The sequence below is a fragment of the Micromonospora sp. MP36 genome (assembly GCF_008119785.1).
Classification (GTDB): domain Bacteria; phylum Actinomycetota; class Actinomycetes; order Mycobacteriales; family Micromonosporaceae; genus Micromonospora.
Window position 1 is genome coordinate 1 of the sequence record NZ_VSFA01000017.1, and the last position, 57,671, is coordinate 57,671.

Genomic DNA, 57,671 nt, shown 5'->3' on the forward strand with positions numbered 1-57,671 from the left:
TCTTTCCCTCCACGCCCCTCTTCCGACCGGGGGCGGGGCCGGGTTTGGAGGGAGGGGGTCGTCGTCGGTCAGGTGGGCCTCGGGTGGCGAGTGGGGGGGACGGTGGGGACGCGGCGTCCGCGCGCCGCGCGACTGCTGACGGCGGACGCGGCGAGCCGGGTGATCAGACCACGAGTTGGTATCCGGCCCGCTCCACGGCTTGCCGGATGTCGACGGTATGCAGCGGTGCGTCGCTGACGACGGTCACCTCAAGGCTCCTCGGATAGCTCCCACGGCCGGCTCGCCGACAACGCGTCCCCGTCGGCGATGAACGGGCCAGCATCCTGTCGGCTGGCGATCTTACGATACCCGGGCCGGGTATCCCGTTCAAGACGTCACCGAACTTCCGCCTGAAGGCGGGCAAACGCCTGCGGACACTTGACGCCGGATACCGGTAGGGGGTAGACAATCGGCGTTACCGATACCCCCTAGGGGTAACTGAAGGAGTGGTCGCAGTGTCATCCGGTTCCAAGCGGTGGTGGGCTCTCGGGCTCATCGCCCTCGCCCAGTTCGTGGTCATCATGGACACCTCGATCATCGGCGTCGCGCTACGTCGCATGCAGGCCGACCTCGGCTTCTCACCACAGAACCTGTCCTGGGTCTTCAACGCCTACGTGGTGGCCTTCGGCGGCCTGCTGCTGCTCGGCGGCCGGCTGTCCGACCTCTTCGGCGCCCGGCGCATGTTCGCCGCCGGCTGGCTCGTCCTGCTCATCGGTTCGGCGGCAGCCGGCCTCGCCGACAGCGTCGCGGTCGAGCTGGCTGCCCGCGCCGTGCAGGGCACCGGGGCCGCGCTGATCGCCCCGTCGGCCCTGACGCTGCTGATGATGCTCTTCGGCGCCCAGCCCCGAGAACTCACGAAGGCGCTGGCCCTCTACGGCGCCGCCGCGCCCGCCGGCGGCACCGCCGGGGTCTTCCTCGGCGGCGTCATCACCGAATACATCAGCTGGCCGTGGGTGTTCTACATCAACATCCCGGTCGCGGTGCTCGCCCTTGTGGCTGCTCCGTCGCTGATGCCCGCCGGCGGCACGCGCCGTGGGTCGCTGGACGTCATCGGCGCGCTCACCGTGACCGTCGGCCTCGGCGCCGCGGTCTACGGCATCGTCCGCGCTCCCGAAATCGGCTGGGCCTCCGGGCAGACCTGGCTGGTCCTCGCCGGAGCCGTCGTCGCCCTGGGCGCGTTCGTCGCCATCCAGGCGGCCCGCCGGGAGCCGCTGATGCGGCTGTCCATCTTCCGCGCCCCCAATCTCGCCGCCGCCAACGTCGCCCAGATAATGCTCGGCGCGGCGTGGATCCCGATGTGGTTCTTCCTCAACCTCTACCTGCAGCAGGTCCTCGGCTACAGCGCCTTCCCCAGCGGGGCCGCCCTGCTGCCGATGACGATCCTCATCATGATCGGGATGATCTTCCTCGCGCCGCGGGCCATCGCCCGGTTCGGGCCTTCCCGCATGGTGGTCACCGGCCTCGCCGTCCTGGCCGTCGGACTCGGCTGGCTCGCCCTGGTCCGCCCCGACGGCAGCTTCGCCGTGGACGTCCTGCCCGCCTCGCTGGTCGCGGCGCTGGGCATGTCTCTGGCGTTCATCCCGTCACTCGGGACGGCCATCTCCAGCGCGCGGCCGGAGGAGGGAGGCCTCGCCTCCGGCATCGTCAACACCAGCTACCAGATCGGCTCGGCCCTCGGCCTGGCCGCCATGACCGCGGTCGCCGCCGCCACCGGAGCCGACCGGCTCGGCGACCTGCCCGCCCTCACCGACGGCTACTCCGCCGCCTTCGTCGGCGCCGGGATCATCGCCGCCGCAGGAGCCGTCATCGCCGGCCTCACCCTGCACACCGCAAAGCCACAGCCCGCCAACGACGCAGAGCCGGTACGCGCGGGCTGACCTGACCCAGCCAGGGCAATCCTGGCTTCGCAGGCCATCGGATCGGTTGCCACGGGGCGGACGCACCGTTCCGCCCACGCCTCGCCGCTCATCACGAGACCGTCCGTAGGACGTCGGTGGGGTGAGTCAGGTCCTGACTCACCCCACCGACGTCGGCCGGCGGCAGATGTCTCGGCCGAGCGCGATCCGCTTGACCTCGATCATCAGCGAGGGCACCCGCGTGCCTTGCCATCGCCTCCAGGCCGGCCCGGCGCCCAGAGTAGGACAAAGTGGGACCATGCCGGCCTGGTGCTGGTTACGCTGTCGCAGGAGGTGAGCCACGTGTTGAGAGACGCACCGGTGCAGGCGGCCATACCAGCGAGCGACATGGAACGGGCGAAGCGCTTCTATCGCGACACCCTGGGCCTGACGATCTCCCGGGAGGCCGAGGACGCCGTCCATTTCGAATCCGGTGGAACGCAGTTCTTCATCTATCCCACCTCCAACGCCGGGCAGGCGCCCCACACGTTGGCGGCCTGGTTGGTCGCCGACCTCGACGCCGAGATGGCGGACCTCCGGGGGCGCGGCGTGACGTTCGAAGAGTACGACCTGCCTGGCCTGAAGACCGTCAACGGCGTCGCAGAGGTCGCGACCATGCGCGCCGCCTGGTTCAAGGACAGCGAAGGCAACATTCTCGGCGTGACTCAGCCCCGCCAAGGGTGACCCTCGTAGTCGCCATCCGCACTCTCCGGCCGATCACGACGACCGACACGCTTCCGCCAGTGCGACCGGGTCGCGGCCCCGGTGCTCTCGGTTCCGGATCCCAGCAGTGCGATCGTGGGCACGCGCCCCGCCCGCATCCCTCGGCGCAGCTGCCCGTCCACGCCTGGCCGGACCGAGCTGAACGACACAGGATCGGCCCGCCACCCTGCTTCAGCAGGTGAGGGTCCGGTCAACCGCGCCCGCCACAGCTTCCGTGTCGCTCGGCGGCGCGGCCGGATACGGTGGCAGGCGTGACCAAGGCGGTGCGGGTGTCGGCGTGGTGCAGCTGACCTGGTGCGGGCACAGCACCGTGTGGATCGAGGACTCGGGAACGCGGCTGCTGACCGACCCGCTGCTGCGTGACCGGCTCGCCCATTTGCGCCGTCGACGCGGGCCCACCCCGCGACTATCGTCCGCTCCGGACGCCGTACTCGTGTCGCACCTGCACGCCGACCACCTGGACTTCGCGTCACTGCGCCGGCTGCCCGAGCACACCGCGCTGGTGGTGCCGGCGGGCGCCACACGGCTGGTCCGGCGGGCGCTCGGCGCGGCGGCCGCCGGGCGCTGCACGGAACTCGCGGTCGGTGACCGGCTCACGATCGGCGGCCTCGACGTCGCCGCCGTCCCCGCCGCCCACCACGCCGGCCGGGGTCCCTGGTCCCGGCACCGGGCCGCCGCCGTCGGTTACCTGATCGAAGGCCGCGCGCGAACCTGGTTCGCCGGGGACACGGGTCTCTTCGACGGGATGGCCGAGCTGGGGCGGCTCGATCTGGCGCTGATCCCGGTGGGTGGCTGGGGCCCGACGCTCGGCCCCGGCCACCTCGACCCGGCGGGGGCCGCCGAAGCGGTACGACGTGCGGCGCCGGCGTGGGCCGTACCCATCCACTTCGGCACCTTCTGGCCGGTCGGGTGCGACCGGATCCGGCCGGACCGGTTCTTTTGGCCGGGCGACGACTTCGCTCGGCAGGTGGCGACGGTCGCGCCGGCCACCCAGGTGCGCGTGCTGCGGCCGGGCGAGTCGTTCCTGGCGGACCCACGGTGACGGCCACGCTCGGTGCGCTGGGCTCGCTGATCCTGGTGGTGCTCTTCGGCTCCGTGCTCCCGGTGGTGCCGACCGGCGCGGCGGTCAGCGGCGCCGCGGCACTCGCCGCCCACCAGCATCCGGTCACCGTGGTGCTGGTCGTGATCGCCGGTGCCGTCGGCGCATACATCGGCGACCTCGCGACGTACGGCATCCTCGGATGGGGTGGCGAGCGGGTCGCCCAGCGGCTACCCGGCCTGCGCGGACGGCAGCGGGTCGGCCGGGTCTCGGCCCTCGTGCGCGAGGGGCACGTCTCGGCGCTGCTGGTGTCCCGGCTCATCCCCGGCGGCCGGGTCCCGGTGCTGCTGGCCGCGGCCGTGGCAGGGCTGGCCTGGCGGCGGTTCGCCGTCGCCAACGCGCCGGCCAGCCTGCTGTGGTCGGTGCTCTACGCCTCGATCGGGGTCCTCGGGCGGGCGGTCTTTCCGGAGCCGTGGCAGAGCGTCGTCGCCGCGATCCTGCTCGTCGTCCTGGTCACCCAGGGACTGGGCTGGCTCAGCCGGCGTCGGCGGCTGCCGGATGATCCGCTGGCCCCGTAGGCCGGTCAGCGCCTGCGCTACGCGGCCGGCTCGCGGCGCCGGTCGTGGTCCCGGTCGACGTCCGGCTCGTTGCCCGTGCCGTCCTGCGTGCCGGCGTGGTCGTCGGCCCGCCGCAGGCCGAGCCGCCGCATCCAGCCGAGCAACTGCCGATGTACGTCGTCCGGGCCGACCAGTTCGTCCTCCTGCGGCCAGTCGGCGGGATGGATGAGCAGGGCCTCGGTCTGCCAGCCGCCGAGGCCGCCGTGGCACCCCACCAACTCCTCGAAGGCCGCGACCTCCTCCAGGCCCGGCTCCACGGCGCTGATCACCACGAGGTCGCCGACGTGGTCCATCGCCTGGTGGCGGAGCAGGTCATGGCGGGCCCGGGGGCCGTACGGGGCCAGCGGATCGTCACCCTCGATCTGCCCGTCCCGCAGCCAGTGGCAGCCGCGGCCCCCGATCGCCAGCGGTCCGGCGGCGGAGTCGACCACGACCAGCCCGATGCCGGGGTGCGCGGCCAGGCCGTCGATCAGCCCCGGGACGGCGGCGTCGATCCGCTCGCGGGTCAGCCGGCCCGGATGATGGGGCAGGTAGATCATCGCCAGGTTGCCCGATGCCACCACCACGGCCTCCGGATCGGCGGCGGTGGCCGCCTCCTCCCGGTCGGCCGGCCCCAGGCTGACCTCGCCCCCGTCCGCTCGCGACCGCATGGCCAGCCGAGCCGCCGTGCCGGTCGCCCCTCCCCGGCCACCGACCTCGGTGAGCAGCGCGTTCACCCGGCCCCACGACTCGACGGGACCGGCGGCCTCGACGGTCGCCGCGGGTTGGGCCGGGACGGTGGGCGCCAGCCGGGGGCCGGACGCGACCGTCCGCACCGGGTGCGCGGCAAGGCGGGCAGTCAGCTCCGCCAGCGACTCGCCGTATCGCTGGCGGAACGTGGCGCCCTGGCTCTGCCCGTGGTCGCTCAACACCACGATGTGGTAACGCCGCGTCGCCTCAGCCGCCAGCCGCTGCAGGACGCCGAGCGTCTGATCGAGCGCCTCGAGGACCGCCATCGCCTGCGGGCGAGCCGGCCCGGCGTGGTGGGCCACCTCGTCGTAGTCCAGGAAGTCGCAGAAGATGACCGGTGCCCCGGCGGCCATCTGCTCGGCAATGAGCGACACGTTCAGGTCGCTGAGCAGGCTCGCCATCGGGCGCAGCGCCAGGTACGAGCCCCGGCGCCGTCCCCTTGGCTGGATGTCGCGCAGCCGCTGCCGCCGCGCCTCGTACAGCTCGCGAAGCACCTGCCCGGCCCCGCGCACCACGGCGCGCGCGAAACCGTACGGGCTGGCCATGAACACCGCGTAACCCCGAGTGGACGGTCCGGGCAGTCCCGCGCGGCTCACCGTGAGCAGGCTGGTGGGGGCGTCGCCGGTGAAGGCGGTGCTGATACTGACGCCGCCGTCCCGCAGCAGACCCTGTCCGGTGGACAGGCGCTGCTCGATCTCGGCGGCGTCGCGTGGCCGGCTGGTCACCACCATGCGGCCGGCGGAGCGAGCCCTGCTGTCGCCCACTGTCGCCTTCTCGTACCAGCGATAGGCCGGCACCCGCCGAGTGTCGCCGTACAACAGGCCCGCCTGCGCCGCGGGCGTCGTGGCCGGCAGCCCGGTGTGCCAGCGGGTCATCCGGTGGCTGCCCGAGCGCAGCCACCGGCCGATCGTGGGCAGGTTGCCGGCGCGGATGGCCCACCACACCAGCGGCGCGGCCACCCCGTCGAGCTGGACGATGAGCAGGCCGTCGGCGGCCTGCCGGGCGGGCGTCTCCACGGTGGCGCCACCTCGCCGCCGTCGGCGCCGCCACGTCGGGCGCCGCTCCCGCCTGCGCCGCACCCGGGTCATCACCCACAGCATCTCGCTGACGAACGCGTCGTCCGTTCCTGCGTCAGCCAGCCAGTTCACGACAGCCGCGAGCGCCACGGCGAGCCACGCGGCGGCGAAGGCATCGGCGAATCCGGCCACGTCAGCTTCCGGATCCAGCCGCAACGCGACGTACATGACGACGGCCTGTACGGACACGCCGATGGCCAGAGCGCCGAGCCCGCCGAGCGTGGTGGCCAGGGCGAACAGCAGCGGCCGTAGCACCGCGCCGATCGCGGCGATCAGCCCGACCAGCCACAGGGTCGCGACCAGGCCACTCGCGGTGACGCCCGGCAGCAGCCACAGCGTCGTACTGAGCACCACGAACGAGGTGACCATGTTGCGCAGCAGGGCACGCACCCGAGCGAACGTCGGCCGGTAGTCGCGCAGCACCCCCAGCCCGACGCGCACAGGCTGGGGCAGCGTTCGGTTCCCCCCGGCGTCTGGGTCCGGCTCCATTCGACTCACAATGCCACACCCGTACCTGCCAAGATCGGCCCGCGGGAGGGCCGGAGTATCCGCAGGCCACGTGCGTTCACCGGGCGGCCACGATCATGGCCAGGCCCCGGATCAGCCCACTGACGGTGCGGGGAACCCTCCCGCCCGAGGGTTCCCCGCACTCCGAATGGAGGAACGGTCAGACGCCGGCCCTGGCCTGCGCAGCCGTGGTCGCCTTCGGGGTCCGGCGTCCGGGCATCCACCAGTTGGCCTTGCCGCACAGTTCCATCACCGCGGGGACGAGGACCATCCGGATGATGGTGGCGTCGACGAGCACGGCGACGGCCATGCCCAGACCGATCTGCTTGACCGAGACGTCGGGGCCGAGCAGGGCGGTCGTGAAAATGGCGATCATGATGGCAGCAGCGGCCGTGATGACCTTGGCCGTGCTCGCCAGTCCGCGAGTGACGGCGCTGCGGGTGTCACCGGTCCGCTCGTACTCCTCACGGACCCGCGAGATCAGGAAGACCTCGTAGTCCATCGACAGGCCGAACAGGAGCGGGAACATCATCATCGGCACCCAGGTCACGATCGGCATCTCGGTGGGGAAACCAAGGACCGAGCCGAGCCATCCCCACTGCACGATCGCGACCAGCACGCCGTAGGCGGCGCCGATCGACAGCACGTTCATCACGGCGGCCTGTAGCGCGATCGTGACCGACCGGACCAGCACCACCAACAGCAGCAGGGACAGCACGATGACGACCGTGATCATCAGCGGCAGGCGTGAGCTGGTGTCCTCGGCGAAGTCGATCGCGCCGGCGTTCGGGCCGCCGAGGTAGACCTGCTCGCCGCCGGGCGCCTTGGGCAGCACGTCATCGCGGAGCTCGTGCACCAGGTCCACGGTCGCCTCCTCCTGGTATCCGGTCTTGGGGAAGGCCATGAAGATGGCAGCCTGCCCGTCCCTGCTGATCCGGGGCTGCGTGGCGTAGGCGATGCCCTCGGTCCTCCGGACCGCTTCGATGACCGAACTCAGCTCGGGGTCCCTGGAGTCAACCTCGGTGGCGAAGATCAGGGGCGCACCGTAACCAGGGCCGAAGCCCTCGGAAATGATCTTGTATGAGGTGTAGCTGCTCCGGCCGTGGGGCTGGACGCTGGCGTCGGGCAGGCTCAGCCGCATCGACAGCACGGGGGCGGTCAGCACCAGCAGGCCCGCGCCGGCCAGGATCGCGGCGACGAGGGGCTTGCGCTGCACCACGCCGGCCCAGCGCTCGGCGGGGGTGCGGCGCTTCCGTGCCGGGGTGCCGTCGCCCCCCGACCGGCGGGACACGCGACGGGGCAGGCGCAGTGAGTTGATCTTGTAGCCGATGAAGCCCAGGAACGCCGGCAGCAGGGTCACCGCGGCGATCATGGTCACCAGCACGGTCACCGACGCGCCGATGGCCACGCCGGTCATCATCTTCTGCCCCATGGCGATCAGGCCGAGCAGCGCGATCATGACGGTCGTGCCGGCGAACAGCACCGCGTGACCCGCGGTGGTGATGGCCTTGACCGTGGCGCTTTCGGGCTCGTCGCCGTCCTGCAGGCTGTCCTTGTAGCGGGTCAGGATGAACAGCGCGTAGTCGATGCCGACACCGAGCCCGATCAACACGGCGACGAGCACCGTGAAATCCGGCGAGGGGACCACGTGCCCCACGAGCTTCATCAGCGCGACGCCGCCGAGGACCGCCATCAGTCCGGTCACGATCGGCAGGCCCATCGCCACCAGTGACCCGAAGGCGATGAACAAGATCACCGCTGCGGTCAGGAGGCCCACACCCTCGGCCGGGCCCTGCGGGGGTGTCTCCGCCTTCTCCGCCTTGTCCCCGCCCAGCCCCAGCGTCACGCCGTCACCGGAGGCGACCTTGACCAGTTCCACCAGCGGCTTGACCTCCGTCTTCGGCACATCCTTGTCGGTCAGCGGGATGGTCGTACGGGCGATACGACGATCCTTCGTCACCAGGTTCTCGTCCTGATACGGCGAGGCCACCGGCCCGGTGATGGGCGAGGCGTCCAGCTCGGCGATGACCTTCTCGATCTTCTGCCGGGCAGCAGGGTCGTCGATTCCCTTGTCCGCCTTGATCGCGAGAGTCAGCGTGTCCCCTTGCTGCTCAGGGAAGTGCTTCTCGATCAGAGCCTGCGCCTTGGCGGAATCGGAGTCCCCACCGGAGTAGTCGTTGTCGGAGGCGGCGGCGTAGTTGAAGCCCAGGAACGCCACGGCGATCACGCCGACGATCCAGGTCAGCAGGACCAGGCGGCGACGCCGGTAACAGAATCGGGCCAGCCCCGCCAGAGCTCCATCCGTACGGGGAGCCTCGGTTGTCATCATCTTCTCCTCAAGTTGCCGTGAATCATGTATTTCCGTTCTCACTCAGTCGGTGTTCATTTCGGTGCCGAAAATGTGCGCCAGCAGACCTGCTGTGTCCCCTGGTGCGTTTCGCAGCGGGGCGAGAAACGCCGACTCGGCGAGCTCCTCCAGCACCGTGTTGATGACGTCCAGGTCGGCAGGGGAGAGGGACGGGGCCCGACGGGCCAGCCGATGCAGTTCGGCGTCGATGACGGCCCGGGTGTGCCGATGGACGAGGGCAAGGAGATTCGACTCGGGACCGTCCGCGCGTTCAGCGAGTTGACCAGCGGCACGGGCCGGATCAGTGGCCATGGCCTGGGCCGCCGCCGTGCGAGCCGCCGAATGGCGTCGTGACACCGTCGTAGCGGAGTCGCAGCATCATGCCCTGGTGCGCATGCGGCAGGTTGTGGCAATGGTTCATCCAGATTCCGGGATTGGTCGCGCGGAATGCGACCTCCCAGGTCTGGCCCGGCCGGACGTCGAATGTGTCCACCCACAGCGGGCTGCCCGTCGACGGCGTCCCGTCCCTGGACAGGATCAGCACCGGATGGCCGTGCAGGTGCCAGGGGTGCGTTTCCAGGCTTCGGTTGACGACGGTGAACCGCACGACGTCGCCTTCGACGACCAGTTGGTCGGGGATGGCGGGGTGGCCCCGGCCGTTGACGGTCTGCGCGTACGCCGGTCGGCCGTCGACCAGGGCCACCCCGCGGTCGAGGACCATGGTGAAGTGCCGGTCCGCGTTGCGGGTGTCGAAGGACACGGCGGCCGGGGTTCCGTACCGCAGCAGGTCGAGCTCCGGCAGGCCGGACGTGTCCTCGATGCGCGCTTCAGCGGGGGCGTCGCCCTGCGGGCGCAGGCGCAGTCCGCCGTCGCGATCGTCGTCGACAACCAGCGCCACGGGCGTGTCCGGCATGAGGAACACCAGGTCGTATCGTCCGCCTGCGGGCAGCCGCAGCCCGACGTCGCGGACCTCGCCGGGCCGGTTGAGATCTCGGCCGTCGACGGCCACCACCCGGAACGGGGTTCCGGCGAGGACGATCCGGTGCGGATCCGAGTCGGTGTTGATCAGTCGCAGCCGTACGGGTGCACCGGGCGGTGCGGAGTGTTGGGTCTGGCCGTCGCTGCCCGCGATCACGACGGTGCCGTCGAACGTGTGCACGGGCAGGGCCAGGTCCACCTGCTCCGCCGCGGAGTGCGCGTCGGCTCGCGGTCCGCCGCGCGGTGTCACGACGAGGGTTCCGTACAGCCCCTTGTGGACGCCGACGTGGGAGGCGTGATGGGTGTGGTACCAGTAGGTGCCCACCTGGTCGGCGCGGAACCGGTAGACGAATTCCTCACCGGGTGCCACGGTCAGCTGGGTCACACCGGGCGCGCCATCCTCGCCGCACGGTACGTCGTAGCCGTGCCAGTGCAGGGTCACGCCGCCCTCGATGTCGGTGTTGCGCAGCCGCACTTCGAGCAGGTCACCCTGGGTCGCGGTGATCGCCGGACCCGGGACCTCGCCGTTGTAGGTCCACGCGTCGATCTCTCGCCCGGACGGGAGCCGTACGGTGGCCTTCTTCGCGGTGAGCACGTGGCGCCGCACGGTGCCACCCGATGCCGGCGACCCGGAGCCTCGCAGGTCGGCCACCGACACGGCCGACCGGGACGAGCGTCCGCGGCCGCCTCCCGTGGTCACCGATTCGGCGGGGAGGAACGACAGCCCGGCGCCGGCGCCGGCCGCGGTCACCACGACCGCGCCACCGGTCCAGCCGAGAAACCGGCGGCGCGAGATCGGGCGTCGACCCACCGGCGCCTGCGCGACGCCCGTATCGGCCGCCTTCTCAGCGGGAAGCGCGACCACTCGCGCGGTCAGCAACGCGCCGACGCCCACGAGCGAGATCGTGATCAAGGCCGTGCTCAGGGTGAGCGGGTATCCGACCAGCAAGGTCACCACAAGACCGGCCAGTGCCGCGTAACCCGCGGTGAGCACCGAAACCACGCCGCGCGCCGACCCGCCAGCTGCTCGCCCCCGTCTTGTCGCGAGCAGTTGGGGGCCGGCGAGCAGCACGGCAGCGGCCCCGGCGGCTCCCAGCAGCGGCAGCCCCAGGAGGACCTTCTCCTGCACGAACCACCAGCCCCGGCCGGCCAGGATCGCCACGGTGACCACCCGGACCAGCGTCACGAGCACCGCCGCGGCTCCGGCGGCGAGCGCCAGCCGGGTACGCCGGAGCGCCAGGCTGACGCCGGCCGCGAACCACGCGGCCACGCTGAGCAGCGCGACGACGTGGTCCACGATGATCCAGAGTCCGGTGGTCATGCTGCCTGTGGCGTGGGCGTCGACGTGGCCGGCCTGGCCAGCTGCCGGGCCTGGCGGATGATCCTCCCGGTCACGGCCACGATGGCGAGACCGTTGACCGCGTGCAGGCCGAAGACGAGCCCGCCAGCGGTGCCGTCGAGCGCGGTGGCGATCGCCGCGATCACGAACTGGAGAACCGCGAGCCCGGCGACCAGGCCGCTCATCCCGATGAGCCGTCCGGGCATCCGGGCTGTCGCGGCGACGACGGTCACCAGCACCGTGATCAGGACAATTCCGCCGCCCAGCGCGCGGTGCGGCTGGAAGGACTCGTCGTTGGGTGCCGTGTCGAAGGCACCGCTGGCCGCCAGGAAGAACTGTGCGACGACGGCCAGCAGCTGCAGGGTCGCCAGGCCGGCGAAGGCTCTACGCATGGCGCGCTCCTCGAGGTGGGTGAGGGAGATCGTTCATGGCGGTGATCGTCGCGCCGGTGCGGCTGCCGTCGCCTCGGACAGCGGACGGCAGCGCCTACGCAATTGGGCGTAGCCGGTTCGCGTCTCGCTACGCCGGCCGGCGTAGCAGGTCGCGCGTCTGGGCGCAGCGTTGTCCGTGGACGAGAACCGTAGGATCACGGCATGGAACAGCATGCCGTGTCGTTCCCCCTGCGGGTGGTGGCGCAGGACGTGGTGCTCGCGCTCTTCATCACCGTGATGCAGGTGCAGGGCACGGTCGCCCGCGTTGCCGTCGACGGGGCCGAGCGTCCGCTCGCCGACCTCGGAAACCTCGGATTCGCGCTGCTGGTGGCGAGTGGTCTGGTCGTGGCCGTCCGCCGCCGGTGGCCGGTCCCGGTGTTCGTCACCGCCGCGCTCGCCAGCCTGGTCTACTACAGCCTCGACTTCCCGGACGGGCCCGGCTGGCTCGGGCTCTTCGTCGCCCTCTACAGCCTCGCCGCGTACGGTGACGGGCGCCGATCGCTGGTGGTAGCCGGCGCGGGCGTCACGGTGCTCACCGTCGCGTGGCTGGTCGCCGCTGCCGACATCGAACCGCGAGCCGCCATCGGCTGGGTGTTCTTCCGGATCGGCGCGTCGGTCATGAGCGTGGCTCTCGGCGAGTCCGTCCGGTCTCGACGAGTCATCGCGGCCGAAGCTCAGGAGCGGGCTGAGCTTGCGGAACGGACCCGCGAGGAGGAAGCGCGGGCGCGGGTCGACGCCGAACGGCTCCGGATCGCGCGCGAGGTGCACGACACTGTTGCCCACGCCATCGCAATCATCAACGTCCAATCCGGTGTCACCGCGCACGTGCTCGACAAGAGGCCGGAAGTGGCACGCGAGGCGCTGCAAGCCATCGAGCAGACCAGCTCTCGGGCGCTGCGAGAGATGCGGGCCATCCTCGGGGTGCTCCGTGACGACAACGACGGGCGCCTGCCGTACCCCGGGCTTGGGCAGATCGACGAACTCACCGCCAAGGCACGCGACGCCGGACTCGACATCAAACTCGAGGAGACCCCGCCCGCGGCGCCGGTGCCGAGCGCGGTGGGGAGCGCCGCCTACCGCATCCTGCAGGAATCGATCACCAACGTGATTCGCCACGTCGGCCCGACCCGGGTGACGGTGGCGCTGAACCCGGGGGACGACGTGTTGGAGATCCGCGTGACCGACGAGGGGCGCCGTGCCGCTTCAGGCGACGACCCCGCGGCCCCGCAGTTGCCGGCCCAGCATCCGGCCAGCACCGGCAGCTCGGCCCAGCCCGGCCGCGGGATCCTCGGCATGCGCGAGCGCTGCCAACTGCTGGGCGGAGAACTCGACGCCAAGCCCACTCCGGGCGGAGGGTTCGAAGTCACCGCCCGGCTGCCCCTCGCGCCGTCCGGGTCGCGCCTGTGAACGCAGCGGCCGCGCCACCGATGACCAACCCCCCGATCAAGGTGCTGCTCGCCGACGACGAGGGTCTCGTGCGATCCGGGTTCAAGGTCCTGCTCGACGTCGAGGACGACATCACGGTGGTGGGAGAAGCCACCAACGGCGCCGAAGCCGTCGAGCGGGCCCGCGCCACCCGACCCGACGTCGTCCTCATGGACATCCGCATGCCGAAACTGGACGGGATTCAAGCCACCACCCAGATCGCCGAGATGCGCGGCTTGGAGCAGGTCCGGGTCCTCATCCTCACCACCTACGACACCGACGAGTACGTCTTCGACGCATTGCAAGCCGGCGCCAGCGGCTTCCTGCTCAAGGACGCCGGACCGGCCGAGCTCCTGCACGCCATCCGGGTGGTCGCCGCCGGAGACGCGCTGCTCGCACCGCGGATCACCCGACGCCTCATCGGCCAGTTCACCGCGCGACGCACAGCCGCGCAGGCCGCCGAGGACCGGCTCGCGGTGCTGACCCAACGCGAGCGCGAAGTGTTGGCCCTGGTGGGGCAGGGCCTGAGCAACACCGAGATCGGTGCCGAGTTGTTTCTCAGCCCGGCCACCGCGCGCACCCATGTCAGCCACGCGATGGCGAAGCTGGGTGCGCGCGACCGGGCGCAACTGGTGGTGATCGCCTACCAGACAGGACTGGTCAGCGCTGATCGTCCGCCGCACCCCTGAACGGTGGTCTGCCGGTGATCAGGCCGGTGCCCCGGCGCCGGCAGCACCCCTTGATCGTGGATCTAGGATGCGGCGATGCAGATCTCCATGCGGGTCCCCTATGACGAGAAACGGCTACGCCGCACACTGCAGTTCATCCTCCGTCCGCAACTGAGGCTCGTCCGCATCCTGGGCGGAGTGTTGATCGTCCTCGGCCTCGCCCTGGTGGCGCTGGACCCGTCCACGTCGCTGGCCTACGTCGCCCTGGTCCTCGGACTGCTGTTCGTGTTCGCGATCGCACCGATCACGGTGGCTCGGTCGGTGCGTATGCAGTCCAACGTCATCAGGGACGGGCTTCACCTGACGCTGGACGACGAGTGGGTCACACTGATCTACCCGCTCGTCGAGTCGCGGCTTCGGTGGGCTGGCCTCGACCGGGTCATCGAGACCCCCGAGGTCTGGTACATCATGTTCGGCAAGATCCAGGCGATCACGGTCCCGAAGGAACCGATGACCGAGGAGCAGCGGGCCGAGTTCGGCGCGTTCGTCAACGGGTTGCATCCGGCCGGCAAGTGACCGTCCCCATCGCGCTCATGCCACCGAACCCAGTTACGGCCATCCGCGCAGTTCCGCCGTCTGGGCCGGCAATCCTCCCACCGCCAGCGTAGGCGAGCCGGGGGGAGCGGTTGACCGGAATGACTCGGGTACGAGCGGACCGAGGTGACGCATGCCCCGCTGCGGTCCGGGGTGCTTGCGAGCCTCGGAATATGGCCCTCTCGGGGGATCCCGCCACCTACGCTCGGGGCAGATCGCCTGCCGACCGCGACTGGCGGACGGCCGGCGGCCGGAGGCGTGGTGCGGAGCGGCTGACAGGCATCGGAGGAGACAGCATGGCCCAACAGCAGGAGCGTTCGGACAGCCAGCCCCGACTGCACCAGCATGGCCGGGAAATCCAGGCATTCGGGACGCTGCGCCAGCTACCGGTCGGTCTTTCGTACGACGCGCGAATGTACTCGTGTGAACGCCTGAACCGGATCCTCGCCGACAGCCGGATCCTGCACTCGCTTTACAAGAAGCACCACTGGCTCATGCGCGGGCCGACGTTCTACCAGCTTCACCTGCTGCTCGACAAACACGCGGGCGAACAGCTGGAATTGATCGACATGATTGCCGAGCGTATTCAGACGCTCGGCGGGATCGCCGTTGGAGACCCGCGGCACGTGGCTGAGTTGACCCGGGTGCCGCGCCCGCCCAACGGTGCCGAGGAAGTCCCGGCGATGCTCTCGCGCCTGTTGGAAGCGCACGAGCTGATCCTCACCGACGCACATGATGCTGCGGCGCGGGTGGCGGACGGTGGCGACGACGGCAGCAACGATCTGCTGGTGTCGAACGTGATCCGCACCAACGAACTCCAGACGTGGTTCATCGCCGAGCACCTCGTCGACACCCCCATCGTCCGGGTCTAGTCAACGGCTTCGTCTCCAGCAGCGGACACCTGATCAAGCCGTACCTCGGCGCGGTCCTGCCGACCCTGGTGATCACCGGGCTGCTCACCTTCGCCCGGTTGGTGCAGAACATGGTGGAAAACTCGCTGGATCTCAAGCGTATCCAGCGTGCATCCGCGCCTACTACCACCGCCAGTTCGCCAGCGAGCACGACTTCTTCGCCGACTGGTCGCCTTCGCCGCGCAACTCGCGTACATCAGGCGGGCCTCGATCTGGCTGCGCGGCTGATGATTGCTCGGACGCCGGCCTACCACTGCCTCGCCGCCCATGCAGGCTGGATGAGCAGCACCCGGTGATGAGGGCGTGATCGCCGGAGGCCCAGGTCGACCCGTCGACCTGGGCTTCCGCGCGTTCGGGGACGGCGACTTCTGGACGTCGGTCGTCCCCGAGCGATCAGTCGCGGCGCTGGCCCGCTGACCTTTTGGTGGTCCATTCCGGGCGCCGGTCGGGCCGAAGGGTGGATCAGGGCGTGCCGGGGCGTTCCATCCGGGATCGCGGGCCGAGAGGCGGCTTTTGTTCATCCATTTAAAAGTTGAGCTATTTGAATCTAAAGATTAGGGTGGCGATCGTCGATCTTTTGCCTCGCGAGGTCGTAACGACCGGTCAGGGGGAGAAAAGCTGGCCGACTCCTTCCCTGCCGGGCCTCACCGCCACCCACCAGGAGGAACCATGACCGCATCGAGCCGGCGGCACCGGCGCCGGCGAGCCGTGCTCGCGGCCGCGGGTGCCGCTCTGGCGGCCCTGCTCGCCGCAGCCCCCGTCACCCAGGCCACGGCCGCACCCGGCACCGCCGATGTCCCGCCGCAGGAACCAGGCGTCACCCTGCGCTCGTACGACATGGGCGCCCCGCTGTCGGCGCTGTGCACCCTCAAGCCCGCACAGACGCCGAACGTCGACAAGCTGATGCCGCAGATCAACTGGACCACCACGGACGAGTTCGGCCTGTCCGACCGATTCATCAGCCACGTCATCGCCAACCTCGCCGTGCCCACCGACGGCGACTACGCCTTCCGGCTCACCAGCGACGACGGGTCGCGCCTGACGATCGACGACCGGCTCGTCGTCGACCACGACGGCCTGCACGGCGAGACCTCCAAGGAAGGGTCGCTCACCCTGAGCGCCGGCCTGCACCCGTTGTTCGTCGAGTTCTTCGAGAACGGCGGCGGCCAGGTGCTGCGGCTCGAGTGGCGTCGCCCTGGCGCAACGGGCTTCGAGCTCGTGCCGACCTCCGCGCTGAGCACCGACGCCGACGTCGTACGCGTCACCGCCCCCGGCTGGAAGTACTGCGAGGGCGCGACCGACTCGGCCGGGGACGGCCTGCCCCTCGATCGGGTGCACCCCGGCTACACCCTCACCGACCTGCGCCCCGAAGGCTTCCAGCCGCAGGTCACCGGCATGGCCTTCATGCCCGACGGCGACCTGGTGATCTCGACCTGGGGCGGCACCGACAACGTGGCCGGCGAGGTCTACGTGGTCGAGGGCGTCACCGGGAAGACCGGCCCCGAACAAGTCACCTACCGCAAGTTCGCCCAAGGACTGCGCGAACCCCAGGGGGTGGCGGTGGTCGACGGCACCGTCTACGTCAGCCAGAAGCACGAGCTGACCGCCCTGCGCGACACCGACAGCGACGGCGTCGCGGACGACTACCGGACGGTGGCGACCTGGCCGTGGGGCCGCAACTTCCACGAGTTCGCGTTCGGCCTGCTCTACCGGGACGGGTACTTCTATCTCAACCTGTCAGTCGCCATCAACCTGGGTGGCGCCACCACGGTGCCCCAGCCGGCGCGCAATCGCGGTACCTCGATCAAGGTGAACGCCGCGACCGGCGAGATCACGTATGTCGCCGGCGGCCTGCGCACCCCCAACGGCATCGGATGGGGCCCACGCGGGGAGGTCCTCGTCACCGACAACCAGGGGGGCTGGCTGCCGGCGAACAAGCTGGTCCAGATCCGGCAAGGAGCCTTCTACAACCACTACACCACGCCCGCGGGCCCGTACGACGACAAGGCGGTGACCCGTCCCATCGTCTGGCTTCCGCAGAACGAGATCGGTAACTCGCCGTCCACGCCGGTGCTGCTGAAGCAGGGACCGTACGCGGGGCAGTTGGTCGTCGGTGACGTGACCTACGGCGGTTTGCAGCGCGTGTTCCTCGAGGAGATCGAGGGGCAGTACCAGGGCGCGGTGTTCCGGCACACGCAGGGCCTGGAGTCCGGCATCAACGAGGTGGCCCTCGGCCCCGACGGTGCGCTCTACGTGGGTGGCCTGGGTGCCGGCGGTAACTGGGGTCAGGAGGGCAAGCTCACCTACGGCCTGCAGAAGCTCACGCCCAACGGCACCTCGGTCTTCGAGGTTAAGCAGATGCGCGCCTCGCATGTCGGGTTCGAGCTGGAGTACACCAAGCCGCTGTCCGCCGAGACCGCGCAGAAGCTCGCCGAGGCGTACCAGGTGACGCAGTGGCGCTACGGTGCGACGAGCCAGTACGGCGGGCCCAAGCTCGAGCTGGAGACGCTCAAGGTGGCCAAGGCCGAGCTGTCGGCCGACCGCCGCACGGTCAAGCTGCAGATCCCGGGCCTGAAGGAGAACCGCGTGGTGCACGTGCGCTCCCCGCGTCCCTTCTCGTCCGCCGACGGCGAGGAGCTGTGGAACACGGAAGCCTGGTACACGCTCAACGAGATCCCGGGTCGCGTGGTGCAGCCGCAGACCTTCTTCGAGGCCGAGGAGGGCAGGACGGTCGCTGTCGGCATGGCCACCGACCACGCCGCCTACTCCGGCGCGGGCTTCGCCGCCGGGTTCGCGCAGAACGGCTCGTCGACCAGCATTTCCGTCGATGTCCGCGAGGCTGGGACGTACGACCTGGCAATGCGCTACAGCAACGGCCCGAACCCCTACTCGGGTGAGAAACAGCTGAGCCTGTACGTCAACGGCAAGCGTGTGGAGCAGACGGTCTTCCCCTCGACCGTCACCTGGGAGGAGTGGGGAACGGTCACCACCACTGTCGGCCTGAACAAGGGCCGCAATGTGGTCGAGTACCGCAAGGAGGCCGCGGACTCCGGGCACGTGAACCTCGACGTGCTCGCCGTCCGGCCGCACGGCAAGCGCATCACGCTGTTCGACGGTGGCGGCCTCACCGAGTGGCAGCACAGCGACGGGCGGGAACCCCAATGGCCGGTCGCCGGCGAGGCCATGACCGTCCGGAACGGGGACCTGCGTACCCTGCAGGCCTTCGGTGACTTCCGCCTGCACGTCGAGTTCAACCTGCCGCTGTACCCGCCGGACGTGACCGGCCAGGCGCGCGCCAACAGCGGCGTGTACCTGCAGGACCGTTACGAGATCCAGGTGCTGGACTCGTTCGGCATCGACCCGCCGCAGACCAACGACGCCGCGGCCATCTACAACCAGAAGGCCCCCGACGTGAACGCGGCGCTGCCGCCCCAGACCTGGCAGACGTACGACATCGTCTACCGGCAGGCCCGCTACAACGCGGCTGGCAACAAGGTCGAGAACGCGCGCGTCACTGTGGTGTGGAACGGCGTCACGGTGCACGACAACGTGGAGATCCTCGGTCCGACCGGCGGCAGCCGGCCCGAGGGGCCGGCAGCCGGCGCCATCCGGCTGCAGGACCACGGCAACCCGGTCCAGTACCGCAACATCTGGATCGAGCCGCTTGACCTGTAGGTGCCGCCAGCGGTCAGAACGCGGACGGCCGGGTACCGGTACGCCGGGCCCGGCCGCCCGCGTGGCGGCTGCCGCAGCGGATGGCGTTCTGGCGAGACGCCCTCGACGGCCCAGCGGCCTCGAACCGTCGCGCACGTTCTGCCGTAGTGCTCGCCTGGATCCGACGCGAACTGGCCTACTTCGAGGACAACCAGGAGACGTTCACCGCCGAACCCGATTCCGCATTCCCCGCGAGGTGCGAAGGCACCGCTTCCAGGGGGCTAAGGCCGAGATCCGGTCGCCACCGTGGTCGCGGCGGCGGCCAGCAGCTTCCTCAGCTGGGTGTGCGGGAAATGCTCCTCGGCCTCCGCCGGTGGCGTCACCCGTGTGCTGTAGAAGTCGGCATCGTGGTGGTCGTCTTGTTCGGCCCACAGGTTGCCTGCCTCGTCGCGGTGCCACACCACCTTCTCGCCGCGGAAGTCGGCGCGTTCGAGCCAGTCGGCGCCGCTGGGCCAGTAACCGTCCCAGCCCTGGGGCCGCAGCGCCCCGTACGCCGAGTCCACGGTGGTGACCGCAGCGTCCACGTCGTCGTCCTCGAAGACCGCGGCGAACCGGCAGAGCAAGGCCAGCGGCACTCCGGGGTGCGACAGCAGCGGATTTCGCACGGCGACTGCCCGGCAGATCAGATCGAGTTCCGACCAGCGCAGCGCGTACGGGTGCCAGTGCGCCAAATCGTCCCAGCCCAGCCCGGCGGGCTCGACGGAACCAGGTCCGGTGATGCCAAGTTCGTACGAGCCGAGCCGGGTGTCGACGTCGAGCAGGATGAGATGGCCGCCGCCGACGTCGAAGACGACGTTGAGCGCGGTGTCCCGCTCGTCATCGTCGTCGTCGTCCTCGTCGAGCAGCTCCTCAAGGGCGCCGAGCCGATCGGCCCCGGGGCCGTCCTCCGCGGCGAAGGTGTACCGCGCCCAGAACAGAGGATCGTGCAGCGATTCGCGCAGGGATACTGGAATGCCCATCCCACGATCATCGCCTGCCGGCGCGGCACCCCGTCAGGCGGCCGGCTGCCGTCGATCGAGCAGGTCCGGGCATACCATCCGGCACTCGCTCATCGGCAGGGGCTGCGCAACGAGTGACACCTCGCGTTCGTCCCGGACCGTAACGCACGGTCGGCGGCGGAAGCGTGCAGGCCGCACCGATGAAATCGGGTCCCGCTGGGTTGCGGACCCGGGCACTCCCGCGCTGGCCAGCAAGATGGAGGATTTCTACCCTGTGGCGTGTGGCGGAGCACTGGACCCTGATTTCCCAGCAAGAAGCGGTGGCGTACGCAGGAACGGACGCCGAGTTGTTTCACGGCGACTCCGTCACGTACGCGTTGGGGGCCGCTGCCACGGTCGTGATTCTTGATACCGGTGATCGGCCGGGCGGCAACGGTGTGTGCAGCCGTGACGAGATCTTTCTGCGCGACCCGTTCCCGGGGCCGGCCACCGCACTGACCGGAGCAGATCACCGAGATGAGCCGATGATCCTGGGATTCGTCCGCTTGCCGGATGGCTGTCTCCCACTGGGTCGCCTGCGGTTCGGTCAGGGCACCTACGTGCAGGTCGGTGCGGACGAGGACGGGCCGGGCGATCCGTACCGGATGGCCGAGTGCCTGCTGCACCTTGACGACCCTCTGCCGTGGGACGCGCTGGACCTGGCCCGGCCGGTCCCATCGCAGGAGTTACCGGATTCGGCGTGGATCTCGAGGCTGCCGGACGATCCGGTCCGCGCCATGCACGAGTTCGTCAGCCGCTGGTACGCCGATGTTCCGGCGGTCACCAACGACGCGCCGGGCTCACCCTTGCCGTTACCGCGACCCCTCCTTGAGTTCTACCGCGCCGCTGCAGGACGAGAGGAGGTACTCGGTCAGCAGAACCGCATCCTGCCCCCGGCCCGGATTCGTCAGGTCGGCGGCCGCCTGGTGTTCGGAGTGGAGAACCAGGGTGGCTTCGATCTGCTGACTGACCCGACCGGCGACGACCCCGACGTCTGGTACGGCGTGGCTCCCGGCGAGTCGGTCGCCACCCGACAACCGCTCAGCGGTTTCCTGCTGCAGTTCCTACTCAGCGAGGCGGCGCTGGTGAACCTGTTCGGTGCCTTCGCCTCCGTCACCGCCGAACAGCGACCCTGGATCGAGCGGCTACTGCAGCCGGTGCCGATGAGCCCGATGCATTGGCCGACCGGCCTGACCAGCCACTACGTCGGGCCCGGAGTCGTTGCGATGTTCGTGACCGGGCCGACGGAACAGCCGATCTGTGGGCCGGCAGCCGCTGGCGATCGGCTCTGCACCCATTGCGGAGGCCAGGTTTCAGTTGGCAACACTTCAGCGGCTGAGGCAACCCGTGCGCTCGGGGACGACATGCCTCGGCATGGTGAGATGGCGGTTGTGGTGATCATCGAGGTCGGTGGCTGGCCGACAGGTGAAACCGTCGAGGACCTCACCGAGTACGCCATGGCGGAGGGCGCTGAGGGATACGACGTGCACGAGGTGCGCCTGTGCACCTGCGCGGGCTGTGGCGGACATGTCTTCGGTCTTCGTGGTGATCTCGAGGAGCACGCAGCGAAGCGCATCTGCCGCGACTGCGGTACACAGCATTTCATCGCGGACAGCGGCCAGTACTGGGATGACGCCAGGTCCGCCATCATGGTCTGCGAGTGCGACGGTGACGGCGACGAAGAAGACTTCAACGTTGCGGTGGGCTACTCCCTCTACGCCGATGGGGACGGAATCCGTGCGATCGCCATCACGAGCCGCTGTGTCGCGTGCGGGCGACTCGGCTACTGGGACGACTGGATGATCCGCGGCGGCGAAATGCACCTGCTGGATCTCGCGTAGGCCTTGGTTGCACAACCGGAAGGCATCCTCGGCGCGCTGACCTCGACATGGCCGGGGCCCGTATCAGCTGCAGGCCGCGATCGTCGCGGTGCACGCAGAGGCCGGCCGGTGGGAGAACCCGACCGGCCGCAGATCCTGGTCCTCTACACGATGCTGGACCGGCTCGCCCCGTCGCCGGTCACCAAGCTGCACCGGGCCGTCGCCCTGCGGTATGTGGCCGGGCCCGATGCCGCGTTGGCGGCAGTCGACGAACTCCGCCAAGCCCTCGGCGGCTATCACCTGTGGCACGCCACCCGGGCTGAACTGCTGCGCGACCTCGACCGCCCGGACGAGGCACACGAGGCGGACAGGCGGGCGCTGGACCTGACCGCCAACCCGGCCGAGCAGTCCTTGTTGCGGCAGCGGATCAGTTGGACTTGACCGCGTGGACGCGTTCGACGGTGCCGGCCTTCAGCCTTTCTGTCTCGACGATCTCGAAACCCGCTGCCCGTACCAGGGGTAGCTGACGGCGGGTGAAGTGCTCGCCGGCCGCGCGAATGGTAACCCGTTCGAGGAGCCACTGGGCGGCGTGAACCGGTGGCCAGGTGCTACGGACGTGGTCCAGCAGGAGCAGCCGGCCGCCCGGTACGAGGACCCGCTTCATCTCGCTGATCCCCTTCACCGGGTTGGGGATGGTGCACAGCGACAGGGCGCAGACCACCGTGTCGAACGAGGCGTCGTTGAACGGCAGCCGCTCCGCGTCGCCCTCGTACAGGTCGACGGTACGGCCGAGGTCGGCCGCCCGCTGCCGGGCGATGTCCAGCATCGCCGGGCTCAGCTCGATCCCCGAGAGGGTCACGTCGGCGGGGTAGTGCGGCAGGTTCCGGCCGGTGCCGATGGCCACCTCCAGCACCCGACCACGCGCGCGGGCGCCCAGCCACTCCCGGCCGCCACTGAACATGGTCCGCTCGAGGAACGCGATCTGCCTGTCGTAGCTGGGTGCGGTCCTGTCCCAGACCCGCCGCTGCTTCGCAGCCGGGGTCTCGCCGGTCTTGCCCTTGGCGGTGCTGCCCATGACGGTAGTCCTTCCACGCTGGCGAGGTCGGGATGGTGCAGTCCTACTTCTGCCTGTGTTGACTTTCAACGTGATTTAGCGAGGAATCCCGGTCCTTCAGCTTCAGGGCCGGGAGGAATCGCGTCACGAGCCTGGGCGTTTCTGGTTTTCGATGTATTCGCGGATGACGGTGAGGGGTGTCCCGCCGCAGGATCCGGCGAAGTACGAGGGTGACCACAGGTGGCCGTGCGTGATGTGCCGGTTGATCCGGTCGGTGAATTCCTGCCGCAGGTAATGCGTGGAGACGGCCTTGAGTCGGTTGACCAGGGTTGAGATCGGCAGTTTCGGTGGGTAGTGGACGAGCAGGTGGACGTGGTCGTCTTCGCCGTTGAACTCCCGCAGTTCCGCGCCGAGTTTGTCGCACACGTCGGCCATGATCTGCCTACATCGGGCGAGCATGGCGTCGTTGAACACGTCCCGCCGGTACTTTGTGACAAAGACAAGATGAACGTGCAGGTGGTAAACGACGCTACGGCCGCGCCGAACATCTGGATCCGGAGTCCATCGCGGCGACATAGACACGATGGTACACTGTGGACGTGAAGGTCGTCGTGCAGGTTCGGCTGTACCCGGACGCCGCCCAGGAGGCGCGCTGCGGGCGACGCTTGACCTGTGCAACGAGGCCGCGAACCTCGCCTCAACTGAGGCATTCCAGCGGCGGATCTACGCGAAGCAAGCACTCCAGCGACTCACCTACGGGCGGTTGAAGGCGATGGGCCTGCCGGCCCAGCCGGCGATCCACGTCGCCCGCAAGGTTGCTGGCGCGTACGCCACCCTAAAGGCCACCATCGGTGCCGGTAACCTCGGCAAGCCCGGGAAGCGCCGCCGCAAGGCTGAGGGAAAGCCGATCCGGTTCCGTCGGGATGCCGCGCAACCGTTCGACGACCGGTGCCTGTCGTGGCGGCTCGCCGACCGCACGGTGTCGATCTGGGCCGTCGGCGGCCGGTTGAACCGAGTCCGGTTCGGCTGCTCCGAGCAGCTGTACGTCACCCTGGTGACGCACCGGCGGGGTGAGTCCGACCTGGTGCACCGTGACGGCAAGTGGTTCCTGTACGCCACCTGCGACATCCCTGACGTGGAGGTGAAAGAGCCGGACGGGTTCCTCGGCGTCGACTTGGGCATCGCGAACATCGCCACCACCAACGATGGCACCCGGCACTCCGGCAAGGGTTTGAACCGGGTCCGGCATCGTAACCAGCGGTTGCGGGCCAAGCTTCAGCGCATCGGCACCAAATCGGCCAAGCGGCTGTTGAAGGCCCGCCGGCGTAAGGAAGCCCGGTTCGCGGCCGACACCAACCATCGCATCGCCAAGCAGATCGTGACCGAGGCCGAACGCACCGGCCGCGGCATCGCCCTGGAAAACCTCAGCGGCATCCGCGACCGGGTACGGCTCCGACGGCCCCAGCGGGTCACCCTGCACACGTGGGCATTCCACCAACTCGGCCAGTTCATCGCCTACAAAGCAGCCCGGGCCGGGCTGGCGCTCGTTCACGTCAATCCGGCGTACACCTCGCAGGGCTGCTCCACCTGCGGACACATCGCCAAAACCAACCGCCCCAACCAATCCACCTTCCGATGCACGTCATGCGGCTTCGCTGAGCACGCCGACGTCAACGCAGCCCGCAACATCGCCACCCGCGGTGCCACGGACTGGGCAGCCGTCAGCCTGCCAAACGCGGCGTGACCGATGCAGCCAGCACCGAACACGATCTGCAAGCTCGGCCCCTTCAGGGCCGAGAAGCTGACCCACCAGGATCGCTGATCGGGGGAGTGGCCTCCGGAGGGGCGCCCTTGACGGGCCGATTCCCGCTCGGCGGCTGATGGATGAGCGTCAGTGAAAGGCCACGTTGTACAGGCGTGCCTTGTAGAACTCCGCCCCGTACGACAGGGAGCGGGTGAACGACCGCGCCCCCGCGGCGTCGAAGAACTGCACCGTCGGGCTGACCCAGTCCCGGGTGTCCCCGTGGTACGTCGCCCCGGTGGCCTGCACCCAGAACCGCTCGCCGGAGCTGTGCTGCGAGTATGACTTCACCGAGTTGTCGGGATAGGCCTGGGTCACGGCGTACGTGGTCTTGTTGATGGTCATCACCTTGCTGCCGTCCGTGGCCAGCATGAGGTTGCTGTCGGAGTAGCTGGCGTCCAGGCTGTGTCCCAGATGCGCGCCGATCGAGATCGACCGGGAGAGGGACAGCCGCGTGCTGCGGTAGGTCCCGGACACGGTGTAGATCCGGGCGTAGTCCTGGCCGATCGCCCACAGCTTGCCGGAGACGTCGTCCCACCAGACGCCGTGCGCGCCGGGGAAGGAGATGGTCTGGACCAGCGCCAGGGTGCTCGGGTCGCTGATCGCAGTGGGGCCGTAGAGGTAGAGGTATCCGCCGGAGGATGCCACCACGATCGCGCCGATGTTCGGGATGCGCTCGATCGCGTGCGGGTTGTTGCCCGGTGTGGCGTACCAGAGGAGGTCGTTGAGTTCCTGCGCCGCCTCGGTGGTCTTGTTCACGATGCCGACCTTGCCGCCGGACGCGGTGACCAGGGCGACCACGCCGAACGCCGCGGTGTTGCGGAACTTGACGTCGGAGAGGTTCGACCAGCCGTTCGCGGTGCCCGGGCTGAAGCTCCACTTGAGCGTCGAGGTGCTCCAGGCCGAGTTGGACGGGTAGATCTGGATCTGGTTGTGGTACTGCTCGCAGACGGCCACGTCGTAGCTGGCGTACGCCTGCGCCGGTGCCTCGCCGAGTAGTGCGGCGGCCGGAGCGGCTGCGGCGGCTGCGGCGGCGGCCTTGAAGATCGCTCTTCTACGCAAAACACACTCTCCCCGAACGTCCTGAATGGACCAATCGAGGGATGCTAACCCGCGTCGATTGATTGTGTCAGCGGTCGGCTGGTTTGCTGATGCGCTCCCTCACCCAGGCGCGCGCCCCGCCAGCAACTCGTCGACCTCCATGGCGGTCGGGGCGGTCGCGGGCCCCTGCCGTGTGACGGCCAACGCTGCGGCGGCGTTGGCACGACGGACGGCCTCGACCGGGTCGAGACCGCTCACCAGGGCGGCGATGAAGGCGCCCACGTGGGCGTCGCCGGCGCCGTTGGTGTCCACGACGGTCACCGGGAACGCCGGCACGCGCACGGACCGGCCGGCCGCAGCGAGGATGGCGCCCTGCGGCCCGGTACGGACCACCACGCCGGCCCGCCCGGTGGCCGCCGCCAGGGACGCGGCGGCTGCCTCCGGATCGGCGTGATCGGTGAGGATCCGCGCTTCCCGTTCGTTGCAACTCCACCAGTCGGCACGTTCCCGCGCGGACGTCAGGACGGACCCGGGTATCTCGGCGACCAGTGGGCCGGGGTCGACCACGACGGTGACCTCCGGGGGGACCGTCGGCAGCCAGGCCGCCAGCGCCGGGCCGTTGGACGGGTAGGCCAGGCTGTAGCCGGAGACGTACACGACGTCGCCGGGGCGCAGGTCGATCCGGGCCAGGTCCGCCGATCCGAGCCGGGCCTCCGCGCCGACGCTGGTGGCGAACGTGCGCTCCCCGGCCGGGTCGATCAGCGCGACGCTGAACCCGGTGTCGACCTCCGGTAGCGCCGGCTGCACGAGCTCGACTCCGGCCTGGGTCAGCTGCTCGCGGGCCAGGTCGGCGAACGGTCCGCTGCCGTGCATCCCGGCGTACGCCACGGGCAGGCCCTGGCGTGCGGCGCTCACCATGACGTTGAGCCCGCCCCCGGCGGTGATCCGGCTGCCGGAGGCGAGCACGTCCCCGCCGACCTCCGGCAGCCGCGGCAGGTACATCACCACGTCGATGACGACGTTGCCGGTGTGCACCAGCCGGGCCGGCCGCGCGGTCACGGCCGTGCCTCCGCGGCGGTCCGGTCGTCGGCCGGCGCGTTCCCCGCCGGCCGGGCGGATCCGAGCCGCCCCGCCTCGCCGCCGCGCCGGGCGCCCGCTACGGCGAGCAGCAGGTACAGGGCACCGGCGACGACGAAGGCCGCGACCCAACCGAGGCTGTTCGTGCCCAGCCAGGAGTCCGCGAGCGGACCGCTGAACCAGACGTCGTCCGCCGAGGTCGAGGCCGTGGTGAAGAGCAGACCGAAGACGGTACCGGCCAGCCACGGCAGCAGGGCCGCCCAGCGGATGCCGCCCTGGTACCAGTAGACGCTGGTACGGGTGGTGTCCATCAGTCCGCGCGGGTCGTACTCGCGCCGGAGGAGCATGTCGGCCAGGAACACCGCGACCCACGCGGTGATCGGCACGGCCAGCAGCGAGATGAAGGTGATGAACGGTCCGTAGAAGTTGCCGGCGATCAGCATGAAGTAGATCCCACCGGCCAGCGTGAGCACGATGTCCAGGCCCACGGCCACCACCCGGCGGGTCCGGATGCCGAGGGTGATCATGGTCAGGCCCGCGGAGTAGACCGAGAGGTTGTTGGAGAGCAGCAGACCGCCGAACGCCGCGAGCAGGTACGGCACCGCCATCCAGGACGGAAGCATCACCTGGATCGCCGACACGGGGTCGCTGGCGGAGGCCAGGTGGCCGTCGCCGGCCGAGAGCAGCCCACCCAACCCGATGAGCAGGAACAGCGGGATTCCGGCGCCGGCCGAGGCGGCCGCGACGATCCGCCCGCCCGAAACGTTCCGGTGCTGGTAGCGGGCCATGTCGGCGCCGGCGTTCGCCCAGCCGATGCCGGTGCCGGCGGCGATCACGCCGATCCCGGCGATGACGACGCTCAGCGGGGCGGCCGGGGCGTCGAGCACGGCCTGCCAGTTCACCCGCGTGATCAGGAACGCGGCGACCACGACGTTCAACGCGCCGAAGACGTACGTCGCCCACTGCTGGATCCACACCAGCGTGGCGTGCCCCAGGCCCGAGACGACCAGGGTGAGCGCCACGAAGGCCAGCAGGCAGATCACCGTCAGCACCGGGTTCGCCTTGAGCCCGAACGCGATGTTCAGCAGCGCCAGCAGCGCGTACGCGGCGGTCGTCGTGTTGACCGTCTCCCAGCCGACCCGGGACAGCCACGACACCACCGTCGGCCCGTGGTTGCCGCGGGGTCCGAAGACCGCGCGGGACAGCGTCATGCTGGGCGCGCCGCCCCACTTCCCGGCCACGCTGATCAAGCCGACCAGGGCGAAGGAGCCGAAGGAGCCGATCGCGGCTACCAGCAGCGCCTGCCAGATGTTCATGCCGCGCAGCGCGACCAGGGTGGCACCGAGCGGCAGCCCCAGGATGGAGATGTTGGCCGCGAACCAGACCCAGAAGAGCTGGCCCGGGCGGCCCGTACGCTCGGCGGGGGGCACCGGTTCGATGCCTCTGGTCTCGATGGCACCGACCCGGTTGGTGTCGGCCGGGCTCGTGCCGGCCAGTTCCGTTGTGGACATCGTCGTCCTGCCTTTCCCTGCGTTTCGGCGTCAGCGGGGCTGACGGAGGGCGAGCAGGCGTGTCGCCAGTTCTGTCAATGGGAGGTGGTTGGTTTTCTCGATCGTTTCCAGCGCGGTGTCCGGGAAGGACGCGACACCGTGGCCGGCGCCGGCGATGGCGCCGACCATGGCGGCGATCGTGTCGGTGTCGCCGCCGAGCCCCGCGGCCAGCAGGCAGGCCTGCCACGGGTCGTCGGGGTGCACGGCGAGCACCGCGAAGGCCGCCGGAACGGACTCCTGGGTTGCCACACTCGTCCCGACCAGGCGGTAGATCAGGTCAGCCGCCGCCTCCGGCGTCCGTCCCGCGACCAGGTCGGTGGCCCAGGCGATCCGGGCCGGGATGTCCGCCGCCGCGACCCAGTTGCCCCGCCCCGCGGCGAGCTGCGCCGCCCGTACGGCGGTCGCGGTCGCGGTCGCGGTGTCCGCGCCGTCCAGACCGGCGCTGACCGCGGCGGCGACGGCGGCGGCGCCGGCCAGGGCGACGCCGGTGTTGTGGGTGACCCAGCTCGCCTCGACGACCCGGTCGACGAGCCGGGCCAGGTCGGTCGCGGGTACGGCGACCCCGACCGGGGCGATTCGCATCGCCGCCCCGTTGGTCGTCCCGAACCGGCCGGCTTCCTCGAGCGGGCGGCCGGCGGCCACGGCGGCGACCGCGGCTCGGGTCGACGGGCCGAGCAGGTCCAGTGAGCCGCGCCGGCGCATGTCGTCCTCCCACGCGAGCAGCTCGCGGGCGAGGCGGTGGCCGTCGACGCGGCCCCGGCCGTCGAGCAGAAGCCGCGCGAGCAGCAGTGCCTGCTCGGTGTCGTCGGTCACCGACCCGGCGGGCATCCCGGGCGCGATCGGCTGGTCCGCCGGCCCCGGCTCGAAACCGGTCAACCGGCCGTAGCGGGCGAGGATCCGCTCTCGTGGCATGGACTGGGTCGGCATGCCGAGCGCGTCGCCGACGGCGAGCCCGGTCAGGGTCGCGACCGCCCGCGATTCGATCGTCGCGGACGGGGCCGGAGTCGGGGCACTCATTCCGGCGCCTCCCCGAAGCGCAGGTGCAGGCGGAACCGGGCGGGGTCCAGCAGGCTCTCCACGTGCTCGACGAATTCACCGCGCGCGTCCCGGCTCAGTCGGCGGGTGCGCAGGAAGAGCTTGCCGGCGGTGCAGTCGAGCAGCTGTGCGTCCGACTGTGTGACCTCGGCGAGCTCCACCCACTCCTCGCCCTGCGTCGGCACGAGGCCGGCCGAGTGCAGCGCCGTGTACAGGGACCCGGTGAGGCCGTGCTCGGGTAGCTCGCGCAACGGGCCGACGGCCGGGATCCGGCTCCGCTCGATGGAGATCGCCGCGCCTCCGTCGAGGGACCGGAGCCGGTCGACCGCGACGCATTCGGCGGACGGCAGGTCGAACCGTTCCGCCAGCTCGGGCTCGTGGACCAGCTCGAGGCGCAGGACGCGTACGGTTGTCGGGACGCCTTGTTCCGCCAGGGCCCGGGACCAGCCCAGCCGGTCGTCGATCGTCCGGCCGTCGAAGGTCACGAACGAACCCTTGCCGGAGCGGGTCTCGATCAGCCCTCTGCGGCTGAGTTCGGTGAGGGCCTGACGGACGGTGTTCCGGCTCACATCGAAGCGGGTCGCGAGTGCGTGCTCGCCGGGCAGTTGGGTGCCGCGGGCGAGCCGGCCACCTCGGATCTCCCGGGCGAGCTGCTCGACGACCCGCTCGTGCTTCAGCTTGAGCACCTGTCCAAACATGTTCAGAAGGCTAGCCCTGACCTGCACCTTCGGCAACAGCCGACATGATCATCCTGGTCAGCCGCGGACGACGTGCCGGTCTGGGGCGCGGCGCAGAACGGCGAAGGCCGCGATCGGGACCAGCAGCAGGGTCAGCCCGCCGGACAACACCAACCCACCGCCAGCTCCGGCCAGTTCGACAAGGGGGCCGCCGATCATCAGGCCGAGCGGGGCGGCCACCATCGAGCCGGTCGTCCAGAGCGTTACCACCTGCTGCTGTTCGTCGGGCGCAACGCCGGACTGCAGGAAGCTGTAGGCGATGGGCGTGAACGGCGCCCACACCAAGCCGCCAAGTCCGAACACGATCATCGCGACGGTCAGGCTTCCGGCGGAAGCCAGCGCGATCGGACAAAGGCCCACAACGCGATGATCGCGATGAGGAGATGACGTTGCGGAAGGTTCCGCATCTGGTTGACCAGCGCCGCACCGACGAACGCGCCAACGCCCAAGGCGCCCCACATGAGGCCGAGGCCGGTCGCGTCCACGTCCAGCGTCCCGCGTACGAAGAGCGGTAGGGCGATCTCGGTCGGCATGTAGAGGAAGTTGAAGAAGAACTCGACGACCAGCAGACGGGCGGCCACCGGACGCCGACGCAGAATCCGCCAGCCCGACTCACCGGAGGGTGGATGTCGGGTCGCTGCCTGCTCCCGGAGGACTCGGGGGACCGAGGTGACGACGGCGGCCAGCAGGATCAGCGCGCCGCCGGCGTCGAAGAAGAGGGCGACGCCAGGGCTGTCGCTGGTGCCTGGCCGAGGCCGTCGACCTGGCAGCGGGACGAGAGGACTGGCGGGCCCGGTTCGACCCGGTGGCGGACGACCTCCGTGCCGCCCTGGCCTGGGCGGCCGACCGGCCGGAGCAGCGCGCGGATGCGTACCGCCTCGCCCGGTCCCTGGCGGAGCTGGCCTTCACCCGCAAGCTCATCGGCGAGTCCCAGCATCGCTACGAGCAGGCGGCCGCGCTCGCGGATGACCCGGCCGCCTCCGCATCGATGCTCCGGCACGCCGCGGCGGTGGCCGGATGCCGGATGCGCGGTGATGACATGTACCGCTTCCACCGCGCGGCCGCGGATGCCGCCCGCCGGTCCGGTGACCCCGCCGGTGCCGCCTGCGACCTGGCGACCGCCGCCACCAACGCGTACCGGTACTGGAGCAAGTTCGAACGGATCCCTCCGCCGGAGGAGGCGATCGCGCTCGTCAGCGAGGCCCGGGAGTTGGCCGGCGATGACCCGGCCGCCCAGGCCGCGGTGGCGCTGGCCGAGGCCGGGGTGCTCAGCGACGCGTTCGGTGCCCCGCAGGGCCCACCCGACAACGCCGTACCGGAGACGACCGCGCGCGCCGAACGGGCGGTCGAACTCGCTCACCGCACGGGCGACCCGCTCGCCGAGTCCGCCGCGCTCGATGCGCTGCTCGGCGCCCAGAGCTGGGCCGGTGACACGTTCGCCGCCGCGGCCACGACGCGGCGCCGGATCGCGCTGCTCTCGGCAACGCCGGATTCTCCGGCCAGAACCCACGAGCTGGTCGATGCGCTCGCCGAGGCCGCCGAGGCCAGCCTCGGCGCGGGGGACCTGCCCGGCGCCCGCCGGTGGGCACGGCAACTCGCGGATCATCCGTTGCTGGCGGAGGTGGGCCATCGTGCCACGAGCTGGCTGTTGGTGGTCGACGCGTTCGCGGGCAACGTCGACGAGGTACTCACCGGCAGCGCCCGGTTCCTCGAAGCGTGGCAGCGGGCCGGCAGCCCCGCCAGCTCGGTCCTCGCCCGGCCGGTGGCCGGTGTGGCGATGATCCACGGCCTACGCGACGACCACGACGCCCGCCTCGTCTGGAACGCCGTCCTGAGTCGGCTCGGCCCCCCGCCGGGGCATGCCCACGGCTACGGCGCCGTCTTCGACGCGATGCTTCTGCTCCACCACGGGCAGGCAGGGGAGGCGTTGGAACGGATGGCGCCCGAGCCCGGTGAGGTGTGGAAATGGGTCACCTGGATCTGGCTCCACTGGTATGTGGCGCTGCGCGCCGAAGCCACCGTGCTCGCCGGGAGCCCTGACGCCGGCGGCCGCCTCGCCGAGGCCCGGACCGTCGTGGCCGGCAACCCGGTCGCCAGTGCCATTGTGGAGCGGGCCGAAGCGCTGCTCGACAACGACCAGGAGCGGTTGCTCGCCACGGCAGACGCATTCGACGCCGCCGGTTGCCGCTACCAGTCGGCGCGGACCATGGTGCTCGCCGGCGGCGACCATGCCGCCCGCGGCGCGGCCGCGCTCGCCGATCTCGGCCTCGCCCCGATGGCCCGCCCCCGGCACTGACCAGCCGCCCGATCGACCAGACCGGCCTGATTCGGGTATCGGTCCCTGCCGTTGTCGACCGGTTACGCCCAGCCGTGATGCCGTGCGTGCCAGCCGAGCTGGATCCGGGTCGTGACGCCGGCCCGGTCCATCAGGGCGCGGATGCGTCGTTGGACGCTCCGGGCGGAGAGCTGCATCTGGTGGGCGATCACCTCGTCGGTCAGGCCCGCGAGCATCAGGTGGAGCAGGCGGGTGTCCACCGGGTTCACGTCCCCGCCCTGCTGGCGGTACGGCCGGGCACGCTGCCAGACCGACTCGAACAGGGCGATGGCCAACGCCACCAGTGGCCCGTGCAGCAGGAGCGTCGTGTGGTCACCCGCGCCGACCGGAACCATCGCGACGTCGCGGTCGGTGACGATCAGCTTCATCGGAACCTGGTCGACGACGCGTACGTCAGCGCCACCGGCGAGGGAATGCTCGACCGATTCGACTCCGTTCGGTTGACGGAGGAAGTGGGCGTCGACGACCGCGCGGACGCTCACCCCACGGCCGAGCGCGATCGGCTCACTGTGGTTCTCCTCATGGGTGACCACCCGGTTGTTGTCGGTGATGAAGGCGTCGATGCACTCGCGTGCGCCCAGCTGAAGCTGGCCGAAGCGCCGGGCGATCTCCTGCGTCCCCTCGACGATCTCCACCAGCCCTTGTGCCACCCGGCCTCGGGTGGCGGCCTGGTGCTGGGCGGCGAGTTCGGCGACGGCGAGTTCGGCGCGGTACAACCGGTCGCGGCGGGACAGGAGCTCGGTCATCAGCGCGAGCCCGGGGTCGACCACGCGGTAGCGGTCCTCGTGCCGAGAACGGGTCACCAGCCCGCGAGCGGCCAGCCCGTCCAGCAGCGCGGTCGCTTTGTCGGGGGAAACTCCGAGGCTGGCCGCGGCCGAGTCGGGCCGTCCGACGAGCGCCCGGTAGACCAGTTCCTCCTCCGGGGTGAGCCCCAGCTCGTCCAGCATCTGGTCCTCCTGTCGGTTTCTCGCCATGACGTGATTTCGACGCCCCGCGTATCTGCAGAAGGCCGTGATCCTCCGGCAGAGTCTGCCTGTCTGATTATCGACAGGAAGGGACGCGTCCGTGACTTCCCACCATCCGCGCGCGGCACTGGCCGCGTTGGCGGTCGGCGCCCTTGTCGTGGCCCTGGCGCCCGTAGTCGCCGCATCGCCGGCCGCCGCCGTGGCGGGTGCCGGCAACGACGTCGGCACCGTCACCGCAGTCACGCTGGTCACCGGCGACCGCGCCCTGATCCGTACCGGAGCCGACGGCCGGCGGCTCGTCTCGCTGGAGCAGGCGGACGGACGCCGTGGCGTCGCCACCATCCGGGAGGACGGCGACGCGCTCTACGTGATTCCCGAGGATGCGCTCGCGCTGGTCAGCGCCGGCACCGTCGACCGGCGGCTGTTCGACGTCAACCTGTTGGTGCGCAGCGGCTACGACGACCGGGCGTCGGACAAGCTCCCGGTGATCACCACCTACGGGTCGGCGGTCGCCGCCCGCTCGGCTCCGCCCGCCGGCACCAACCAGCGTCTCGCGCTGCCCGTCGTCGACGGTGCCGCCCTCGACGTGGACAAGGCCGAGGCGGCCACCGCATGGAAGTCGTTCACCAGGGCGGCGGGTACGCGATCGGGCGGCGCGCAGCTCACCGGACTGTGGTTGGACGGCCGGGTGAAGGCCGACGGGGCATCCGACACCGTGGTCACCGCCGGCGCCTCGGGTTCGGCGACCGCGTTGCCGCCGCCCACCGTTCCGCTCACCGGTGCCCCTGCCGCCTGGCAGAAGGGATTCAACGGCGCGGGCGTGAAGGTGGCCGTCCTGGACACCGGGTACGACGCGGGTCACCCCGACCTGGCCGGCCGGGTCGTCGCCGCCAAGAACTTCACCTTCAGTCGGGACGCCGACGACCGGCAGGGCCACGGCACGCACACCGCCTCCACCGTGGGTGGCTCGGGTGCGGCGAGCGCCGGGCGGTATGCCGGTGAGTCCCCCGGTGCCGACCTGTTGATCGGCAAGGTGCTCGGCGACGACGGCTACGGCCAGGATTCCTGGATCATCGCCGGCATGCAGTGGGCGGTCGACCAGGGCGCCAAGGTGGTGTCGATGTCGCTGGGCGATGCCAGCAGTACGGCGTGCAAGGGCCCGACGGTCGACGCGGTGAAGCTGCTGTCCGACCGGGCACTGTTCGTGATCGCGGCCGGGAACTCCGGGGCCCGGGGAAGCGTCAGCACACCCGGCTGCGCCCCCGAGGCGCTGGCGGTCGCCGCGGTCGACCGCGACGGTGCGACGGCGGCGTTCTCCAGCCGAGGGCCGGCTGTCGGCGAGCACTACGCGAAGCCGGACATCTCCGCCCCGGGAGTCGACGTGGTCGCGGCCCGCGCTGGTGGTCGCGGTGAGCGCGCGTACACCACCATGTCCGGCACGTCGATGGCCACGCCGCACGTCGCCGGGGCGGCGGCGATCCTCGCCCAGGCCAGTCCCGGCCTGACCCCGACACAGTTGAAGAACACGCTCATCTCCGCGGTCGGGAAGACGGGCGCTCCGGTGATGGAGCAGGGCGCGGGCCCGCTCGACGTGGATCGCGCGGTCGGCGAGCAGGTGACCGGCCCGGGCACCACCAGCCTGGGCGAGTATGACTGGCCGCATGTGGACCAGTCCCCGCAGACCACGCCGATCACCCTCACCAACTCCGGCGACAGCACCCGCACCTACCACCTGGACCTGGACGTGCGGGGCGATGACGGCAGCCGGGCACCGAATGGCACCGTCGAACTGGGGGTGCGTCAGGTGACGGTCCCGCCGCACGGCGCCGCCACCATCCCGGTGACCGCCGAACCCGACCCGCACAAGCAGCCCTCGGACGCCGCGTACGGCCTGTTCACCGGCCGGATCGTGGCTACCGTGGACGGAGGACGGCGCGGCCGGGTCACCGCACCGGTCTCCCTGTGGCTGGAGCCGAAGACGGTCACCCTGACGTTGCGGGCGCTGGACCGATTCGGGGCTGCCGCCGCCCTGCCGTCGCAGGTCGATGTCGTGTCGCTCGATCGGGACATCGTGCGCCGCTACGCCTTCGGCGGTCCGGAACTCAGCGTCCGGGTGCCCGCCGGCGCGTACTCGCTCGTCGCGTTCGTGGCCACCCGCGATCTGGCCGACGGCAATGGACTGGTTTCCTCGGTCTCGTTCCACGCCCGCCCCGAGGTTGTCCTCGACAAGGACACCACGATCACCTTCGATGCCCGTGCGGCGGAGAGGATCGCGGTGCACACCGACCGTCCCTCGGAGGTGCGCGGCTACACCACCGGCTACGCCCGCCGCTGGAATGAAGCCGGCCGTCTCGGCGTGGCGACCTACCTGAACGTGCCGGACTTCGTCCACGACCTGTACATGGAGGAGTCTTCGGCCGCCAAGGACGGCAGCTTCACGTACGCCACTCAGGTGCGCGCCTACGCGCTGCGCGCGGAGCTGACCGTGGCGGGGGAGAAGGTCGCGTACGAGCCGGCGAGCACCCGCGCCGAGTTTGACGGCACCGGCTCGGCGGAGCTGGTCGACGTCGGCGACGCGGCCCAGCTGGCGAGCGCGGACGTGCGGGGCCGGGTGGCGCTCGTCTCCAGCCGTCCGCAGTACCCGAACGACTACCTTGCCCGGGACGCCAAGAAGGCCGGCGCGGTCGGTGTCGTCCTCGGCTACCCGGACTACCCGGGACGCTGGGACTACCCCACCTCCCTTCCCGGCGTGCCGATCGTCCAGCTGGAGACCGCCGAGTTCGCCGCGTTGCGGGCTCGCCTGGCCGCCGGCGCGCCGGCCGCCATTTCCTGGCATGGTACGGCGCTGGCCACGAGCCCGTACGTGTACAACCTCGCCCAGTCCGGCTCAGGGCGGATCCACGTGCGCGACATCGTCGCCCGTGACCGGGACCTCGCGTCGATCCCGTCGCGCTGGTACGGGATGAAGGACGGCGCGGTACGCACCGACGCGGTCTTCGCGCAGCCGACGGCCTGGAACACGGCCGTGCAGACGGGCACCGACAAGCACCCGATCGCCGCCCCGATCGCCCGGACGGAGCTCTTCACGGCCGACGACTCCCTGCGATGGACGCAGCGTGGCTCCAGCGACCAGTTCCACACCGAGTACCTGTACGACGGCCCGTTCAGCTACCGGCCAGGGCAGCAGCCCGACACCACCTGGTACCGGGGCATCATGCGCCCGGTGCCGCCGCGGGCCGGCACCGGCCTGGAGAACGCCGCGGTGCGCGACGGTGACGACCTGGTCTTCGCGGTGCCAAGCTGGGGCGACGCGGCCGGCCACGATGGGGTGTCGGGCACGCGGGACGCCAAGTCGGCGCTGCTGACCGTCGACGGCGCGCCGGTGATCCCGGTTGCCGGCAGGTACCGCGTCCCCGAGGGCCCCGCCACGGTCACCTACACCCAGGAGGTCACCCGGTATCTTCAGTTCTATCCGGGTTGGACGGGCAGCGCCGGCAGCCGTACGGAGTGGACCTTCTGCACCTCGGCCACCGACCAGGGCCGGCTTCCCGTCCTGTTCCCCGCGTACGAGGCCGATCTGGACGATTACAACAGCGCTCCCGCCACGGCGACCTTCCCGCTGACGATCTCTGCGGACCGGCAGGGCGGCGCCAAGGTCGAGCTGACCGACGTCAAGGTCGAGTACGCCATCGGCCAACAGCAGACGGCGGGCACCATCACCTCCTGGAAGCCGGCCACGGTGACCGGCGGGGGCACGTCCTGGACGGCGACGCTCGATCAGAGCACCGCCTCCGGCCAGTACGTCTCGCTACGGGTGACGGCGACGGCCGGTGACGGGTCGACGGTGCGGCAGACGGTGGTGCGCGCCTACCCGGTGTCCTGACGTCACCGCGACTGTCACCCCGCCCCCGGCCCGCTTCATGGGCCGGGGGCGGTCGGCTCTGTGCATCTCTCAGCCACTCACGCCACTAGGGGCTGCTCGGCCAGTTCGGTCAGCTGCACGGTGCACAGGCCGCGTCGTTCAACGCGTACGTCGGTCACCTTGAGCTGCCTGCCGGGGCGGGAGTGACCTTCGCCCTGGCGGTGATGGTCGCGGTCGTGCTCCGGCACGTACCGGCCTTCGGTGACCAGCAGGCCGGACCGCAGTCGCCGAGGCGCGTGCCGGGACATGAACACGCCCGGCCGGTGGCGGATGCTGGTCACGGCCGCCAACCGCCAGCCGGCGGTGGCAGCCTACGTCCGTGGCGCCGGCGACGCCGCGTTCCGCCCCTTCGCGCTGATCGTGCTAAGCCCGGAGGAGGGCCTCCTCGCCGCGACCGACGCGTTCGTGGCACCCGACCTGTTCGCCACGTTCGGTCTGGCGGCGAGCCCCGGACGGTAGCGCCCCGGGGCCCGGGGAGCAGCTCCTCCGCGCGCCAATCATCGCATGTTTTGCCAGCTCCGTCCGGGTATGCCACTTTCGCCGCTTTTGAGGAAGTTCGGTCCCTGCTGCTGAGGTTTGCTCAATAAGCTCCGAAGCGAGCTGCCGCCCGGCCCCAGGACCCCTGGTGCGGGTCGCGCTGCTCCATCCGCGCACCACGCGGACACCTGCCTGACGCCGCCCTCTCCGGCGGCCTGGGCTTCGACCGCCGGAATCCACGGAGATGCGTGAGACACGATGAAGGACGCGGACACGATGGTGCTGCCCCGGCTCGCGTCAGCCGAGGTCAGCGTCGAGGACCCCTGGGGGGAAGGCCGTGGCGCCCCCGCCTCCGCCCCCGGTCGCCCGGCGGCCGGCACCGCGCGGTGGCGTAGCGTCGCGTGGCTGGTCCCGGCGCTGCTGATGGGCGCGCTGAGCGTCGTCGGCGCCGGCGCCCCCGGACTACGGACGGAAGAGCTCGCGACCTGGGCCGCGGCCAGGTCGTCCTGGCGGGACAACTGGTCGATGCTCCACTCGGGCGACGCCACCGCAGCGCCCTACCACCTGCTGATGCGCGCGTGGGCGGAGGCCTTCGGCACCTCCGACCTCGCCCTGCGCGCGCCCTCCATGCTGGCCATGACCGGGGCGGCGGCGCTGGTCGGCGTACTCGCGGCCCGGATGTTCGCACCGGCCACCGGGGTCCTGGCTGGGGTGATCTTCGCGCTGCTGCCGACCTCGACGCGGTACGCGCAGGAGGCCCAGCCGTACGCCCTGACCATGCTCGCCGCGGTGCTCGCCACCTGGCTCCTGCTGTCGGCGATCGACGGACCCTGGTTCTGGCGCTTCGCGCGCTACGCCGGCGCGGTGGTGCTGCTGGGGCTGTGCAACGTGGTCGCGCTGCTGCTGCTCGCCGGCCACGGCTGGGCCGTGTTCGCCTTCCGGCGAGGGCGGACGCTCCGGTGGCTGGCCGCCGCGGCGATGGGCGCGCTGCCCGCGGCCGGGCTGCTCTGGCTCGCCGCGCCGCACGGCGCGCAACTCGCGCGGAGCGCGCACCCGAGCCTGCCGATGCTGGCCGCGGCGCCCCGCGAACTGTTCGGCGTCGCCGCACTGGGCGCCGTGCTGCTCGTGTTGGCGCTGTTCAGCCTCCCGCTGCGCTACTCCGCCGCCCTCTGCACCGCCTGGGCGGTGGTGCCCCCGCTGGCGCTGCTGCTGATCGCCCAGGTGGCGCCGGTCTGGCTGCCCCAGTACCTGCTCTTCACGCTGCCGGCGTGGGCGATTCTCGGCGCGGCCGCCCTGTCCCGGGCCCGGCTGGGATGGGCCGCCGGCGTGCTGGCGGCGATCGCCGTGATCGGCGCGCCGGCCCAGCTGGCCCTGCGGGAACCGGACGGACACCAGCAGGCCAGCCGCCGGCTCGCGGCGGTCATCGAACACCGCCTGCAGGCCAACGACGGTGTCGTCTACAGCGCCGCCGACCCCGGCGACGGGCGGGTCGGCCGGAACCTGGTGGCGCACTACCTGCCCGCCGACCGCCGGCCGCGAGACGTGCTCGGTCCACAGGGCGTCGACGGCCGGCAGCCGGCCGCCCGGTGCACCGACGTGGCCGGGTGCCTGCGCGGCACGCGGCGGCTGTGGGTGATCCGGCTCGGTGCCCGCACGGACCCGGTGCAGGGCATCGGCGGGGCGACGGAACAGCTGCTCCGCACCAGATATCAGGTGGCGCAGGTCTGGCGACCGACGGGGCTGACGCTGGCCCTGCTGGTGAACGAGCGGACCGATCTCTGACCGTGGCCGCGCCGGCGGGGAGCGCCGGATCCCGTTGACCGTACCTGTATTGCGAACTGTCCATCCGTATCAGCCGCGCACGACCGGTCAGCGCCGAGTTCGTGGCGAGCAAGTCGAACCCTTGGGGGAACCGTGGGCGTCGCTGTCGATACCCGTCTGTCTGAAGCCGCGGGGGAGGGGACCACCGGTGGCAGGCGTGCGCCGGTCGCCTCGGCTCAGCCGTCATCCGGCCAGCGCCCCGACCGTCGCCTGCTGAACATCAAGGCGCGCCTCGTGTACGCGAAATGCGGTGCGGTGGCGGGACCCCTGGTTGCCCCGCGGCACCCACGGGCCCCGGTCGAGTTCCGCCCTGTCGCCTCGCCCGCGGCACGGCTGATCCTGACGCTGCTCGTCCTGGTCAACAGCGCGGCCGGGCTGGTGCTCATCGGGTGGCTGCTGCTGCCTCAGCACGTACCCGGATCGGGCGTGCTCGGGCTCGGCGGCTGGCAGACGGTGGCGGCCCGGCTCGGCTTCTGCGTGGTCGTCGGGGTCGAGCTGATACGCCTCGCGCAGAACGTGGTCGTCTGGGTGTTCGCCTACCACGCCAAGGACCCGGTCCCGGTCGACCCGCCGGTCGGCCTGCGGGTGGCGTTGCTCACCACCATCGTGCCCAGCAAGGAGCCGATCGACGTGGTCGAGCGCACCCTGGGGCGGCTGCGCCAGCTGGTGTACTGCGGCCAGGTGGACGTCTGGATCCTCGACGAGGGTGACGATCCGGCGGTGCGGGAGATGGCCGCGCGGCTCGGCGTGCACCACTTCAGCCGCAAGGGCCGCCCCGAGTACAACCAGCCGAGCGGTGAGTTCCGCGCCAGGACGAAGTCGGGCAACCACAACGCCTGGCGGGCCGAACACGAGCACCGGTACGACGTGGTCGCCAACGTCGACCCGGATCACGTGCCGCTGCCGAACTTCCTGGAACGCACGCTCGGATACTTCCGCGACCCGGACGTCGCCTTCGTGGTCACGCCGCAGGTCTACGGCAACATGCACCAGAACTTCGTCGCGCACGGCGCCTCGGTGCAGCAGTACCTCTACAACGGCCTGATCGCGCGGGGCGGGAACGGCCTGGACGCCCCGCTGCTCACCGGCACCGGGCATCTCTACCGGCCGGCGGCGTGGCGGACCATCGGCGGCTACCAGGACTCGATCATCGAGGACCACCTGACCAGCATCCGGATCCACTCGGCCGTGAACCCGGAGACGGGCAACCAGTGGAAGGGCGTCTACACCCCGGACGTGGTGGCCCTCGGGGAGGGCCCGACGTCGTGGGCGGACTACTTCAACCAGCAGAAGCGCTGGGCGGCCGGCATCTGCGAGATCCTGGTACGCCCGGAGCTGCGCGCGCCCCGCGAGCTGGGCGCGCGGCGGCGCTGGCAGTACCGCCTGCTCCAGTTCTACTACCCGAGCGTGGCGGTCAGCCTGCTGCTGGGCAACCTCGCCACGGCCCTCTACCTGCTCACCGGGGTGAGCTCCACCCAGGTCGACGCCGCTTTGTGGTCGGTGCTGTGGGGTTCGAGCATTGTCACCTGGTTCGTGCTGTGGCTCTGGCTCCGCCGCTTCAACATCGCGCCCCACGAGCGGGAGGAGATCGGCATGGTCGGCATGGCCCTGGCGCTGTTCGCCGGGCCCGTCTACGTGGCCGCGGCCGTCGGCGCGCTGCTGCGGCGCAAGCTCGGGTTCGTGGTGACGGCCAAGGGGAAGCTGCGCACCACCGAGTCGCTCGGCACCTTCCGCCTGCACCTGTGCTGGGCAGCCTGCGCCGCCGGCCTGCTCGGCGCGAGTTTCCTGCTCGACAACAGCTTCCCCCTGCTGCGGGTGTGGCCGGTGCTGACCCTCCTGACCGGGCTTGTCCCGCCGCTGATCGCGCTCGTGTCGAACATCCGGGCCAACCGTGAGCAGCCCGACGAGACGGCCGAGCCCGCCGAGCCCGCCGAGCCCGCCGAGCCTGCCGCTCGCGCGGCTGACGGCGAGGAGCGCCACCCGCCGAAGTCACGGGTGGCGGCTGAGGGGGTGCTGCAGTGAGGAGGCTGACCGGGCCGCGGGTGCTGATGGTGTTGATCGGTGCGCTGCTGACCTACGCCTCCGCTTCGGCCCTCGCCACCACCTCCCGCCCCGGACAGGATGCCCCGTCCGGACGGGCGGCGAAGACCGAACCGGGCCGGGGGCTGGCGGCCGGAGCCGCCCAACCCGCCGGGTCGCCCTCGGCTCGACAACTCTTCCCGCCGCCCGGCAAGGCGTTCATCGGAGTGATGACCGAGAAGGGCCCGCACGACTTCACTGCGACGAACATGGTCGCGGCGGCCGCTAAGCACCAGCCGCAGGTGATGCTCTTCAGCTCCGGGTGGGCGGCCGATACGTTCGACCGGACGCTGTTCGACCAGATCAAGGACCGGGGCATGCTGCCGATGCTGGGCTGGGAGCCCTGGGACTACCGGTTGGGCGAAGCGGCCATCAGGAAGGGGCTGTCCGCCGAGGAGATCGACCGGGCACGCAACGAGCAGGCCCAGTACCGGTTGGCCAACATCGCGCGGGGGGACTTCGATGGCTACCTGCGGTCCTGGGCGGAAGGGATCAAGTCGCTCGGCTACCCGGTGGCCATCCGGTTCGCGCACGAGATGAACGGCTACTGGTATCCGTGGTGCGAGTCGGTCAACGGCAACCAGCCGGGTGACTACGTCAAGGCGTGGCGGCACGTACATGACCTGTTCCGGTCCGTCGGGGCCACCAACGTCACCTGGGTGTGGAGCCCGAACAACAGGTGGGACGACTCGACGCAGAAGATCGGCACGTTCTATCCGGGCGATTCCTACGTCGACTGGGTGGGCCTCTCGGGCTACTACAGCACGGTGTTCACCTCGGAGTACCGGTCCTTCGACACGATCTTCAAGCAGAGCATCGAGGAGATCCGGGCCTTCAGCAGCAAGCCGCTGGTCATCACCGAGACCGGTGCCTCCGACGCCAACGGGCGTAAGGCCGAGTGGATCACGGAAACCTTCCGGGCCCTGCCGAGCTACCCGGACATCATCGGTGTCATCTGGTTCGAGGTGAACAAGGAGAAGGAACTGGACTGGCGCATCGTCAGCTCACCGGCCGTGGCGAATGCCTTCGCCACGGCGGTCGCCGACCCTCGCTACCAGTTCACCTGGTCGCCGGACATGCTTCCGCGCACGAAACTGGAGAATTAGATGTCTGGGATTCGCCGATGATGAGGTTGAGTCTTCCGCGGGTGCTGATGGTGCTGACCGGCGCGTTGCTGCTGACGTACGCGTTCGCCATCGCACCGACCACCGCGTCCGAAGGCCGGGAGGACGGCCCGGCCGGCCGGCTGGTGCGGGCCGAGCCGGGTAGGCCGGCGCCCGCCGAGGCCAAGGCAATGGCGACGGACGCACCGGTCCCGCCGCCGCGCCCGGCTGCGGAACTCTTCCCGCCGCCCGGCAAGGCGTTCATCGGGCTGATGACCGAGAAGGGCCCGCACGACTTCACCGCGACGAACATGTTCGCGGCGGCCGCTAAGCACGAGCCGCAGGTGATGCTCTTCAGCTCCGGGTGGGCGGCCGACACGTTCGACCGGACGCTCTTCGACCGGATCAGTGAGCGCGGCATGCTGCCGATGCTGGGCTGGGAACCCTGGGACTACCTGGTGGACCAGGCGGCCCGCGAGAAGAACCTGCCCTCCCGCGATATCGACAAGATCCGGTCCAACCAGCCGACCTACCGCCTGTCCCGCATCACGGGTGGGGACTTCGATCCCTACCTGCGCTCCTGGGCGGAAGGGATCAAGTCCCTCGGCTACCCGGTGGCCATCCGGTTCGCCCACGAGATGAACGGCGACTGGTACCCGTGGTCCGAGGCGACCAACGGCAACCGGCCCGGCGAGTACGTCCAGGCGTGGCGCCACGTACATGACCTGTTCCGGGCCGTCGGAGCCACCAACGTCATCTGGGTCTGGAGCCCGAACGCCCGATGGGACAAGTCCACCGTGAAACTGTCCGACGTCTACCCGGGCGACGACTACGTCGACTGGGTGGGCGCCACCGGCTACTACGGCACAGGGGTCTTCACGGACTACCGGTCCTTCGACGCGATCTTCGGCCCCACCCTCACCGAGATCCGCGCGTTCAGCCGGAAACCGATGGTCATCACCGAGACCGGTGCCACCGACGCGACCGGGCGCAAGGCCGAGTGGATCAAAGACGCCTTCCAGACGCTGCCCCGGTACAAGGACATCATCGGCCTCATCTGGTTCGAGGTGAACAAGGAACTCGACTGGCGGGTCGCCAGTTCCCCGGCCGTGGCGAAGGCGTTTGCCGACGCGGTCGCGGACCCTCGCTACCAGTTCGCCTGGTCGCCGGACTCGCTCCCGCGTACCACGGTCGACAACTAGACGTGCGCAGCACCGAGAACGGGGAAGTGCCATGGTAAGGCTGACCGCTCCACGGGTCGTGACGGTGTTGATCGGCACGTTGCTGCTGACCTACGCCTTCGCCGTCGCGCCGGCCACGACGTCCGGAACCCGGGACGAGCCGACGTCCGACCGGCTTGCGAAGACCGAACAGCGGGACTCGGTGGTGACCGCCGAAGCCAATTCGGTGGCGACGGATCCACCGATCGAGCCGCCCCGACCGGCGGTGGAGATCTTCCCGCCGGCGGGAAAGGCGTTCATCGGGGCCTTCACCCAGAAGGGCCCGTACGACTTCACCGCGCTGGACACCTTCACGACGGCCGCGAAACACCAGCCGCAGGTGATGCTCTTCAGCTCCGGGTGGGCGGCCGACACGTTCGACCGGATGCCCTTCGACCAGATCAAGGACCGGGGCATGCTGCCGATGCTGGGCTGGGAACCCTGGGACTACCGGTTGGACGAAACGGCCCGCCGGAAGCGGTTGCCCGCCCGCCAGATCGACAAGATCCGGTCCAACCAGCCGGCCTACCGCCTGTCCCGCATCACGCGCGGGGACTTCGATCCCTACCTGCGCTCCTGGGCGGAAGGCATCAAGTCCCTCGGCTACCCGGTGGCCATCCGGTTCGCGCACGAGATGAACGGCGACTGGTACCCGTGGTGCGCGAAGGCCAACGGCAACCGGCCGGGCGACTACGTCAAGGCGTGGCGCCACGTGCATGACCTGTTCCAGGCCGTCGGAGCCACCAACGTCATCTGGGTCTGGAGCCCGAACGCCCGATGGAGCAGGTCGACCGTGAAACTCTCCGAGGTCTACCCGGGCGACGACTACGTCGACTGGGTGGGCGCCACCGGCTACTACGGCACCGGCGCCTTCTCCCGCTACCGCTCCTTCGACGCGATCTTCAACCCCACCATCGCAGAGATCCGCGCCTTCACCAGGAAGCCGATGGTCATCACCGAGACCGGCGCCTCGGACGGCCACAAGCGCAAGGCCGAGTGGATCAGGCAGGCCTTCCAGGTGCTGCCCCGGCACAAGGACATCATCGGCCTCATCTGGTTCGAGGTGGACAAGGAACTGGACTGGCGCGTCGTTAGCTCTCCGGCCTCGGCGGCGGCCTTCGCCAAGGCGGTCGCCAACCCCCGATACCAGTTCAGCTGGTCCCCGGACATGGTCCCGCGTACCGGACTGGACGGTTAGCTCGTCGGTCCCCGACGCTGCCGCCGCCACCCGACGGGCCGTCCCCACGGCGTCACCGGTCGCGGACTTCCCGCCGCCGACCGGTGACGGCCGGTTGACGCGAACTCCGGCAGGGTGCGCAGGACGACGTCGTGGTGGTCCGGGCCCGCCGGCCTCGACAGGTCCACCGTCTCCCGCGTAGGCCGTCGAAGGAGACCTCATGATCAGGACGATGGTCCGGATGCGCGCGCGTCCGGGGTGCGAACCCGCCGTGACGGCGGCGTGGCGCACGGCCGCCGGGCGGATCGCCGGCCTGGCCGGCAACCTCCGGCAGGAACTGCTGCTCGACGCCACCGACCCGCGCGTGTTCGTCGTCGTCACCGAGTGGGCCGACGAGTCGGCCCTGCACGACTACGAGAACGGGGCCGTCGCCGCGCGCTTCGCCGGCGCCGTCCGCCCGCTGGTCGAGCCGCCCGGACCGGGCAGCTACCGGGTGATGCGCGACCCCGACGGCACGGGCTCGGCGATCTTCGTGGACGTCGAGGTCATCGTGCCGGCCGCCCGGCTCGCCGAGTTCGAGCGCGGGTACGCCGAAGTCCTCACCCGGATGGCCGGGATACCCGGGTACGTGCGCGAGGACCTGCTGCGCGAGCCCGACTCGGACGTCTTCCACATCTTCGCTGAATGGAACAGCGAAGCCGAGTTCTACCGCTGGATCGGCGACCCGGCACACGCCGAGCAGGAGGCCGGACCGATCGCACCGTTCCTTCTCGACTTCCGGCGCCGCCTCTTCCACGTCGCGGCCGAGTCCGGGAGCACATGGGCACCGAGTACGGGCAGGGAGGCCGACGTGGACAGGACAACAGACGTACTGGTCGTCGGGGCGGGGCCCACTGGGCTGACCGCCGCCGTCGAGCTGGCCCGGCGCGGCATCGAGTGCCGGGTGATCGACAAGCTGGCCACCCCGCCCGGGCAGGCGGACAAGGCGATCGGCGTGCACTGCCGCACGATGGAGCTCTGGGAGGACCAGGGCATCGTGCGGGAGGCCATGGACGCCGGGATCTGGCTGACCGGCAACATGGTGTTCGTCAACGGTGTGGAGACCCACCGGATGAGCTGGGAGCTGCCCGAGCTGCCGTACGCGCACCTCGGCCTGCCCCAGTACGAGACCGAGCGCATCCTCACCGAACGGCTCGCCACCCTCGGCGTACGCCCGCAGCGCGGCGCCGAGCTGGTCGAGTTCACCCAGGACGACGACGGCGTGCTGGCCACGGTCGCGACCGCCGACGGCGGCCGGGAGACGGTCCGAGCGAAGTACCTGGTCGGCTGCGACGGCGCGCACAGCCGGGTCCGCGAACTGCTCGGGTTGACCTTCACCGGCGGCCTCGGCCGGTTCCCGCAGCTGTTCATGCTCGGCGACGTCGACGTGGACTGGGACATGCCCGACGGCCACCTGCTCCGGTTCCTGCACGAGACCGACGGCCGGATGGACGGGATGCTGGTCTGCGTCCCGCTGCGCGGCGAGGCCCGGTACCGGATCGCCACGCTCGCGCCACCCCGGTTCTTCGCCCAGACCGGCGGCCAGGACGCCCCGCCCGGGTTCAGCGAGGAGCTGGCCGCACCGACCCTCGCCGACGTCCAGGCCGCGCTCGACCACCTGGCACCGCCCGGCACCCGGGCGTCGAACCTGCGCTGGTCGTCGGTGTTCCGGATCAGCCACGGCATCGTCGACCGCTACCGCGACGGCCGGGTGTTCGTCGCCGGCGACGCGGCGCACCTGCACCCGCCCGCCGGCGGCCAGGGCATGAACACCGGGATCCAGGACGCCTGGAACCTGGCCTGGAAGCTGGCCCTGGCGGTACGCGGACTCGCCGCGCCCGGGCTGCTCGACAGCTACGAGACCGAACGGCGCCCGGAGGGCGAGGAGATCGTCGGGCGCGCGGTCCGGATGGCCTTCACCGACGAGCTGGACCGCGAGGACCTGAAGCGCCAGTTCCTCCAGGAGATGTCCATGCTGCTCAGCTACGCGGACAGCCCGCTGGTCGGCGAGTGCCTGACCGATCCGGACGCGCTCCGCACCGGCCCGCGGCCCGGCGACCGCGCCCCCGACGTCGCCGGCCTGCGCCGGCAGGGCGTCGGACACCCGCTGCGCCTGCGCGACCTCACCCGCGGCACCCGGCACACCCTGCTGGTGTACGCGGACGGCTCCGCCGACGAGGCGGCGCTGGCCACGGTGGAGAAGCTGTACGCCGAAGTCCGCGGCCAGACGGCCGGGGAGGTCGACGGGTACCTGCTGCTCAGCCCGGACGTCCCCGCGCCGCGGCTGCTCGCGCCGCCGGTGGTCCGCGACGACGACGGCGGGTTCCGCGCCACGTACGGCGTCACCGGCACCGCCCTGTACCTGATCCGCCCGGACGGGCACGTCGGGTTCCGCAGCCAGCCGATCGACGCCGACGCGCTCCGCAAGCACCTGCACCTGGTCTTCGGCGGTGCGAAGTGACCAGGGTGCGCACGGTGCTCGCGATGCGGACCAAGGAGGGCTGCGAGGACCGTTTCGAGGCGGAGTGGCTCTCGGCCGCCGAGGAGATCCGCACGCTGGACGGCTGCCTGCACCAGGACCTGGTCCGCGACGCCGACGACCCACGCAGCTATCTGATCATCAGCGACTGGGCCGACCGGGAACGGTTGGACGCCTTCGGCCGCAGCGAGCACCGCGACCGGCTCCTGCGCATGATCCGTGAGCTGCGCGAATCCGCGCAACGGCACACCTATCAGGTGCTGCACAGCGTAGGCAGCGAGCTTGAGGAGACGAGATGACCGAGCAGGCCGTACCCGCGTCGGAGTTCTACACCGACGAGTTCGCCGCCGACCCGTATCCCAGCTTCGCGCGGCTACGGACCGACCGGCCCGTGTGTCCGGTCAGCTCGCCCCGCTTCGACCAGTACCTGATCACCAGGTACGACGACGCCAAGACTGCGCTGACCGACCCGCGGCTGTCCAAGGACCTCTACGGCCCCGGGCAGCACTACCTGCGGCTCTTCGGGCCGAACTCCGAGGGGCTGAACAAGAACATGCTCAACTCCGACCCGCCGGAGCACACCCGGCTGCGCCGGATCATCTCGCAGGCGTTCGCGCCGCGCCGGATCGAGGCGCTGCGGCCGCGGGTGGCGCAGATCGTGGACGGCCTGCTCGACAAGATCGTCCCGCAGGGTCAGGCCGAGTTGATGCACGAATTCGCGATCCCGCTGCCGATGATGGTGATCTGCGAGCTGCTCGGCATCCCCGCAGCCGACCACGCGCAGGTGCTCGACTGGACCCAGGTGATCCGCACCTCCGGGTCCTCCCGCCGCCCTCCGCAGGAGGAGCGGGCGGCCGTGCAGGAGGCCCAGCTGAAGCTGCCCGACTACCTCTTCGACCTCATGCAGGCCAAACGGGCGCACCCGGCCGACGCCATCATCGGCGCGCTGATCGACTCCTGTGACCGCGAGGGGGCGCTGTCCGAGGCGGAACTGGTCACCACCACGTTCCTGTTGCTGTTCGCCGGGCATCAGACGACCGCGGACTTCCTCGGCAACGCCACGCTGGCCCTGTTGAACCATCCCGAGCAGCTCGAACTGCTGCGTACCACGCCGCAGTTGCTGCCGGCGGCGATCGAGGAGCTGCTCCGGTTCGACGGCCCGTTGCCGGTGGCCAGCCCGCGGATCGCCACCGAGGACGTCGAGTACGACGGGATGTGCATCCCGCGCGGATCGATCGTCGGAGTGGTGATCAACTCGGCCAACCACGACCCGGCGCACTTCGCCGACCCCGATCAGCTGGACGTGCGGCGGGTGCGCGGCCCGCACCTCGGCTTCGGTCACGGCGTCCACTACTGCCTGGGCGTCTCGCTGGCCCGGATGGAGGCGCAGATCGGCCTCGGGGCGCTGCTGCGCCGGTTGCCCGGACTGCGGCTCGCCGTGCCGCTCGCCGAGGTACGCCGGCTGCCGGCCGCGTCGCCGTTCCGGGGCCTGCTGGAACTTCCGGTCACCTTCTCCGCCTAGCACCTCCGCGTCCTCGTACGCCCCCGCCACATCCCATCCACCCAAGGAGCAGCCATGGTCTTCCGGAACGTGATCGTCTGCCGCATGGTCCCCGGCAGCGAGAAAATCGTCGGCGACGTCTTCGGCCACTACGACAAAACCACCCGGCCGCAGGACCTCGGCGTCATCGGGCGGATCCTGCTGTCGCACCACGACCTCTACCTCCACGTCATCGAACGCAAGCAGGACCCGAAGGTGTCCGGCCAGACCCGCGGGCTGCCCGCGTTCCAGCAGATCGCCGAGGCCATCGCCCCCTACGTGACGCCGTACCCGAGGTACTGGACGAACCCGTCCGACTCGGTGGCGAAGGAGTTCTACCGGTGGGTGCCGGACGGGAAGGAACCCGAGGACACCACGCTGACCGTGATCGTGGGCCGGATCAAGCCCGGCGCCGAGCCCGACGTGGCGCGCGTCTTCGCCGAGTCCGACGCCGGCCCGCTCCCCGCCGAGCTGGGGGTCACCGGCCGCTGGCTGTACGCGATCGACGACGTCTACGTGCACCTGCTGGAGCAGGACGCGTCGCTCGCCGAGGCCACGCGGCACAACCACGACAAGCCGGCGTTCAGCAAGGTGATGGAGGATCTCAGCCCATACATCAGCCCGTACCGTCCGGACCTGTGGCGCGGGCCGCAGGACTCGGTGGCCAAGCCGTACTACCGCTGGCGCGCGGAGGACTGAGCGGCACGACCGCAGTGGGGGCGCCCGTGGGCGCCCCCACCGTCGTCACTCGTCGACAACGGTGTCCGTCTCGCCGTCGTGCTGGAACCGGACGGGCTGGTGCTCATCGGGCCGTGGGTTCTGGGACGGGGTGTGGTGCGGGTCCCCGTCCGGGGAGAAGAGCACGTCGTCGGTCTTGTGGCTCTTCTCGCGATCCTCTTCCGGGTCCGTCACGTCGCGCTCCTCGCCAGCTGCGCCTCGCCTGTGTTCCCACCCTAGGTGGGCGGGCCGGGCCGCCGCAGGCTTTCCCCGCCGCCCCACCCGAACTGCCGAAACCGCCCCGAAGGTGCCTGCGATGCGGAATGGTGAGTGCCGCAGCGAGCCGGGTGCGGGGGTGCGGGGTGCCGATCAGGGAGATCATCCAGCTGACCGGCGCGTTCCTGGACCTCGCCGGGGTGCTGGTCATCGCCGTGGGCGCCACCATGGCCACGGTCGTCTTCGCGCGCGGCTGGTGGCGGACCCGCCGGCTGATCGACGTCTACCCGCCCTACCGGCAGGGCGTCGGACGGGCCATCCTGCTCGGCCTGGAGTTCCTGGTCGGCGGCGACATCATCCGTACCGTGGCGGTCTCGCCCACCTTCGCCAGCGTCGGCGTCCTGGCCCTGATCGTGCTGGTCCGGACCTTCCTCAGCATCTCGCTGGAGGTGGAACTCGCGGGCCGGTGGCCCTGGCAGGGCCGAAATCCGGTGACCCGCCCGGACATCGGCTCCGGGCCGGCGCGGTAATTCCGGGCCGGCCCGGCGGAGCGGCACAGGGAGCCCCTTGACCTGCTGAAACCGGTCGCGAACTCCTGGCAGCCCACTCACCTTTTGCGCTATGAGCGCTTGGCCATGTCGCGCTCGCCACCAGGGATGGGTTGCCCGGTTGCGTCGAGCAGGGTGGCGATGATGCTCGTGGAGCGCTCGGGCACGTCGAAGGCGGCGTAGCGGGGCCCGTCCGGCCGCGCTGGCGTGGGCACCGTGGCGATTGTCTGGGTACCGGCGGCCGTGACAACCTTGATCGATCTCACGTTCGGGTGCATGGCCACCAGGTAGATCCGATCATCGGCGATATCGACGCGGCCCCACACGAAGCGCGTCGGGTCGGCCAACCAGGCGGACTCATCGACGCCACACGTCGTGTGGTCTGCTTCCCGAATGATGGGGTCCCCGTAGGCGATGCCCACGGTGTTCCACTCCTTGCCCACGGCGTTCTGGTCTTCGACCACGAGTTCGACGGCGGAAAGTGGCTGGCCACAGTCGTCAACCACCCGACCCGGAATCAGCCAGTAGCGCTCGCCGTGTGCGTCGCCGCTGAGCAGTGGGTTCTTCGGAGGAATCTGGTCGACGTACTCGGGGCCGAGAAGGAAACCCGCGGCGGTCAGCGGGATCACCAGGGCAGCCATGGCCAGAGCCACGCGGCGCCGGGTGCGTCGGGGCTTCCGCGCCGTTGCTGGCCTCTCCGACGCGGCCGGGCTTTCCGGCATGGCGGTCGCGACGCTGTGCAGGCTGCGGCGCAGCCGCCGGTCGAGGTCGGGCGGGGCCAGGGGCCTGCGTCCGGCGCGGCGCCGGATGAAAATCGTCTTCATGCCAGAGCCTTCCTGAGGCGGTCGAGGGCGCGCCGTAGGTCCGAGCGGATGGTGGCGGCGGGCCGGGAGAGGAGGTCAGCGATCTGCTGCAGTGGCAGATCGCTGTAGTAGTGCAGAACGACCACGGCGCGCTGCCGGTAGGGCAACCGCTGCACGTGAGCCCAGGTCTCGTCGATCTCCGGCTGTTCGGTAACTGGCTCGACTCGTGCGCGCAGGTGGAACAGACGCGCCCGAGCGCTGCGGCGATGCGCGTCCTGCGCCATGTTGACGATGGCGCGCTTGAGGTAGGGCACCGGCTCTTCGATCGACGACCAGCGGTCGAAGGCCGTGGCGAAAGCCTGCTGCACAAGGTCCTCGGCCTGTTCGCGCGAGCCGGTGAGCAGGTAGGCCAAGCGCAGCAGACTCACCCGATGCTCGCGATAGACGAACTCAGGTGGGGCAGGCGGCGTGGACGTCTGTACGTCGGTCACAACATCAGGTCGTCCCGGGGCCGCATTTCGTTGCAGTTTTCGGCAGGGCATGTGGCTGATCGCGCTACGCCGGCATGATCTGCGGTCAGATGTTGGCCGAGTCCGGCGGCACGTCCTTCGGCAGCGAGGGCACGCCGACGGCCCGCTCCTCCCGGTGGCAGCGGAGCCCGAGCGTGTACGCCGTCATCGACAGCGACCCGTACGCGTACCCGTCGACCAGCACGTCCGGCCGACCGTCGGCGGCGCCGGCCAACCCGGCCAGATATAGCAGCGGGATGAAGTGGTCCGGGGTCGGCACGGCCAGGTCGAAGTCGCGGTGCCCGTCCAGCCGGGCCGCCTCGGTCGGGCGGTCCCGCATGATGTCCCGGGCCGCGTCGTCGAAGCGCCGCGCCCAGTCGAAACCCTCGTCGGTCAGCCGCGGATCCACCCCACCCAGGTTGTGCACCACGTTGCCGCTGGCCACGACGAGGACGCCGCGCTCGCGCAGCGGCGCGAGCCGGGCGCCGAGGTCGAGGTGGTAGTCCAGCGGCTTGAACGCGTTGATACTGAGCTGCACCACCGGGATGTCCGCGTCGGGGAAGGCGTGCGTCAGCACCGACCAGGTGCCGTGATCGATCCCCCACGAGTCGAGGTCGGCGCCGACCCAGGTGGGATGCACCGCGTCGCTGATCTCCTCGGCCAGTTCGGGCAGCCCGGGCGCCGGGTAGCGCACGTCGAACAGCGCCTGCGGGAAGCCGTAGAAGTCGTGGATGGTGCGCGGCCGGGGCATCGCCGTGACGGCGGTGGCGCCGATGTACCAGTGGGCCGAGACCACCAGGATCGCCCGCGGCCGGGGCACCGCTTGGCCGAACTCCCGCCAGGCGGCCGTGTAGCGGTTGACCTCCAGGGCGTTCATCGGATTGCCGTGCCCGAAGAACGCCGCCGGCATCACCGTCTCCGTCGTCTGGCTGCTCATGCCGCCCCCCCCGGCTCGTCGTGAGCCGAGGGTAACCCGCGGCGCGCGTCCCTACCGGCGCGCTGCCCTCCCCGGCACCCGTTGGTCCGGTCGTTTGCACCGGCTGCGGCGCGCCGGGAACGTAGCGTGCGAAGGGAATCCGCGGGAGGCGAGGCCGGTGGAGCACAACGGCGGGCAGCACGGCGGCACCCGTGCCGCGAACCCGCAGCACCGGCACGACGAGCACGCCGGCCACGACCCGGCGATGTTCCGCCGCCGGTTCTGGCTCTGCCTGGCGCTGACCGTCCCGATCGTGCTCACCAGTCACCTGGTGATGAGCTGGCTGCACTACTCGCTCGACGTCCCGGGCGTGTCGTGGGTGGGCCCGGTGCTCGGCTCGGTGGTGTTCGGATACGGCGGTTGGCCGTTCCTGGTCGGGGCCGTCCGGGAGGTGCGGGACCGGGCGCCCGGCATGATGCTACTGATCGGGATGGCGATCACCGTGGCGTACCTCGCCTCGGTGGCGACCACCGTCGGCGTCTTCCACCTCGACTTCTGGTGGGAGCTCGCCGCACTGGTCACCATCATGCTGTTCGGCCACTGGCAGGAGATGACGGCGATCGGTCAGGCGCGCGGCGCCCTGGCCGCGCTGGCCGCCCTGCTGCCCGACGAGGCCGAGCGGGTCGGGCCGGACGGCGCCGGGCAGCGGGTGGCGGTGGCCGAGCTGCGGCCGGGTGACCTGGTGCTGGTCCGCCCCGGCGGGCGGGTACCCGCGGACGGGCACGTCGTCGAGGGCGCCGCCGAGCTGGACGAATCGATGATCACCGGGGAGTCGCGGCCGGTGCCGCGTGGGACCGGGGACCGGGTGGTGGCGGGCACGGTGGCCACCGACTCGGCCCTGCGGGTACGCGTCGACGCGGTGGGGGAGGACACCGCGCTGGCCGGCATCCAGCGGCTGGTCGCCCAGGCGCAGCAGGCCGGCGGCCGGGCTCAGGCGCTCGCCGACCGGTTCGCCGCGTGGCTGGTCTACGTCGCCACCACGACCGCGCTGGTCAGCCTGGTCGTCTGGGCCGCCCTGGGTCGGGTCGACGAGGCCGTGGTACGCACCATCACCGTGCTGGTGATCTCCTGCCCGCACGCCCTGGGCCTGGCCATCCCCCTGGTCATCGCCCTGTCGACCAGCGTGGCGGCCCGGGTCGGGATCCTGGTGAAGGACCGCCTGTCGCTGGAGCGGATGCGCAGCGTGGACGCGGTGCTGATCGACAAGACGGGCACGCTCACCAAGGGGCAGCACACGGTGACCGGGGTCGCCGCCGCCGACGGCGTCGCCGAGGACGAGGTGCTGCGGCTGGCCGCGGGGGTGGAGGCCGACAGCGAGCACCCGCTCGCGCGGGCCATCGTCGCGGCGGCCCAGCGGGTCGGCCCGGCCGCCGGCACCGACTTCCGCTCGCTGCCGGGACGCGGGGTGCGGGCCACCGTGGCCGGGACCGCGTACGCGGTGGGTGGGCCCGCCCTGCTGCGGGAACTGCCCGCCGAGGTTCCGGACGGGCTGCGCCGCGCCGACGCGGAGTGGGCGGCGCGGGGCGCCGCCGTGCTCTACCTGGTCCGCCTCGACGACGCCGCGCGGGTCGTCGGCGCGCTGGCGCTGGAGGACGAGGTACGCCCCGAGGCCCGCGAGGCCATCGTCGAGCTGCGCCGGCTCGGGGTCCGGAAGATCGCGATGATCACCGGCGACGCCCGCCCGGTGGCGGAGGCGGTCGCGGCCGACCTCGGGTTCCGGCCCGGCGTGGACGAGGTGTTCGCCGAGGTGCTGCCCGCCGACAAGGACGAGATCGTGGCTGGCCTGCGAGAGCGTGGCCACCGGGTGGCGATGGTGGGCGACGGCGTCAACGACGCGCCGGCGCTCGCCCGCGCCGATGTCGGGCTGGCCATCGGCGCCGGCACGGACGTGGCTATCGAGTCGGCCGGGGTGGTGCTCGCCTCCTCCGACCCGCGCGGTGTGCCGGCCGCGGTCCGGCTGTCCAAGGCGTCCTACCGCAAGATGGTGCAGAACCTGATCTGGGCGGCCGGCTACAACGTGGTGGCGATTCCGGTGGCCGCCGGTGTCTTCGCCTGGGCCGGTGTCTCGCTCAGCCCGGCCGCAGCGGCCGTGCTGATGTCCGCGTCGACGATCGTCGTCGCCCTGAACGCCCAGACGCTGCGGTGGGTGCGGCTGACCCCCGGGGACCCGGGGGCCCGCTGACCGCCGTGGTTGGATGGTGGCGTGCAGTTCACCGTGACAGACGTGCCCGAGCGGGAGCGCTTCGAGGCGCGGGACGAGGCGGGCAAGCTCGCCGGGCTGGTCACCTACCAGCTGACCGGCAACATCATCGCCTACACCCACACCGAGGTCGACCCGGAGTTCGAGGGCCAGGGTGTGGGGTCGACCCTGGCCCGGACGGTGATGGACGACGCGCGGGCCAAGGGCCGGACGGTGGTGCCGATCTGTCCGTTCCTCAGCGGGTGGCTCGAGAAGCACCCCGAGTACGAGAACATCGTGGTCCGGTCGACCCGCAAGATCAGGTAGCCGCCGCAGAAGCCACCCCTGAGCCCGGGTGGTCCCTCGAATCTGCGAGCGCCATCTGGTCTTCCCTGCCGCAGGTGCGAGCAGCTAGGGTGACCGCGTGACGGTGTTCCGGATCGGCGAGGCCGCCGAGCTGCTCGGGGTCAGCGCGGACACGGTCCGCCGCTGGATCGACGCCGGCCGGCTGGCAGCGAGCCGCGACGAGCACGGCCACCGGGTGATCGAGGGAGTCGACCTGGCCGCGTTCGTCCGCGCCCCGGGGCACCCGGAACTGTCCTCCGCGCGCAACCGGCTGCGCGGGATCGTCACCGCGGTGATCAAGGACACCGTCATGGCCCAGGTCGACATCCAGGCCGGGCCGTTCCGGATCGTGTCGCTGATGAGCCGCGAGGCGGTCGACGACCTCGACCTCCAGGTCGGCTCGGTGGCCGTCGCCGTGATCAAGTCGACCACCGTCGTGGTGGAACGCGCCCCTACCACGAAGGGGAGGACCAGCCCATGACGCTGCGGTGGATCCGCGCCGCCCTCGCCGGGGTGGCGGCGCTGGCCCTCAGCCTGACCGGCTGCGGCGGCGACGAGCCGACCGCCCAGGACGGCGGCGGCCGGGTGACCGTCTTCGCCGCCGCCTCGCTCACCGAGTCCTTCACGACGCTCGGCCGGGACTTCGAGGCCGCGCACCCCGGCACCACGGTCGTCTTCAACTTCGCCGGCAGCTCGGCGCTCGCCACACAGATCACCCAGGGGGCCCCGGCCGACGTCTTCGCCGCCGCCTCGCCGGCCACCATGAAGACCGTCACCGACGCGGGCGACGCCGCCGGCGCCCCGGTCACCCTGGTCCGCAACCAGCTCGTCATCGCCGTACCCAAGGGCAACCCGCACCGGATCGCGGGCCTGGCCGACCTGGCCCGGCCCGGGGTGAAGGTGGCGCTCTGCGCCGAGCAGGTGCCCTGTGGCGCGGCAGCGAAGATGGCACTGGAAGCCGCCGCCGTCAAGCTCACCCCGGCCACGCTCGAACAGGACGTCAAGGGCGCGCTGGCCAAGGTCAAGCTCGGCGAGGTCGACGCCGCGCTGGTCTACCGCACCGACGTCCGGGCGGCCGCCGCCGAGTTGGACGCGGTCGAGTTCCCCGAGTCCACCCGCGCGGTCAACGACTACCCGATCGTGGTGCTCAAGCGGGCCGACAACCCGGCCGGCGCGCGGGCCTTCGTCGACTACGTCCGCTCCGCCGCGGGCCGGACCGTGCTCACCGCCGCCGGCTTCCAGGCCCCGCCGGACCAGTGACCCGTACCCCGCGCCCCCGGCAGCGGGTACCGCTGGCCCTGCTGCTCCCCGCCGGGCTCGGGCTGCTGTTCCTCGTCCTGCCGCTGGTCGGGCTGCTGGCCGGGACGCCGTGGAGCACGCTGCCCCGGCGGCTGGCCCAGCCGGGCGTGCTTACCGCGCTGCGGCTGTCGCTGGAGACCGCCACCCTCGCCATGCTGCTCTGCGTCGCCCTCGGCATACCCCTGGCCTGGCTGCTGGCCCGGGTGCGGTTCCCCGGCCGGCGGCTGATCCGGGCCCTGGTCACCGTGCCGCTGGTGCTGCCCCCGGTGGTCGGCGGGGTGGCGCTGCTGCTGGTGTTCGGCCGGCGCGGCCTGCTCGGCTCCTGGCTGGACGCCACCTTCGGGGTCACCCTGCCGTTCACCACCGCCGGGGTGGTGCTCGCCGAGGCGTTCGTCGCCATGCCGTTCCTGGTCATCGCCGTGGAGGGCGCGCTGCGCGGGGCCGACCCGCGGTACGAGGAGGCGGCCGCCACCCTCGGGGCCGGGCGCTGGACCACCTTCACCCACGTCACGCTGCCGCTGGTCGCCCCCGGAGTCGCGGCCGGAGCGGTGCTGTGCTGGGCCCGCGCGCTCGGCGAGTTCGGCGCGACGATCACCTTCGCCGGCAACTATCCCGGCCGGACGCAGACCATGCCGCTCGCCGTCTACCTGGCCCTGGAAACCGACCTGCAGGCCGCGATCGTGCTCAGCCTCATCCTGCTCACCGTCTCCGTCGCCATCCTCGCCGGGCTGCGCGACCGGTGGGTGAGCGCCCCGTGACCACCCCGCCGCTGCTCGACGCGCACCTGGTCGCCGACCG

The 57,671-nt window shown here is 71.0% G+C and carries 53 protein-coding genes (1 of these 53 running past the window's edge); 32 read left to right on the forward strand and 21 right to left on the reverse strand.

Features of this window, described 5'->3' with window-relative positions:
- Window positions 1–494: 494 nt before the first annotated feature.
- From FXF52_RS15375 to FXF52_RS15390, 4 genes are all read left to right on the forward strand, one after another.
- Complete coding sequence (locus tag FXF52_RS15375; RefSeq protein ID WP_187413514.1) at window positions 495–1,916, forward strand: MFS transporter; 1,422 nt, start codon at window positions 495–497, stop codon at window positions 1,914–1,916.
- Between the two features lie 288 nt (window positions 1,917–2,204).
- The gene (locus tag FXF52_RS15380) at window positions 2,205–2,618 is read left to right on the forward strand and encodes a VOC family protein (RefSeq protein ID WP_222870527.1); all 414 of its coding nucleotides are present in this window, start codon (window positions 2,205–2,207) and stop codon (window positions 2,616–2,618) included.
- Window positions 2,619–2,934: 316 nt separating this feature from the next.
- The gene (locus tag FXF52_RS15385) at window positions 2,935–3,699 is read left to right on the forward strand and encodes an MBL fold metallo-hydrolase (protein ID WP_255471990.1); all 765 of its coding nucleotides are present in this window, start codon (window positions 2,935–2,937) and stop codon (window positions 3,697–3,699) included.
- Window positions 3,696–4,274, forward strand: a complete 579-nt coding sequence (locus tag FXF52_RS15390) for a DedA family protein (protein ID WP_148797582.1) — start codon at window positions 3,696–3,698, stop codon at window positions 4,272–4,274. Before FXF52_RS15385 ends, FXF52_RS15390 begins: the two co-directional genes overlap by 4 nt.
- 17 nt (window positions 4,275–4,291) lie before the next feature.
- Here FXF52_RS15390 and FXF52_RS15395 read toward each other — a convergent pair whose 3' ends face one another.
- From FXF52_RS15395 to FXF52_RS15415, 5 genes are all read right to left on the reverse strand, one after another.
- Entirely contained in the window at window positions 4,292–6,559 is a 2,268-nt protein-coding gene (locus FXF52_RS15395) for a phage holin family protein (RefSeq protein WP_319993793.1), read from the reverse strand.
- Between the two features lie 226 nt (window positions 6,560–6,785).
- On the reverse strand, window positions 6,786–8,951 hold the full coding sequence (locus FXF52_RS15400; RefSeq protein WP_222870528.1) for an MMPL family transporter: 2,166 nt from the start codon (window positions 8,949–8,951) through the stop codon (window positions 6,786–6,788).
- A 45-nt stretch (window positions 8,952–8,996) separates the two neighbouring features.
- Complete coding sequence (locus FXF52_RS15405) at window positions 8,997–9,284, reverse strand: hypothetical protein (protein ID WP_148797584.1); 288 nt, start codon at window positions 9,282–9,284, stop codon at window positions 8,997–8,999.
- Window positions 9,274–11,271, reverse strand: coding sequence for a multicopper oxidase family protein (locus FXF52_RS15410; RefSeq protein WP_148797585.1), 1,998 nt, complete (start codon window positions 11,269–11,271; stop codon window positions 9,274–9,276). Before FXF52_RS15410 ends, FXF52_RS15405 begins: the two co-directional genes overlap by 11 nt.
- Window positions 11,268–11,681, reverse strand: a complete 414-nt coding sequence (locus FXF52_RS15415) for a DUF6220 domain-containing protein (RefSeq protein ID WP_148797586.1) — start codon at window positions 11,679–11,681, stop codon at window positions 11,268–11,270. Before FXF52_RS15415 ends, FXF52_RS15410 begins: the two co-directional genes overlap by 4 nt.
- Window positions 11,682–11,882: 201 nt before the next feature.
- On the opposite strand from FXF52_RS15415, the gene FXF52_RS15420 reads away from it, so the two are divergent.
- The 6 genes from FXF52_RS15420 (at window position 11,883) to FXF52_RS15445 (ending at window position 18,993) form a co-directional block, all read left to right on the forward strand.
- Window positions 11,883–13,127, forward strand: a complete 1,245-nt coding sequence (locus tag FXF52_RS15420; RefSeq protein ID WP_148797587.1) for a sensor histidine kinase — start codon at window positions 11,883–11,885, stop codon at window positions 13,125–13,127.
- 20 nt (window positions 13,128–13,147) lie between these two features.
- Complete coding sequence (locus tag FXF52_RS15425; RefSeq protein ID WP_187413516.1) at window positions 13,148–13,834, forward strand: response regulator transcription factor; 687 nt, start codon at window positions 13,148–13,150, stop codon at window positions 13,832–13,834.
- 75 nt (window positions 13,835–13,909) lie between these two features.
- Window positions 13,910–14,389: a YcxB family protein gene (locus FXF52_RS15430; protein WP_148797589.1), complete on the forward strand. Its 480-nt coding sequence runs from the start codon at window positions 13,910–13,912 to the stop codon at window positions 14,387–14,389.
- A gap of 314 nt (window positions 14,390–14,703) precedes the next feature.
- Entirely contained in the window at window positions 14,704–15,279 is a 576-nt protein-coding gene (locus tag FXF52_RS15435; protein WP_148797590.1) for a Dps family protein, read from the forward strand.
- 68 nt (window positions 15,280–15,347) lie between these two features.
- Window positions 15,348–15,614, forward strand: a complete 267-nt coding sequence (locus tag FXF52_RS15440; protein ID WP_148797591.1) for a hypothetical protein — start codon at window positions 15,348–15,350, stop codon at window positions 15,612–15,614.
- 373 nt (window positions 15,615–15,987) lie between these two features.
- Window positions 15,988–18,993: a family 16 glycoside hydrolase gene (locus tag FXF52_RS15445; protein WP_148797592.1), complete on the forward strand. Its 3,006-nt coding sequence runs from the start codon at window positions 15,988–15,990 to the stop codon at window positions 18,991–18,993.
- Between the two features lie 260 nt (window positions 18,994–19,253).
- On the opposite strand, the gene FXF52_RS15450 is transcribed toward FXF52_RS15445, so the two are convergent.
- On the reverse strand, window positions 19,254–19,991 hold the full coding sequence (locus FXF52_RS15450) for a hypothetical protein (RefSeq protein WP_148797593.1): 738 nt from the start codon (window positions 19,989–19,991) through the stop codon (window positions 19,254–19,256).
- Window positions 19,992–20,251: 260 nt separating this feature from the next.
- On the opposite strand from FXF52_RS15450, the gene FXF52_RS15455 reads away from it, so the two are divergent.
- Complete coding sequence (locus FXF52_RS15455) at window positions 20,252–21,850, forward strand: hypothetical protein (RefSeq protein WP_148797594.1); 1,599 nt, start codon at window positions 20,252–20,254, stop codon at window positions 21,848–21,850.
- Between the two features lie 108 nt (window positions 21,851–21,958).
- Window positions 21,959–22,270 carry a hypothetical protein gene (locus tag FXF52_RS15460; protein ID WP_148797595.1) on the forward strand — a complete coding sequence of 104 codons (312 nt, stop codon included), beginning with the start codon at window positions 21,959–21,961 and terminating at the stop codon, window positions 22,268–22,270.
- Here FXF52_RS15460 and FXF52_RS15465 read toward each other — a convergent pair.
- Window positions 22,257–22,904: a class I SAM-dependent methyltransferase gene (locus tag FXF52_RS15465; protein ID WP_148797596.1), complete on the reverse strand. Its 648-nt coding sequence runs from the start codon at window positions 22,902–22,904 to the stop codon at window positions 22,257–22,259. The genes FXF52_RS15460 and FXF52_RS15465 overlap by 14 nt on opposite strands.
- Before the next feature lie 123 nt (window positions 22,905–23,027).
- The gene (gene tnpA / locus FXF52_RS15470; RefSeq protein WP_148797597.1) at window positions 23,028–23,459 is read right to left on the reverse strand and encodes an IS200/IS605 family transposase; all 432 of its coding nucleotides are present in this window, start codon (window positions 23,457–23,459) and stop codon (window positions 23,028–23,030) included.
- A gap of 7 nt (window positions 23,460–23,466) precedes the next feature.
- Between tnpA and FXF52_RS15475 the strand changes: the two genes are divergently transcribed.
- The gene (locus FXF52_RS15475; RefSeq protein ID WP_255471995.1) at window positions 23,467–24,627 is read left to right on the forward strand and encodes a transposase; all 1,161 of its coding nucleotides are present in this window, start codon (window positions 23,467–23,469) and stop codon (window positions 24,625–24,627) included.
- A gap of 147 nt (window positions 24,628–24,774) precedes the next feature.
- Here the strand turns inward: FXF52_RS15475 and FXF52_RS15480 are convergent, their stop codons facing one another.
- The 7 genes from FXF52_RS15480 to FXF52_RS42490 form a co-directional block, all read right to left on the reverse strand.
- Complete coding sequence (locus FXF52_RS15480) at window positions 24,775–25,746, reverse strand: hypothetical protein (protein ID WP_148797598.1); 972 nt, start codon at window positions 25,744–25,746, stop codon at window positions 24,775–24,777.
- 99 nt (window positions 25,747–25,845) lie between these two features.
- Window positions 25,846–26,784 (reverse strand): PfkB family carbohydrate kinase, encoded by a 939-nt coding sequence (locus FXF52_RS15485; RefSeq protein WP_222870530.1) that lies wholly within the window; start codon window positions 26,782–26,784, stop codon window positions 25,846–25,848.
- Window positions 26,781–28,313: a cytosine permease gene (locus FXF52_RS15490; RefSeq protein ID WP_148797599.1), complete on the reverse strand. Its 1,533-nt coding sequence runs from the start codon at window positions 28,311–28,313 to the stop codon at window positions 26,781–26,783. Before FXF52_RS15490 ends, FXF52_RS15485 begins: the two co-directional genes overlap by 4 nt.
- Window positions 28,314–28,343: 30 nt before the next feature.
- Window positions 28,344–29,369, reverse strand: coding sequence for an ADP-ribosylglycohydrolase family protein (locus tag FXF52_RS15495; protein WP_148797600.1), 1,026 nt, complete (start codon window positions 29,367–29,369; stop codon window positions 28,344–28,346).
- The gene (locus tag FXF52_RS15500) at window positions 29,366–30,085 is read right to left on the reverse strand and encodes a GntR family transcriptional regulator (RefSeq protein ID WP_148797601.1); all 720 of its coding nucleotides are present in this window, start codon (window positions 30,083–30,085) and stop codon (window positions 29,366–29,368) included. Before FXF52_RS15500 ends, FXF52_RS15495 begins: the two co-directional genes overlap by 4 nt.
- Before the next feature lie 57 nt (window positions 30,086–30,142).
- A complete protein-coding gene (locus tag FXF52_RS42485) occupies window positions 30,143–30,433 on the reverse strand; it encodes a hypothetical protein (RefSeq protein ID WP_222870531.1) in 291 nt (96 codons plus the stop codon).
- Between the two features lie 8 nt (window positions 30,434–30,441).
- The gene (locus FXF52_RS42490) at window positions 30,442–30,705 is read right to left on the reverse strand and encodes an MFS transporter (protein ID WP_222870532.1); all 264 of its coding nucleotides are present in this window, start codon (window positions 30,703–30,705) and stop codon (window positions 30,442–30,444) included.
- 224 nt (window positions 30,706–30,929) lie between these two features.
- On the opposite strand from FXF52_RS42490, the gene FXF52_RS15510 reads away from it, so the two are divergent.
- Complete coding sequence (locus tag FXF52_RS15510) at window positions 30,930–32,420, forward strand: hypothetical protein (RefSeq protein ID WP_222870533.1); 1,491 nt, start codon at window positions 30,930–30,932, stop codon at window positions 32,418–32,420.
- 62 nt (window positions 32,421–32,482) lie between these two features.
- On the opposite strand, the gene FXF52_RS15515 is transcribed toward FXF52_RS15510, so the two are convergent.
- Entirely contained in the window at window positions 32,483–33,406 is a 924-nt protein-coding gene (locus FXF52_RS15515) for a hypothetical protein (RefSeq protein WP_148797602.1), read from the reverse strand.
- Window positions 33,407–33,524: 118 nt separating this feature from the next.
- Here FXF52_RS15515 and FXF52_RS15520 point away from each other — a divergent pair, with 118 nt between their 5' ends.
- On the forward strand, window positions 33,525–37,307 hold the full coding sequence (locus FXF52_RS15520; protein WP_148797603.1) for a S8 family serine peptidase: 3,783 nt from the start codon (window positions 33,525–33,527) through the stop codon (window positions 37,305–37,307).
- Between the two features lie 77 nt (window positions 37,308–37,384).
- Here FXF52_RS15520 and FXF52_RS15525 read toward each other — a convergent pair whose 3' ends face one another.
- Window positions 37,385–37,627, reverse strand: coding sequence for a hypothetical protein (locus tag FXF52_RS15525; RefSeq protein WP_148797604.1), 243 nt, complete (start codon window positions 37,625–37,627; stop codon window positions 37,385–37,387).
- Between FXF52_RS15525 and FXF52_RS15530 the strand changes: the two genes are divergently transcribed.
- The 10 genes from FXF52_RS15530 to FXF52_RS15575 all read left to right on the forward strand — a co-directional run bounded on the left by FXF52_RS15530 (window position 37,617) and on the right by FXF52_RS15575 (window position 49,980).
- On the forward strand, window positions 37,617–37,805 hold the full coding sequence (locus FXF52_RS15530) for a hypothetical protein (RefSeq protein ID WP_148797605.1): 189 nt from the start codon (window positions 37,617–37,619) through the stop codon (window positions 37,803–37,805). The genes FXF52_RS15525 and FXF52_RS15530 overlap by 11 nt on opposite strands.
- Window positions 37,806–38,081: 276 nt before the next feature.
- Window positions 38,082–39,605 carry a hypothetical protein gene (locus FXF52_RS15535; protein ID WP_255471997.1) on the forward strand — a complete coding sequence of 508 codons (1,524 nt, stop codon included), beginning with the start codon at window positions 38,082–38,084 and terminating at the stop codon, window positions 39,603–39,605.
- A gap of 294 nt (window positions 39,606–39,899) precedes the next feature.
- Window positions 39,900–41,666: a glycosyltransferase family 2 protein gene (locus FXF52_RS15540; RefSeq protein ID WP_255471998.1), complete on the forward strand. Its 1,767-nt coding sequence runs from the start codon at window positions 39,900–39,902 to the stop codon at window positions 41,664–41,666.
- Window positions 41,663–42,829 carry a glycoside hydrolase family 26 protein gene (locus FXF52_RS15545; protein WP_148797607.1) on the forward strand — a complete coding sequence of 389 codons (1,167 nt, stop codon included), beginning with the start codon at window positions 41,663–41,665 and terminating at the stop codon, window positions 42,827–42,829. Before FXF52_RS15540 ends, FXF52_RS15545 begins: the two co-directional genes overlap by 4 nt.
- Window positions 42,830–42,846: 17 nt before the next feature.
- Window positions 42,847–44,028, forward strand: coding sequence for a glycoside hydrolase family 26 protein (locus FXF52_RS15550; protein ID WP_148797608.1), 1,182 nt, complete (start codon window positions 42,847–42,849; stop codon window positions 44,026–44,028).
- 58 nt (window positions 44,029–44,086) lie between these two features.
- The gene (locus FXF52_RS15555; protein ID WP_255471999.1) at window positions 44,087–45,244 is read left to right on the forward strand and encodes a glycoside hydrolase family 26 protein; all 1,158 of its coding nucleotides are present in this window, start codon (window positions 44,087–44,089) and stop codon (window positions 45,242–45,244) included.
- A 199-nt stretch (window positions 45,245–45,443) separates the two neighbouring features.
- Window positions 45,444–47,723 carry an FAD-dependent monooxygenase gene (locus FXF52_RS15560; RefSeq protein ID WP_148797610.1) on the forward strand — a complete coding sequence of 760 codons (2,280 nt, stop codon included), beginning with the start codon at window positions 45,444–45,446 and terminating at the stop codon, window positions 47,721–47,723.
- 23 nt (window positions 47,724–47,746) lie between these two features.
- Window positions 47,747–48,040: a putative quinol monooxygenase gene (locus tag FXF52_RS15565; protein ID WP_255472000.1), complete on the forward strand. Its 294-nt coding sequence runs from the start codon at window positions 47,747–47,749 to the stop codon at window positions 48,038–48,040.
- The gene (locus tag FXF52_RS15570) at window positions 48,037–49,263 is read left to right on the forward strand and encodes a cytochrome P450 (protein ID WP_148797612.1); all 1,227 of its coding nucleotides are present in this window, start codon (window positions 48,037–48,039) and stop codon (window positions 49,261–49,263) included. Before FXF52_RS15565 ends, FXF52_RS15570 begins: the two co-directional genes overlap by 4 nt.
- 54 nt (window positions 49,264–49,317) lie before the next feature.
- The gene (locus tag FXF52_RS15575; protein WP_148797613.1) at window positions 49,318–49,980 is read left to right on the forward strand and encodes a TcmI family type II polyketide cyclase; all 663 of its coding nucleotides are present in this window, start codon (window positions 49,318–49,320) and stop codon (window positions 49,978–49,980) included.
- Window positions 49,981–50,025: 45 nt separating this feature from the next.
- Here FXF52_RS15575 and FXF52_RS41650 read toward each other — a convergent pair whose 3' ends face one another.
- Window positions 50,026–50,193 carry a hypothetical protein gene (locus tag FXF52_RS41650; RefSeq protein ID WP_187413517.1) on the reverse strand — a complete coding sequence of 56 codons (168 nt, stop codon included), beginning with the start codon at window positions 50,191–50,193 and terminating at the stop codon, window positions 50,026–50,028.
- Window positions 50,194–50,360: 167 nt separating this feature from the next.
- Here FXF52_RS41650 and FXF52_RS15580 point away from each other — a divergent pair, with 167 nt between their 5' ends.
- Entirely contained in the window at window positions 50,361–50,744 is a 384-nt protein-coding gene (locus FXF52_RS15580; RefSeq protein WP_148797614.1) for a DUF1622 domain-containing protein, read from the forward strand.
- Between the two features lie 89 nt (window positions 50,745–50,833).
- On the opposite strand, the gene FXF52_RS15585 is transcribed toward FXF52_RS15580, so the two are convergent.
- The 3 genes from FXF52_RS15585 to ygiD form a co-directional block, all read right to left on the reverse strand.
- Window positions 50,834–51,586, reverse strand: a complete 753-nt coding sequence (locus FXF52_RS15585) for a hypothetical protein (protein WP_148797615.1) — start codon at window positions 51,584–51,586, stop codon at window positions 50,834–50,836.
- Entirely contained in the window at window positions 51,583–52,056 is a 474-nt protein-coding gene (locus tag FXF52_RS15590; RefSeq protein ID WP_187413518.1) for an RNA polymerase sigma factor, read from the reverse strand. The genes FXF52_RS15585 and FXF52_RS15590 overlap by 4 nt, the downstream gene beginning before the upstream one ends.
- Before the next feature lie 85 nt (window positions 52,057–52,141).
- Entirely contained in the window at window positions 52,142–53,011 is an 870-nt protein-coding gene (gene ygiD, locus FXF52_RS15595) for a 4,5-DOPA dioxygenase extradiol (protein ID WP_255472002.1), read from the reverse strand.
- A 157-nt stretch (window positions 53,012–53,168) separates the two neighbouring features.
- Here ygiD and FXF52_RS15600 point away from each other — a divergent pair, with 157 nt between their 5' ends.
- The 6 genes from FXF52_RS15600 to FXF52_RS15625 all read left to right on the forward strand — a co-directional run.
- Window positions 53,169–55,232: a heavy metal translocating P-type ATPase gene (locus FXF52_RS15600; protein WP_255472003.1), complete on the forward strand. Its 2,064-nt coding sequence runs from the start codon at window positions 53,169–53,171 to the stop codon at window positions 55,230–55,232.
- Window positions 55,233–55,253: 21 nt separating this feature from the next.
- Window positions 55,254–55,556, forward strand: a complete 303-nt coding sequence (locus FXF52_RS15605) for a GNAT family N-acetyltransferase (protein ID WP_148797617.1) — start codon at window positions 55,254–55,256, stop codon at window positions 55,554–55,556.
- 97 nt (window positions 55,557–55,653) lie between these two features.
- Entirely contained in the window at window positions 55,654–56,055 is a 402-nt protein-coding gene (locus FXF52_RS15610; RefSeq protein WP_148797618.1) for a molybdopterin-binding protein, read from the forward strand.
- A gap of 11 nt (window positions 56,056–56,066) precedes the next feature.
- Window positions 56,067–56,834, forward strand: coding sequence for a molybdate ABC transporter substrate-binding protein (gene modA, locus FXF52_RS15615; RefSeq protein ID WP_187413520.1), 768 nt, complete (start codon window positions 56,067–56,069; stop codon window positions 56,832–56,834).
- Window positions 56,831–57,631: an ABC transporter permease gene (locus FXF52_RS15620; protein ID WP_148797620.1), complete on the forward strand. Its 801-nt coding sequence runs from the start codon at window positions 56,831–56,833 to the stop codon at window positions 57,629–57,631. The genes modA and FXF52_RS15620 overlap by 4 nt, the downstream gene beginning before the upstream one ends.
- Window positions 57,628–57,671: the 5' portion of an ABC transporter ATP-binding protein gene (locus tag FXF52_RS15625; RefSeq protein WP_370517989.1), read on the forward strand. The gene runs 1,018 nt beyond the window's last position; the window shows 44 of its 1,062 coding nt (coding positions 1–44); it begins with the start codon at window positions 57,628–57,630; its stop codon lies beyond the right edge, outside the window. The genes FXF52_RS15620 and FXF52_RS15625 overlap by 4 nt, the downstream gene beginning before the upstream one ends.

Coding starts and splice junctions, on each gene's coding strand:
- FXF52_RS15400 (WP_222870528.1), bottom strand. CDS start 8,951: ATGACAACCGAGGCTCCCCGTACGGATGGAGCTCTGGCGGGGCTGGCC.
- FXF52_RS15405 (WP_148797584.1), bottom strand. CDS start 9,284: ATGGCCACTGATCCGGCCCGTGCCGCTGGTCAACTCGCTGAACGCGCG.
- FXF52_RS15410 (WP_148797585.1), bottom strand. CDS start 11,271: ATGACCACCGGACTCTGGATCATCGTGGACCACGTCGTCGCGCTGCTC.
- FXF52_RS15415 (WP_148797586.1), bottom strand. CDS start 11,681: ATGCGTAGAGCCTTCGCCGGCCTGGCGACCCTGCAGCTGCTGGCCGTC.
- FXF52_RS15420 (WP_148797587.1), top strand. CDS start 11,883: ATGGAACAGCATGCCGTGTCGTTCCCCCTGCGGGTGGTGGCGCAGGAC.
- FXF52_RS15425 (WP_187413516.1), top strand. CDS start 13,148: ATGACCAACCCCCCGATCAAGGTGCTGCTCGCCGACGACGAGGGTCTC.
- FXF52_RS15430 (WP_148797589.1), top strand. CDS start 13,910: ATGCAGATCTCCATGCGGGTCCCCTATGACGAGAAACGGCTACGCCGC.
- FXF52_RS15435 (WP_148797590.1), top strand. CDS start 14,704: ATGGCCCAACAGCAGGAGCGTTCGGACAGCCAGCCCCGACTGCACCAG.
- FXF52_RS15445 (WP_148797592.1), top strand. CDS start 15,988: ATGACCGCATCGAGCCGGCGGCACCGGCGCCGGCGAGCCGTGCTCGCG.
- FXF52_RS15450 (WP_148797593.1), bottom strand. CDS start 19,991: ATGGGCATTCCAGTATCCCTGCGCGAATCGCTGCACGATCCTCTGTTC.
- FXF52_RS15465 (WP_148797596.1), bottom strand. CDS start 22,904: ATGGGCAGCACCGCCAAGGGCAAGACCGGCGAGACCCCGGCTGCGAAG.
- tnpA (WP_148797597.1), bottom strand. CDS start 23,459: ATGTCGCCGCGATGGACTCCGGATCCAGATGTTCGGCGCGGCCGTAGC.
- FXF52_RS15475 (WP_255471995.1), top strand. CDS start 23,467: ATGGTACACTGTGGACGTGAAGGTCGTCGTGCAGGTTCGGCTGTACCC.
- FXF52_RS15490 (WP_148797599.1), bottom strand. CDS start 28,313: ATGTCCACAACGGAACTGGCCGGCACGAGCCCGGCCGACACCAACCGG.
- FXF52_RS15495 (WP_148797600.1), bottom strand. CDS start 29,369: ATGAGTGCCCCGACTCCGGCCCCGTCCGCGACGATCGAATCGCGGGCG.
- FXF52_RS15500 (WP_148797601.1), bottom strand. CDS start 30,085: ATGTTTGGACAGGTGCTCAAGCTGAAGCACGAGCGGGTCGTCGAGCAG.
- FXF52_RS42485 (WP_222870531.1), bottom strand. CDS start 30,433: ATGATCGTGTTCGGACTTGGCGGCTTGGTGTGGGCGCCGTTCACGCCC.
- FXF52_RS15515 (WP_148797602.1), bottom strand. CDS start 33,406: ATGCTGGACGAGCTGGGGCTCACCCCGGAGGAGGAACTGGTCTACCGG.
- FXF52_RS15530 (WP_148797605.1), top strand. CDS start 37,617: ATGCTGGTCACGGCCGCCAACCGCCAGCCGGCGGTGGCAGCCTACGTC.
- FXF52_RS15535 (WP_255471997.1), top strand. CDS start 38,082: ATGAAGGACGCGGACACGATGGTGCTGCCCCGGCTCGCGTCAGCCGAG.
- FXF52_RS15550 (WP_148797608.1), top strand. CDS start 42,847: ATGATGAGGTTGAGTCTTCCGCGGGTGCTGATGGTGCTGACCGGCGCG.
- FXF52_RS15560 (WP_148797610.1), top strand. CDS start 45,444: ATGATCAGGACGATGGTCCGGATGCGCGCGCGTCCGGGGTGCGAACCC.
- FXF52_RS15565 (WP_255472000.1), top strand. CDS start 47,747: ATGCGGACCAAGGAGGGCTGCGAGGACCGTTTCGAGGCGGAGTGGCTC.
- FXF52_RS15570 (WP_148797612.1), top strand. CDS start 48,037: ATGACCGAGCAGGCCGTACCCGCGTCGGAGTTCTACACCGACGAGTTC.
- FXF52_RS15575 (WP_148797613.1), top strand. CDS start 49,318: ATGGTCTTCCGGAACGTGATCGTCTGCCGCATGGTCCCCGGCAGCGAG.
- FXF52_RS15585 (WP_148797615.1), bottom strand. CDS start 51,586: ATGAAGACGATTTTCATCCGGCGCCGCGCCGGACGCAGGCCCCTGGCC.
- ygiD (WP_255472002.1), bottom strand. CDS start 53,011: ATGAGCAGCCAGACGACGGAGACGGTGATGCCGGCGGCGTTCTTCGGG.